This is a genomic window from Martinezella paranaensis (genome assembly GCF_014200235.1).
Classification (GTDB): domain Bacteria; phylum Pseudomonadota; class Alphaproteobacteria; order Rhizobiales; family Rhizobiaceae; genus Rhizobium; species Rhizobium paranaense.
Genome location: NZ_JACHBI010000001.1, coordinates 993,839 through 1,050,735, shown reverse-complemented (window position 1 = coordinate 1,050,735; position 56,897 = coordinate 993,839). Strand labels below are relative to the sequence as shown.

Genomic DNA, 56,897 nt, shown 5'->3' with positions numbered 1-56,897 from the left:
GATCGCGCCGGCGCCGATATAGACCGGCGCAAACAGCATCGCGCGACCGTACGCCGCCTCTTCTTCGACCAAATGGTAAATGCCGAGTCGGATGCTGCCTGCCGCAAGGCGAAGACGGGCAATAAGCGCGGCGTGATCCTGTGTTCGCTCCGGCCGCATCGCTTTGGTAGCAGAAATAGTCGTGCCGATGCCGTGCTCGCGCTCGGCAACCGCAGCAAACTCCCTACTTTCCACCTGCGGATCCGGTGCCTCTAAATTAGGCATATACCCCAGCGCCCACGCAAAACTACAGCTAGAGCGAGAGTTTTGCCGTCACCGCTAGGTGATTTCAACTGAAATCGGCCTAATCTCCAACAAATGACGCCAATTCATGTTAGCGCACGACGAGTCCGCCTACCGCAGTGCCCAAAAGTTGATACCGCAATGCACAAATAGGCGTAACGATAACTTGGCATTAGGCTCTGGATCATATAGCTAATCGTTAGTCGCTTAACCCTTTGGCGCTTTTTAAGGCGCCATCCCGCCAAATCTTGGAGGATCAGCATGACGGAACAAAGCGCGAAACTAACTTGGGGTGAAAAGACGGTGGATTTGCCGGTTAAGACCGGAACCATCGGCCCAAGTGTCATTGATATTGGTGCCCTTTATAAGAACACCTCCACTTTCACCTACGATCCTGGCTTCACCTCGACTGCGTCGTGCGAGTCCAGAATCACCTTTATTGATGGCGACGAAGGCGTTCTGCTGCATCGCGGTTATCCGATCGAACAGCTTGCTGAACACGGCGATTTCCTCGAAGTCTGTTACCTGCTGCTCTACGGCGAATTGCCGACCGCAGCCCAGAAGAAAGACTTCGATTACAGGGTCGTGCACCACACCATGGTGCATGAGCAAATGTCCCGCTTCTTCACCGGTTTCCGCCGCGATGCGCATCCGATGGCCGTCATGTGCGGCTGCGTCGGCGCTCTGTCGGCCTTCTATCACGACTCCACCGACATCACCGATCCGCACCAGCGCATGGTCGCAAGCCTGCGCATGATCGCCAAGATGCCGACGCTTGCCGCCATGGCTTACAAGTACCATATCGGCCAGCCCTTCGTTTACCCGAAGAACGATCTCGACTATGCCTCGAATTTCCTGCGCATGTGCTTTGCCGTGCCCTGCGAGGAATATGTAGTCAATCCGGTGCTTGCACGCGCCATGGACCGCATCTTCATCCTGCACGCGGATCATGAGCAGAACGCGTCGACCTCGACGGTTCGTCTCGCTGGCTCTTCCGGCGCCAACCCGTTCGCTTGCGTTGCCGCTGGCATCGCATGCCTCTGGGGCCCGGCTCATGGCGGCGCCAATGAAGCAGCGCTCAACATGCTGACGGAAATCGGCACGGTTGACCGTATTCCGGAATATATCGCCCGCGCCAAGGACAAGAACGATCCGTTCCGTCTGATGGGCTTCGGCCATCGCGTCTACAAGAACTACGATCCGCGCGCCAAGATCATGCAGAAGACGGCGCACGAAGTGCTCGGCGAACTCGGCATCAAGGACGATCCGTTGCTCGACATCGCGATCGAACTGGAACGTATCGCGCTGACCGATGACTATTTCATCGAGAAGAAGCTTTACCCGAACGTCGACTTCTATTCCGGCATCACGCTGAAGGCCCTGGGCTTCCCCACGACCATGTTCACAGTGCTGTTTGCGCTTGCCCGCACCGTCGGCTGGATCGCTCAGTGGAACGAGATGATCGAAGATCCGGAACAGCGTATCGGCCGTCCGCGCCAGCTCTACACCGGCGAACCGCTGCGCGAATACGTTCCGGTTTCCAAGCGTTAAGCCGAAAAACGAGACAACAAAAAACCCGGTCAGAAATGGCCGGGTTTTTTCTTGGACAAGACATCGAGAACGATCGCCGCCGCCTTTTCGCCAGGCGGTTCCTCGGTCTGCATTCGCTGCCAGACCAGATCGTAGCCGTGAAGCATAGCCGCAAGCTCCGGCGTATCATTCGACAAGCGCTCCATATAGCGGGCCAACAGACCGGGACGCAGCACGTCGTTGATCAGCTCGGGCACCACGGCATAATCCGCAATCAAATTCGGCAGAGCCGCCGTCCAGGTTTTGATGCGCGAAAGCACGAACCGGGCGAGCCACTCGGTCTTATAGGCCGAAATGACGGGAACGCCCGCAAGCCCCAATTCCAGAACCACGGTGCCGGAGGCTGCCATTGCAGCATCCGCTTCCGCAAAAGCATTCCACTTGGCATCCTGGCCGACGAAGACATCCGGCTTGACGCTCCAGTTTTCAAGCAGCGAGCGCACCAATGCCTCCTGCCGCGGAACGGTCGGCAAGACATAACGAACGCGATCGCTTCGCCGGCTAAGCTCCAGCACCGCCTGCTCGAAAACCGGCAGAAGCTGGCGAATTTCCGAGGAACGCGATCCGGGAAGCAGCAGGATCGTCTTCTCGCCATCAGGCGCGCTAGGCACCCGAAGCGCACGCAGGCGACGGGTCTCCAGCAGGTTCGGATCCACCGTCAGGCGATGGCCGACATAGGTGGTAGCCGGCCCCGCCAGCCGCTGCATCGCCGCCGGCTCGAAGGGTAGAATGGCGAGGACGTGATCGACATAGGCGAGCATCTTCTGCGCGCGATATTCTTTCCACGCCCACACGCTCGGGCAGACATAGTCGACGACCGGCAGGTCAGGCAGCGCAGCGCGGACCTTCTTGGCGACGCGATGGGTGAAATCCGGGCTGTCTATGATGAGCAGCACGTCAGGCTTGGCCGCGATGATGGCGTCCGCCGTCTGGCGGATACGGGCAAGCAGTTTCGGCAAGCGCTTGATAACCTGCGCAAAACCCATGATCGACAGTTCGGAATAATCGAAAAGCGAACGCAAGCCCTGCGCTTCCAGCGCGTCGCCACCAACGCCGATTAGCTCGATGGGGCCATCGTAGCGTTGCTTCAATGCCGCGACGAGATCGCCGCCAAGCAGATCGCCGGAGACCTCGCCGGCGATGACAGCGAGTTTCAACGGCGCACCGCTCACATGAAGCCCTCCGCGCTGAGGCCACGGTCGATGCCGCAGACGAAAAGCCCGGCTTCGTCGGCAGCCGCGATGACCGCTTCACGTTCCAGGACCAGCGCCCTGCCAGCCTCGACGGCGATGCCGGCAAGGCCGGCTCTCTTGGCGTTGAGTACCGTCGAGACCCCGATCGACGGCAGGTCTGCGCGTACATCCTGCTGAGGCTTGCAGAGCTTCACCAATACGCCGCGACGACGTTTTGATATGCGCCCGTCGGCCCGCAAACCTGCCACACGCTCGATCATCTTGTCCGTGCCCTCGGCGCCTTCGAGTGCCACGACGCGGCCGCCGACGCTGACGGCACCCTGCCCGACATCCAGCAGCCCCAGCGCAACGGCTGCCTTCGCACCTTGCGCAATATCGCGCAGGTCCTCTTCCGATGGCGAGAAACGGCCAAGCGGCCCGGTGGTCGCCAACAAATCCGGTGCGATCTCATGCGCGCCGACGACGCGGACGCCGCCAGCCTCGATCAAGCGGATCACCATCTGCAACACGGCATTATCGCCGCCGGAAAGAAGGGTGCGGATGGTCAACGGCAATTCCTTGATGACGCGCCAGGTCGGGCGCACGTCGCGCCAAGGCGGACGGCGCGCAACACCGCCGGACATCACGACCCGGTCGACCCCATAGCGGCGAAACATCGCCTCCAGGCCGGCAAAATTGCCGACGCCGAGATTGGCATGATCGAAAGCGGACCAATCGCGATCCGCCTCGTCCGTCAGTGCTATGATAACAGGATTTTCACCTGCCTGGCGGGCGGCGTCGGCGACATAGGCCGGCAAAAAGCCGCTGCCTGCGATGATCGCCAGCCTGCCCGTATGGCTTTGACCGCTCGCGGCCACCTCAGCCCTTACCGCGATTGGGCGACGACAATGCGCGATCGCTGTCGGCGGCGATGAAATCGAGGATCTCGATCACTTCCTTGCAATCGGCATATTCAGCGCGGATCGCCGCCGCATTGTCGCGGATCGAACCTTCGCCTTCGAAAATGCTCTTATAGGCGCGGCGAACCGAATGGATGACCGAACGCTCAATTCCGGCCCGGGTCATGCCGACAATGTTGAGGCCCGAGAGCACGCCCGGATTTCCGTTCAGCATGCCATAGGGAATGACGTCGTAGCTCGCGGCGGAGAGACCACCGACGAAAGCTTGCCGACCGATACGGGTAAACTGATGCACCGCGCAGCCGCCGCCGAGGATGACTCGGTCTTCCACGGTGACATGCCCCGCCAGCATCACATTGTTCGACATGATGACATTGTTGCCGACGCGGCAATCATGGGCGACGTGCGAATTGGCAAGGAACAGATTGTCGTTGCCGACGATGGTCTTGCCGCCGTAGTCGGCCGTCCCGGTATTGATCGTCACGCCTTCGCGGATCGTGCAATTCTCGCCGACATCCAGCGTCGTCTCTTCACCACCATGATGCACGCTCTGCGGATCGCCGCCTACGACAGCCATGGGGAATATCTTCGTGCCCTTGCCGATCGTCGTCCGGCCGGTCACGACAGCATGCGTCAGGAGCTGGACGGCATCATGCAGCACGACCTTGGGGCCGACATGGCAGAACGGACCGACGACGACGTTCTCGCCAATGACCGCTCCATCCTCAACAACCGCGAGCTTATGAATGCGCGCGCTTTTTGCAATGCTGCTCATGCCTGCTCTTGGTCCTTCCGTACGATCATCGCGCCGATATCGGCCTCGGCAACCAGCGAACCATCGACCTTGGCGTCGCAATGGAACTTCCAGATCGTACCGCGCTGCTTCAGCTTGACGACATGGAACTCAACACGGTCGCCCGGCACGACCGGCTTGCGGAAACGGGCATTATCGATCGTCATGAAGTAGACGAGATTGCCGCCGATTCCATCCTTGCGGGCGCAGATCGCGCCAGCCGTCTGCGCCATGCCTTCAATCAGCAGCACGCCCGGCATGATCGGAGATTCCGGAAAGTGGCCGGTGAATTGCGGCTCGTTGGCCGTGACGTTCTTGATACCGATGGCGGAGTTATCGCTATCGATCTCAATGATCTTGTCGACCATGAGGAAGGGGTAGCGATGCGGCAAGAGCTTCATGATTTCGATGACGTCTGCCGACGACATCGACGTCTTGGCTTCTTCAGTCATGCTCCGCACCGTCCTTCTTTTCTCTGGCTCCTGATCGCTTTGCGATCTCCGCCGACTCTCTCAGAAAATCCCACAATGGCCGCGCCGGAAGACCAGCATAACGCTCACCCGCTGGAATATTATTCATTACGCCGCTCTTGGCGCCGATCTGAACGCCGTCGCCGATATGAATGTGGCCGTTCAAGCCTGCCTGACCGCCGATCTGCACACCATCGCCGAGCACCGTGCTGCCGGCTATGCCGACCTGGCTGACGATGGCGCAGTGGCGGCCGATGCGGACGTTATGTCCGATCTGTACCTGGTTGTCGATCTTCGTGCCTTCGCCGATGACCGTATCATCCATGGTGCCGCGATCGATCGTGGTGTTGGCGCCGATCTCGACATTATCCTGAATGATGACGCGGCCGATCTGCACGATTTTCACCATGCCGCGCGGCCCCGGCGCATAGCCAAACCCATCCTGGCCGATGCGCGCACCATTGTGAATGATGACGCCATTGCCGAGATAGGAGCAAAGCACACTCGCGCCGCCACCGATCGTGCAATTGCGCCCGATCTTGACGCCCGGCCCGATCATCGCGCCAGATCCGATGCGTGTGCCCTCGCCGATCTCGGCACCAGGCCCGATAACCGCGCACGGCTCAACGCCGACATTCGCCTCAAGCTTGGCGGTTGGATCGATGAAAGCCGCCGGCGAAATCAGCGTTGGCGCAGACGTCAGCGCAACCGGACGCATGGCTTGCGGATGCAGAAGAGCACCCGCCAGCGCGAAATCCGTATGCGGCTTTTTGGAAAGGAGAACCGGGATATGCGCGGGAACGAAAGACTTCAGCGCCGGCAAACAAATGATCGCCGAAGCCCGACAGGTCTCCAATTCCGCACGATTCTTCCGGGAGAGAATGTAGCAAACGTCGCCTTCGCCCGCCCGATAGACGGGAGCGATGGACTTGATGACGACGCCGGCAAAGGCCTCGTCAACAAGCTCCGCCCCAAGATACTCGGCCAGCGCGCTTAGGCTGACGCCATCATGGGGCGGAAAAAAACCGATATGTTCCATAAGCACCAGCTCCAGAACGGTGTTAAGCCCGCAGTTCTGGGCTGCCGATATCAGAACTGGTTGGCGATGCCAAACCGGAAATTCTCGGTCTTGTCGTAATCTTCCTTGAGAACCGGCACAGCATAGTCAACACGGATGACACCGAAGGGCGACGACCAGATCAGACCTGCACCCAGCGAAGCACGGATCGAGCTGTCGTTGTGCAGGACGTCACCGAAGAGATCAGCCTTGTTGCCATAGAGCGTGCCCGCATCGGCAAAGGCTGCGACGCGCAGACCGATATCCTGCGGAACGCCCGGCATCGGCATGCTTGCTTCAGCCGAAGCCGTGAAGTAGGTCGTGCCGCCCAGCGCATCGCCATGCGACGAACGCGGACCAATACCAGCATTTTCGAAGCCGCGGATTTCACGACCACCAAGCGTGAACTGATCGAAGACGTTCAGGTGATCGCCCGTCGGCATGACATAACCGGCGCCGACCGTCAGCGAGCCGATGATGTCGGCTTCGTCGCTGATCATCTTATAGTAACGCGCCTTGCCGCTCAGCTTGTAGAAGTCGGAGTCGCCACCCAGACCCGCATATTCATGCGTGAACTTGGCGATGATACCTTCGCGCGGCAGGTTCTGGTCGTCCAGCGTGTTGTAGGTGAAGGTCTGCGAAATCGTCGACTGAACCCACGGGCTGTTGTTCACGAGGTTCAGGTAGGGAGCAGACAGATTGTTTTCCCAGTCGTTGGTACCGTCGTACTGCAGGCGCTTGTAGTTGTAGCGCAGCGTCGTCGCGAAGTTCTCGGTGATCGGCGCGGTGACGCGCAGCGAGAAGCCTTCTTCCGAATAATCGTAGAAATCATCGCTCGAGGTCTGGTTCCGGAAGATGTCGAAGCCGGCAGCCAGACGATAGCCGAGGAAATAGGGCTCGGTGAACGAGATGTTATAGGTACGGTTGCCTTCCGTGCCGGCACCAGCAGCAATACGGATGTACTGGCCACGACCCAGGAAGTTCTTTTCTTCGACCGAAGCCTCCAGCAGCAGGCCGCCATTGTTGCCGACAGCGTAACCAGCACCGATACCGAACGAACCGGTCGGCTGGTCTTCGACGTTGACGATCACGACGACACGGTCCGGAGCGCTGCCCTGGGCGGTGGTGATATCAACCTTGGTGAAATAGCCGAGCGCGTCGAGACGGCGCTTGGCGCGGGTGATCATTTCCTGGTTGAAAGCGTCGCCTTCATTGAGGTCGAACTCGCGGCGAATGACGTAATCGCGCGTGCGGGTGTTGCCGCGGATTTCGATGCGCTCGACATAGGCGCGCTCGCCCTGGTCGACGAGATATTCGATACCGATCGTGTGGCCAGTCAGGTCACGATTGCCGCGTGGCGTGATGCGGGCAAAGGGATAGCCGGCAGCAGCGACGCGCTTGGAAATATTTTCGATCGAGGTCTGGATGTCCTTGGCGCTGTAGACATCACCCTTATGCGTAATGACCAGGCTCTTCAGGTCATCGGCGTTGACGCCTTCGACCGTCGAGACGACGTTGATGTCGCCATAGGTGTAGCGCGGACCTTCATCGACGTTGAAGTTCAGCGTGTATTCGTTGGTCTGCTCGTTCAGCGTCGCATCGGCACTAACGACGCGGAAATCGGCATAACCGTGATTGTAGTAGAACTGACGCAGCGCATCCTGGTCGGCCTGCTGGCGTTCCGGGCTGTAGACGTCCTTGCGGGTCAGGAACGACAGGAAGTTGCTCTTCTTGGTGCTGATCACCGAAGCAAGACGGCCACTGCTGTAAGCCTGGTTGCCCGAGAAATTGACCTTGTCGATCTTGGTGCGGTCACCTTCGTTGATGACGAAGGCCACATTGATGCGGCCCTGCGCGACCGGCACGGTCTGCGTCGTCACCTGGACTTCATTACGGCCGATTGCGGCGTAAGCGTCCTTGATGGTCTTGATGTCAGCCTGAACCTGGCTCTCGTTGTAAGGGCCGGCCGCGTGGGTCTGAACGATGCCCTGAAGCTTGTCGTCCTTGATCTTGTGGTTGCCGTTGAAGACCACGGCATTGATCAGCAGGTTTTCCTTGACGGAAATGACCAGCGTGCTGCCAGAGACGGTTACGTGTACATCGGAGAAGTATCCGGTCGCATAAAGCTGCTTTACCGAATTGTCGATGTCGGCTGGCGAGAAGCTCTTGCCAGGCTTGATCGTGATATTGTCGCGAACAGCCTCGGGACCAACGCGTTCAGCTCCCCTGACATCAACCCGCTGAATAACAGCGGCTTCTGCGACTGAGGCAGAAGCAAGGGTGATAACACCAGCGCCCGACGCAACAACACCAGCAGACAGCGCTACCGCCGACACTGCGTTCAAAAATCTTGAACCAGCCTTCATTTTCACTTCTTACCTTTTTATCAGTCGTCCCCAGCCCCGAGCGAACCCGATTCCGGCCACGTGTGTCGTTTTACCCGCTTTTGACATACAAGCAAGGGAGCAAGTTAATTTCTGTTTACTTCATTTCAAACCGTGGCTCATTCGCCACTACAGCTTTGAAACATCGTAAATAAATCGTAATTTCCTCTACTGCCCCATCAGCCTATCCTGGAGCTGATGTCGTTCCATGTCGCAAACACCATGAGTGACAGGACCATCGCAAAACCAATTCGAAAAGCGATGTCTTGTGCCCGAGCACCCAGCGGTTTTCCCCTTACGGCTTCAATCGCATAGAACATCAAGTGCCCGCCATCAAGTACCGGCACCGGCATCAAATTTAATAACCCAATGGAAACAGAAAGTATGGCGGCGAATTGGAGCACCGCCGAAAAGCCCAGGGTTGCCATCTGCCCGGAAAGCTGAGCCACCCGAATGGGGCCGCCGAGCTGATCCGCCTTCATGTAGCCGCCGATGACATTGCCGAGATATTCGAAGGTGCCGGACACGATATTGCCGGTCTGTCTGACGCCTTCGCCCAGCGCCTGGAACGGACCATATGCCTCATAACGGAGCTTGATGGGCTTCTGGCCGTCAGTAATCCCGATGCTGCTGATCTGCGTCTGGTTGCCGAAGGCATCGGGCTCTTCGGTTTTCTTCGGAAGTATTTGAACGTCGCGTGTGCCACCGCTGCGCTCGACGGACAACACCACCGGCTTGTCCGCACCGGATGCCAAATAACGCTGCACGTCGCCGATGGAATCGACCACATGCCCATCCACGGAGAGGATACGGTCGCCAAGCGCGAGACCGGCCTGTTGCGCCGGGCTGTCCGGTGCGATCGAAGCGACGAGCGGGTCGATCGGCGAAATACCGATGCTACCGACGTCCTTCTTCTTTCCAGAGGCGTCGGTCGCGCTCAACGTTTCCGGCACCATCGGAAAATCACGGATCTGACCGTTGCGTTCGACCGTCAAGACGAGGCTCTTGCCGGGGCGATCGCCGACGTAGCGGGCGATATCATAGTAGGTCGCGACATTGTTGCCGTCGACGGCGACCAGGCGGTCACCCGCCTGCACGCCCGCCTGCGCTGCCGGTCCACCCGGCTCAACCGCCGTCACCAGCGGATCGACGAGCGCGATGCCGATGCGTCCCATTTCCATCTTGTTGCCGAACTGATCTGTGTCTTCCACGAGCTTCGGCAGGATGCTGAAATCGCGCTTCTGGCCGTCGCGCTCGACGGACAGCACGATATTGCGACCGGGACGCAGGCCGACATAGCGCTGCACCTCATCGAACGTCGTCACCTTGTTGCCATCGATGGCAACAAGACGGTCGCCTGGCTCGATTCCCGCTTCAGCGGCGGCACCGCCGCGCATGACCACGGCGACGACCGGATCAGCGACGGTGCGGCCATAGACGCCAAAGAGTACGGCGAAGATTGCGATGGCGAGAATGAAATTGGCGATCGGGCCGGCCGCAACGGTGGCCGCCCGCTTCCAGAGCTTGGCGCCGGCGAAGGACCGGGCGCGCTCCTCCTCGGTCATGGCCGCGAGCTGATCGACATCGGTCTTGCTCGAGGCATCCTCGTCGCCGAAGAAGCGGACATAGCCGCCGAGCGGAATGATTGACAGCTTCCAGCGCGTACCATGGCGGTCGGTAAAACCAGCGACTTCCGGACCGAAGCCGATCGAAAAGGCCATGATGCGGATACCGGACCAACGGCCAACCAGATAGTGACCCATTTCGTGCACGAAAACGAGCAAAGACAGTACGAAAACAAACGTTATGACGTTGTTCGTCAAGAAGCCGATAATGCCTGCCACGCTACCCATGCACGATCCTGTTCGCGTTGATTTCAGACACCGAGCAGAACGCCGCCCAATGACATAGTCTCGCCGCTTATTGTCAGCGATATTACGATAGCCAAGAAAAACGCTGCAAAACAAGCAAAAATTAGTCCGTCGACCCGGTCCATGACGCCGCCATGGCCGGGAATCAGGTGGCTGGAGTCTTTGACTCCGAAGCGGCGCTTGATGAAAGACTCGAAAAGATCGCCGATCTGGCTGCAGATTGACAGCACCAGAGTGAGCGCAGGAATCCATAAACCATCTGCCGAGAAAAAGCTCCAGACGACCGCTGTTCCGGCAATCACCGCGGCAATGGCCCCGCCGATCGCGCCCGACCAGGTCTTGCCCGGCGATATGCGCGGCGCAAGCTTCGGCCCGCCGATGGCGCGGCCAACGAAATAGGCAAAAATATCCGTCGCCCAAACGGTGGCGAAGATGAACAGCATCAGCACGAAGCCGCGCAGATCGTCATCCCGGATCTCGGCAAGGGCGATTGCCGTCAATCCCGCATAGAATATTCCGCCGGGCAGCCACCAGCTTTTGCTACGCATGGCGACCATGATCGCCGTGACCGCAACAAAGATGATCAGCAATTCGAGGGAATAGACGGATTCCGCCGCTAGTGTCGCGCTGGCTATCAGCAGGAGGCCGAGCCAGCCAAGCGCATTGCCCTGCGGATCGCGACCATGCAGGTCCGTTATCGTAGACCATTCATAGTAGACGAGCAAGCCGATCGCCGCCGCCAGGATACGAAAGCTCAGACCGCCATACCAAGTCGCAGCCAGAACGACCGCGGCAAGAACGATGCCGGAAATGATGCGCAGCCTGAGTTCACGGCTCATCAGGACCCCACGGCCGCCGCCTGTTTGGCGGAAAGCCCGCCAAAGCGCCGATCACGCGCGGCGTATTTTTCCAGCGCGGAGAAGAAGAGGTCCCGGCTGAAATCCGGCCAGTACTCCGGCATGAACATGAATTCCGAATAGGCCGCCTGCCAAAGAAGGAAGTTCGACAGCCGCTCTTCGCCGCTGGTGCGGATGATGAGATCAGGATCAGGGATTCCGGCCGTATCCAGTCGTGCATCGATCAATTCGGGACGAATATCCTGCGGGCGCAGGCGCCCGGCTTCGACGTCCTTGGCCAGGCTGACGAAAGCGCGGGTGATCTCGTCGCGCGAGCCATAGTTGAAGGCGATGATCAGCGTCAGCGCGGTATTGTCCTTGGTGGTCTCTTCCGCTTCGATCAACAGCGGCAAGATATCGCTGCGCAGATTGTAGCGGTCGCCGATCACGCGGATGCGGACATTCTGGCGATGCAGTTCCGCAAGGTCCCGCCGAATGAACGCCTTGAGCAGGCCGAGAAGGTCGCTCACTTCAGTCTCCGGGCGGCGCCAATTCTCCGAGGAAAAGGCAAAGAGCGTCAGATATTTTATACCGACATCCCCTGCCGCCCGTACCGTTTCGCGCACCGCCTCCACGCCCTTACGGTGGCCCATGGTGCGCGGCAGGCCGCGCGCGTTGGCCCAACGCCCGTTGCCATCCATGATGATGGCGAGGTGATCGGGTATGGCAGAGAACGTGGGAACTGACATATGGATCCGGTTTCGTTCGGCAGGAAATGCTCCAGGACTTCAAATCTAGCGCACCCTCACCGCTTTCAATGTTTCTTGATCGAAAGCGGGATGCTCTAGTGGCAATCAGACCTGCATGATTTCCTTTTCTTTGTCGGCTAGCAAGCGGTCGATATCCGAAATCGTATCGTCCGTCATCTTCTGCACACGCTCAGACTGAGCGCGGCTTTCATCCTGACCGATTACACCGTCCTTTTCGGCCTTTTTGAGACCGTCCATGCCATCCCGGCGGACATGGCGAATCGCCACCTTCGCCTTCTCGGCATATTCATGGGCAACCTTGACCAGCGAGCGACGGCGCTCCTCGTTGAGTTCCGGCAGCGGAATACGCAGATTTTGGCCATCGACGATCGGGTTGAGGCCGAGATTGGATTCGCGGATCGACCGCTCGACGGCGCCGACCATCGACTTATCCCAAACGGAAACGGTCAGCATGCGCGGCTCGGGTACGGTGATGTTGGCAACTTGGTTCAGCGGCATGCGCGAACCATAGGCTTCAACCGTGACCGGATCGAGAATGTTGGCGGACGCGCGGCCGGTGCGCAGCGAGGCGATATCGCTCTTGAATGCCGCGATGGCGCCGTCCATGCGGCGCTTCAGTTCCTTGAGGTCGGTGCCTTCACTCATGTTTTTATACTCCCGTGTAATAGGCGGCGCCGGGAAGGCCCGGTGCCACAGGAACGTCAATTGTCGGATACGATGGTCTTACGACCGCCGCCGGTCAAGATTTCTGCGAAACCGCCCTTTTCGTGAATGGAAAAGACGACGATCGGAATTGAATTTTCCCGTGCAAGCGCCACGGCGGCCACATCCATGACGGCGAGCCCCTTTTCCAGCACCTGGCTGTGGGTCAGATGTTCGAAACGCTCGGCATCCGGGAACTTCTTCGGATCGGCGGAATAGATGCCATCGACCTGCGTGCCCTTGAAGATTGCTTCGGCGCCCATTTCGGCGGCGCGCAGCGCAGCGGCGGAATCGGTGGTGAAAAAGGGATTGCCGGTGCCGCCGGCAAAGATCACCACGCGGCCCAGCGAGAGATGATAGAGCGTCGCACGCTGCGAGAAGCTTTCGCAGATCTCCGGCATGGAAATGGCTGACAGCACCACCGTGTCGATATCCAGCTTGCGCAGCGAGGTGGCCAGCGCCAGCGCGTTGATGATGGTGCCGAGCATGCCCATGTGGTCGCCGGTTACGCGGTCTCCGCCCTTGGAGGCCACGGCAACGCCGCGGAAGATATTGCCGCCGCCGACGACGACGCCGACCTCGACACCCATTTCGCGCGCTGCGGCAATATCGGATGCAATGCGGTCAGCGACGGTAACGTCGATACCGAACCCCTGGCTGCCCATCAGAGCTTCGCCGGAGGCCTTGAGCAATACGCGCTTGTAGATCGGCTGGGACATTGTCGCTCCTTGAAGTGATCGCGGGGTAATAGTGAAAGCCGGATACACGAAGGGCACCGCGTTGTCACGCGATGCCCACGGGTTTCCCCTGATATGGTTTCACCTATCTGGGATATGGTTTCGTTTCGTCAACAGACGAAATGAATTCGTTGATCAGCCCTTGGCGGCAGCGGCGACTTCGGCAGCGAAGTCGGTCTCTTCCTTCTCGACGCCTTCGCCGAGAAGAAGACGGGCCATGCCGGTGATTTCGATCGGCGCACCGGCGGTCTTTTCAGCTTCCTTGATGGCAGCGGCGACGGTCAGGTCCGGGTTGATGACGAAAGCTTGCGACAGAAGAGCGACTTCTTCGAAGAACTTGCGCATGCGGCCTTCGACCATCTTTTCGATGATGTTGTCCGGCTTGCCGGAGGCGCGGGACTGCTCGATGAAGACGTTGCGTTCGCGCTCGGCGACGGCAGCGTCAACTTCTTCCGGACGGATGGCGAGCGGGTTCGTAGCAGCAATGTGCATGGCAACCTGGCGGCCGATCGACGTCAGAACGGCCTTGTCACCGACGGACTTCAGGGCAACCAGAACGCCGAGCTTGCCGATACCGTCGCCAGCAGCGTTGTGGATGTAGGTCGCCACGACGCCGTGCTCAACTTCCAGCTTGACCGCGCGACGAAGCGCCATGTTTTCGCCGATGGTTGCAATCGCGTCCTTGATGGTGTCGACAACCGGCTTGCCGGATGCGGGATAGGTCGCAGCCGAAATGGCTTCGACAGTGCCGTTGGTGGACAGCGCAACTTCGGCGATGCCGCGAGCAAGATCCTGGAAGGCATCGTTACGGGCAACGAAGTCGGTTTCAGAGTTGAGCTCGACGACGACGGCCTTGTGACCGGCGCCGGCAATGGCGACCAGGCCTTCAGCGGCGGTGCGGCCGGACTTCTTGTCGGCCTTGGAGATGCCCTTGGCGCGCAGCCAGTCGATCGCGGCTTCGATATCCCCGTTCGTCTCGGTCAGCGCCTTCTTGCAGTCCATCATGCCTGCGCCAGACTTTTCGCGCAGTTCTTTCACCAGTGCAGCCGTAATCTCGGTCATAAGCTTCCTCTTGTCGGTTCATACGGTGCGGCAAACGGCGTTAAGCCGAAGCGGCACCGATTTGAGGGACGAAATGTACCCGTAAGTATGACAGCGTTATGAAGCAGCGTCATACTGTGGAATTCTGTTTGGAACATGCCTGGATTTTCCGCCTACAGCGCCACGCGTCATGGTGACGCGTAAAGGTCGCTGTAGCACTTTAAATCTGCTGCATAATTTACCCTTAAATCGATTCCGATTTAAGGAATTATGCAGTAGGCCAGCAGTTACCAAAAACGCGATAAGGCCGCTCGAACTCCTTGAAGTCGCAAACGGCCTTATCCCGGATATCAATACGCTCGGGCGGACAAGCTTCTGCCCGCCACAAGACGCGATCAGGCTTCGGTGCCGTCCGCCAGTGTCGGCTCGACCGGAGCTTCAACGGAAGCGCCGAGGTCGCGGCCGGATGCGCTCTGCTGGCGGGCGATGCCGTCGATGGCAGCGCGCGAGATCAGGTCGCAGTAGAGAGCGATGGCGCGCGAAGCGTCGTCGTTACCCGGGATCGGATAGTCGATCAGGTCCGGATCGCAGTTCGAGTCGATGATGGCGACGACCGGAATGCCGAGGCGCTTGGCTTCGTCGATCGCGATCTTTTCCTTGTTGGTGTCGATGATGAACATCAGGTCCGGGGTGCCGCCCATATCGCGGATACCGCCGAGAGCCTTGTCCAGCTTTTCGCGCTCGCGCTCAAGGTTCAGACGTTCCTTCTTGGTGAAGCCCTGGGCTTCGCCGTTGAGGATTTCGTCGAGCTTGCGCAGACGCTGAATGGAATTCGAAATCGTCTTCCAGTTGGTCATCATGCCGCCGAGCCAGCGGGCGTTGACGTAGTACTGGGCCGAGCGCTTGGCGCTGTCGGCGATCAGTTCGGACGCCTGACGCTTGGTGCCGACGAACAGAACGCGGCCGCCACGGGCAACGGTGTCGCTGACAACCTGCAGGGCGCGGCTCAGCAGCGGAACCGTCTGGGCGAGGTCGATGATGTGGATGTTGTTACGATCGCCGAAGATGTACGGCTTCATCTTCGGGTTCCAGCGATGCGTCTGGTGGCCGAAGTGAACACCAGCTTCCAGAAGCTGACGCATAGAAAAATCAGGCAATGCCATGCCTTTGACTCCTTTTCCGGTTGAACCTCCGCAAGGCGAACAGCATCCTCTTCGAAGATGCCACCGGGCGGAACGATCCGGATTTCTCCCGGACAATCCCATGCCTTACGTGTGGAATGCGGCTGCCCATACATTCGATTTGCCGGGAATGCAAGGCTTAGGTGGAAAAAATACGGCAGACCCCTGCCCTTTAGCTCGCCACCTTGTCGAGCAACGCCAGCATGACGTTGGCGTCCGGCATTGGCAAGACCGCGTCGATCTCGGCCGGCAGCAGGCCTGCAATCGCATCATGTGCATTACCGGTCGCCGTGCCCAATGGCCCGCGGAAGCCGTGCTTGGTCCAGGCGAGTTCCTGCAGCTTCGGCCTTGTCAGCGCATCCATCATCCGGTTGGCGGTTTCATCCACGACGATCAGAGGATGCGACGAATAGACGGTCGGATGCGGATAAAGCACAACCGGCTTTGCCGTGGAGCTCGATTGAACGCGCTTCCACCGTCCGGGATCGGCGATGATCCATTCGACCAACTGATTCTCGTAGCCGACGATCATCGGTTCGCCGCCGAGCCCGCCGGCGAGATATTGATCGAAAAGCTTGCCTGATGACGGCGACTTGAAGCCCATATTGCGGAAGATCATCTGCGCCTTGTCGCCCGACCGCGCGAGATCGGCGACCGTCGCGACGTTGCCGGCAAACAGGCTCAGTACCAATCCGGCAAACATGAAGCCGGAATTGGAGCGATTCGGATCGGTCGAGACGATGCGCGCCTGCCCGTAGAGCGCGTCGACCCCGAGCTTGGACCAATTCGTTCCAGCAAGGACGGCATCGAGCAATGCCTTCAGATCAAGCTGATGCTGTCCGGTGGGCGTCACGGTGACCAGCCCGGCTTTCATCAACCCGTCGACCACCGGCTGCCAGGTGTAGACGACGACCGGCGTGTTCAGCACGACGCGGTCGTCGCGGATCTTGACGCCGCGCTGCCGGGCGATATCGACCATGATCGAGGACGACGGCCAAAGGAAAGCAGGATTCTGCGACAGAAGTGCCTGCTCGCGCACCATCTCGACGGAGCCGGCCACACGGCTGTCTATATCCAGTCCGTATCCATGCAGAGCGCCGACAACATCCTCGTCCGCCAGAAACGCCACCTTCTCACCGCCGATGAAGCCGAAGAGCTTCGTGCGGTTGCCGAGCAGTCCCTGGAACTCCGGCCGGTCCTTCACGGCGAAATAGCCACCGGTGCCGGCAACGCCGGTAGCAAGAAGTCCCACTCCAAAGGCGCGGCGAGAGATAGCCATCAGCGTCCGATATCCTCTTTGAGCGAGGCCTGTATGAGGCGCAGCTCGGTGTCCAGCGTATCGAGCCTGTCGTCGACGAGACTGTCCGAATAGTGCACGAAGGCATCCTCGAGTTTGGTGAGCACCAGCTCAACGTCCTGCAATCGTTTCTGGTCCGGCACGCGCTTGGCCTCGAGCGTGGCGAAACCCTCGGCGACTTCGGCCGCTCGCGGCAGGTAATAGCTGAGGAAGCGCCGCACGGTGCCGGCGCTTTCCGGGCTCGCCTCCACCTTGGCAAAGACATCGGCGGCGATTTCGGCCAGATGCCGCACGCGCTTTGCCGTCTCTTTGTTGGCGATGTGATCCGCCGAGACTTCCAGCCTTTGCGCTGCCGGTGCGGCCGCACTCAAAAGATCGCGCGCGAAATCGAGACGTCCCTTGCCGATGGCTTTCGCATCCAGACCTTCGAAAAGCCGACGCGGCGACAATGTAAAGATGAGGCCTGTAAAGACGAGCAGACCGATGACGGCCGCGATCCACAACGGCATCTTCGCAAAGAAGCTCAAGACGGGAACGACGATCGCGGCGGTAAGCCCCGCCACGATCCAATTCCAGTCATTGCCGAACCAATTGCGCATCGGTGTCCTAGTTGTAGCCACGCACCGCGCGGAAGGCGCTGACGAGATCGCCACGACCATCGAACACACGCCCCGATGTCGCCTTGGTCAAGGCATCGAGCTGCGACTTGTCGGCGTCGCCAAAGGTGATGCCGAAGACCGGCACATGCGGGTTGGTTGCCATCCACTCACTCAGAAAATCGCGGCTCGCATCATCGGACTTTCCGTCGGTCATGATGACGATCGCCGGCAGATAGGACGAAAGATTTTGGGTATCCTTCATGCGCTCAAGCGCCCTGCTTGCGCAAGCATACATATCGGTGCCGCCATCGGCATGCTGCAGCGACACTTTATCGACAAGGTTCTTCTGTTGTGCGGGGTCGCCCGTGGCCAAAAGCGTCGTCCGTACGCGGCTGTCGAACGGAATGACCATGATGCGGTCCGCCGGCGTCCATTGCGCCAGCACCTTTCCGGTTTCATCCGGATTGAACAGGAACCGCATGGCAGCCTGCAATTGATTTTCGCCCGTGCCTCCCATGGAGCCGGAGAAATCCAGGCAAAGGGCCGTGAGCGACGGCTTACGCAATGCGCCCTGGTAGAGATCGAGCGCCTGGCGAATCACGGTCGGCTCCGGCATGCGGATCGCGGTCACCAACCGGCTCGGGTCGAAATTCCAACTCGGGTCCCCTTTCGTCACAGCATCTCCCAATGGAATGCGTCGGCCGGTGTCGGCAATGCGCTTCTGCACGGGTGCGGACCGCAAATAGGCGACCAGTTCGTTGAAGAAAGTTTCGACCTCGGGTCCTCGTCCGTGATCGATGAAGCCGATCGGTGAGTCCGCGATCGCCACGCCATCGGCCGGATAGATCGCATAAAGCGGCTCCTTGCCCATGCCGATAAGCTTGTCGTTGGTCTCCTTCAGCACCGCCTCGTAGTTCCACATGGCATCGTAGAGCGTGCCCTGGCCAGCAGAATCCGTATAGAGGTCCGCGAGCCAGCCGGAGGAACCCGACGAGCGTTCGACCCCGGCAAGCAGCGCCCTGACGGTACCCTGAACCTCCGGCTTGTCGAGATCGCCCGGCTCGATGACAGGCTTGTTGCCGAGCGCGCTGGAGAGCATGGCGAGATAGGCGCTGGCGCCCGAATTGGACTGGGTTGCCGAGGTCATGAGAAATTTCAGCGAGCCGTTTTTCACCGCCGCCAAGATGTCCTTCATGAACACAGGCTTGCCGATCCAGCCGAGCGCCTGCGCCTTCGATTTGCGCACGCCGAGGATAACGGGCGTCTGCGCCACCGAGGTCAGCGTCTTCACGCGGCGTTTGGTGTCGAACATATCGACCCAGACGCTCGATGCCGGCCAGACGGCGTCCTGCTCGACGCCAGTTTCGCTCTGCAGCGCCAGCCCGATATCCAGCGTGCCTTCGTAGGTGAAGCTGCAGGTGGCGTTCTTCTGTTTGCAGAATTCTTCGACGATCGGCTGGATAACCGTGTTTTCCGAGCCGGAGACGATCGAGAACTTCGGACCTTTGCCGCCGGCATCGCAGCCCGCCAAGGCGAGCGCCGCCGTCAGCGCCAGGCCGGTGAGAAGTGTGCGGATCATCATGCCGCTCATCGTGCCTCGATCATCGCCTTTTTGAGTTCGACGGTCATTCTCTCCATTTGCTGCTCGGCCTCGGCCCGCTTCCTGCGGCCTTCTTCCTGCACCTTCAGGACACCGCCGATCGTATCGATCAGGTCGCGGTTGGCGGCGGCGAGCGTATCGATATCGACGATACCGCGCTGCGATTGCTGTTCGATGGCAATCGCCTGGTCCTTCATCATCTCGGATGCCTGGCGGATCATCTCGTTGGTGGCGTCAGTCACCGTCTTCTGCAATTCGAGCGCCGATTTCTGCCGCGACAGCCCGAGCAGGATCACCATCTTCTGCTTCCAGGCCGGCACCGTCAGCGCCGATGTCGCCTGCAGATTCTCGATCAGCGTTTCGTCGCCGGCCTGCACGATGCGGATCTGCGGCAATTGCTGAATGCCGAGCTGGCGGGCCTGCTGCAGGTAGAATACCCGCTTCTCCAGCCTGTCGAGGGCCTGCAGGCTGTCCTGATAGGTCTGCGCCTCCAGCATGCCGCCGCCGGGATTGGCAGCCGCGGCATCAGCAGCGCTTTTCAGCTTCGGCAGTTCGACACTGCGGAAATGCTCTGCAAACGTCTTGCCCGCCTGCACGTAGGCGTCGAGCTGCAGGATCGACCGCTTTGTCTCCTCATGGAGATCATCGAGAAGTGCGATGTCGCGGCGCAGCGTATCCTTGTGCCGGTCGAGCTCGAGACCGATGCGATCGATCTGGCCGGCCACATCCTCGAACTCCTCCTTGAAGCGTTCCAACCTCGCCTTGAAGGACGAGAAAATCTTGGAAAGAAAGCCCTCATCCTTCAGCGATGCCGGGTCGAGCTTCTTCGACTTGATGATGATATCGGTCAGCAGCTTGCCGACCTCACCAAGATCGCGATTGCGGACCTCGCGGAGAATCCGGTCGGAATAGTCGGAGACGGACTGCTGGGCACGGTCCCCATAGACCGAAATACCGGCGCGGTCGTTCAAATCGATGGTATCGCCGATGCGGGCAATTTCCGCCGGATCGGCCGTGACAACCGGCAAAGCAGCGTTAGAGGCAGGGGCGAGATCGGTATTGGCCATAGGTCGTGCTTTCTCGTCTATCAACACGGGACCTGTCTGCGGAAGCCTGCCGATTATTCCCACAATAAGCGACGCGGCCCGCATGGCCCGCTACAATTCCAGATCGGCACAGCGGGACATGAGACTCACTCACGGGCGTGCCGGATGCACCCCAGAATAGTGAAGCTTCGAATACAATTTTATGACGAAGATTTTGCCCTGTGGCTTGGCGCCGTGGCCAAGCCTATTGGCAGGCCTTGGTGTCGAGCACTTCAAGCTTGGAAAGCTTGCCGGTCAGCACGAAGTCACCATAGTCCATGGTGAGGTCGCGGGTGATGCCGTTTTCATAGAGCTTGAACGACATGCGATAGACCGGGATGGCGTCGCCCTTGGATTTGTCGTTGAAATAGGCAACGGTCACCGGCCAGAACGGTGTTTTCGCGAACATACCGGCCTTGTCGGCATCGGGATCGTCGGTGGCGGGCGTCGACTGCTTGCCGACGACGGTTGTTGCGATCAACGACTTGTCGCCATCGTCGGAGCCGTCGAAAACCTCGGCTTCGAAGAAATTCCTGCCGAGCTTCGCATTATGAATGATGTCGAGCATATGTTCTGTCGGAAAGCGGCTCTGAATGAGCTCGACCTGCTTGGCCTGCGGCTGGGTCAAATCGACCTTGATGCCCTTCTGGTCGTCCGCCGCCGCACCACGCACGTCCTTATCGAGCTGGTCGTCCGTATAGGATTTGGTCTCGAAGCGGAAAACGCGCTTGGTGAGATCCTCGAATGTGGTCGTCTGCTGATCGCTGACGCGTGTCGTGTCACCCGTGTCGATCTGCGTGACGAAGCGGAAATTGGTGGTGAAACCGGTGCAATCGGAGCCGTCGAACTCATAGACCATACGGCCGAACATGCCGGCGATACCAGACCGGTCGGAAGCGTCCTTCAGTTCGAGATCATAGACGGCGCGATGCGCGATCAACCCGCTTGGACCTGCCGCCATGGCGGATGCGCCCAGAGACGCGACGCCTAAACTCGAAACAACAACGGCGGCAAGACTCGAGCGGAACATTCATTATCTCCTGTTGGACTCGCACGCGATGCTATAAGAACGCTTCGGCTAGAGTGAGGCGGACCGTCATCAATTCGTCATCTCACTCTGCCTTTTGATTTGGCGTGATCTCGTCCAAGATCGCTTCTGGTATTTCGGGATCGTGCTTAAATCGAGGCTGCCTTTCCCGGCAAAGGGAATCTAAGCTTGATGCCGGATTTTTGAAGATTTTACAACAAAACGGGAGATGAAAATGTCCGACGCCATCGAGAGCCGTCTGAAGGAGCTTGGCATCGTCCTGCCGCAGGCTGCCGCGCCAGCCGCCAACTATGTGCCCTATGTCATCAGCGGCAATCTTCTTTATCTGTCCGGGCAGTTGCCGATGGAAAACGGCAAGCTTGGTGTCACCGGCCTCCTCGGTAGGGATGTCGACGTTGCCGGCGGCCAACGCGCTGCCGAGCTTTGCGCCATCAATATTCTCGCCCAGGCAAAGGCAGCCCTGGACGGCGATCTCGGCCGCATCAAGCGCATCATCAAGCTGAACGGCTTCGTCGCCTCGGCACCCGAATTCGTCGAACAACATCTTGTGATCAACGGTGCCTCCAATCTTCTGGCAAATGTACTTGGCGACGCTGGCAAGCATGCGCGCGCTGCGGTCGGCATGGCAGCACTGCCGCTGAATGCCGCCGTCGAAATCGATGCCATCATGGAAATTGCATAATGAGCAAGATTGCCTGGCTTACCGAACGTCCTGTCGCCCATCGCGGCTTTCACGACATGAACAAGCAGGTTTGGGAAAACACCTTGTCGGCTTTTGGCCGCGCGATCGAGGCGGGTTTTTCCATCGAATGCGATCTCCATTACGCCGCCGACGGCGTTCCGGTCGTCTTTCACGATGACGATCTGCAGCGCGTCTGCAATCTTCCCGGCCAGCTTCGTGACCGGACCTCGGCCGAACTCGGCCTGCTCTCGGTCGGCGGCACCAACGACAAGGTCCCGACGCTGAAACAGCTCCTCAAGCTCTGCGACGGCAAGGTGCCGTTGGTGCTGGAGCTGAAGGGCCGCGAAGGTGACGATGAGGGCTTTGCGGAATCCGTGCTGGAAGTCCTGGAGGGCTATAACGGTCATGTCGCGCTGATGAGCTTCGACCATTGGCTGCTCAAGGACCTGAAGGCGCTCAACGCGCCCTACCCTGTCGGCCTGACGGCGGATGGAAATGAGCCCGAGACATTTTTTAAGCATGACGAAGCCATGCAGCTTGGGCTAGACTTCATCTCGTATTTCTATGGCCACCTGCCGAACCCCTTCATCACGGCGCAGCGCCAGCGCGGCATCCCGGTCATCACCTGGACCGTGCGCGACGAAGCGGCCCGCAAACACACATTTGCCAACGCAGATCAAATGACCTTCGAAGGGTTCGACCCAAGGGAGAGCCCTGCCTTTCCTTCCTAACAGACGAATTTGATGACAGACGAATTATCCATTCGAGTCGAGCGTTCTTTCAAAAACATTGCTCCGGAGGGCTGGTCCAAGCTCGCCGGGGCGTCGAGGACGGGTACGGTGCGGCCGTATAATCCGTTTGTCTCGCATGCCTTTTTGTCATCCCTGGAGGAGTCGGGCTCCGCCACCGACAAGACCGGCTGGCTCGGCAATCACCTGTTGCTCGAAACCGACAGCGGCGAATTGATCGGCGCCGTCCCCGGTTATCTCAAGAATCATAGCCAGGGTGAATATGTCTTCGATCACGGCTGGGCCGATGCCTTCGAGCGCGCGGGCGGCCGTTATTATCCGAAGCTGCAGTGCTCCATTCCCTTCACGCCGGCAACCGGCCCGCGCCTGCTTGTAGCCGAGGGACAGGATCGCGATGTGATTCAGCCGGCGCTGGCCGAAAGCCTGAAGGAGGTGACCCGGCAGCTCGGCGTCTCCTCCGCCCACATCACCTTCCTTCCGGAAGACGAGATTTCCGTCTTCGAAGGCGATGGCTACCTGCATCGTACCGACCAGCAGTTCCATTTCATCAATGATGGTTATCCCAACCATGACGCCTTCCTTGAAACACTGGCGTCGCGCAAGCGCAAGGCGCTGAAAAAGGAGCGTCGCGCCGCCCTTGAAGGCGGCATCAGCATCGACTGGCTAACGGGTAGCGATCTCACCGAGCGTATCTGGGACCAGTTCTTCGCTTTCTATATGGATACCGGCAGCCGCAAATGGGGCCGGCCCTATCTCACCCGCAAGTTCTACTCGCTGATCGGCGAGCGGATGGCCGACGATATCCTGCTGGTGATGGCCAAGCGCGAGGGCCGCTATATCGCCGGCGCCATCAACTTCATCGGCGGCGAAACGCTCTATGGGCGGCACTGGGGATGCGTCGAAGATCATCCCTACCTGCACTTCGAAGTCTGCTATCATCAGGCGATCGATTTCGCGCTGGCCAAGGGGCTGAAGCGCGTCGAAGCCGGCGCGCAGGGCGAACACAAGCTCGCCCGCGGCTATCTGCCGGTCATCACGCATTCGGCGCATTATATCGGCCATCAAGGCTTGCGCCGCGCCGTTGCCGACTATCTCAGACACGAGCGCGAGCAAGTTGAGGAGATGAGTGAGATCCTGGCCGAGCACAGCCCCTTCCGCAAAGGCGAGCGGCAAGATATCTAGCTGCTCTGGACAATTATAATCGGAAGACGAGGAGACCCTGGATGACCAGCCCCGCCTATGACCCCAACAATATTTTCGCAAAGATCCTGAAAGGCGAGATCCCGTCCTATCGTATCTACGAGGATGAACACACGGTCGCTTTCATGGATGTCATGCCACAGGCGCCCGGCCATACGCTGGTGCTACCGAAGTCCGCTTCGCGCAACCTTCTCGATGCCGATCCGACCGTCCTGCCGCATCTGATTACCACGGTCCAGAAAGTCGCCGTCGCGATTCAGGAGGCTTTCGAGGCGGATGGCGTCTACATCGCCCAATTCAACGAGCCGGCCGCCGGCCAGACCGTGTTTCACCTGCACTTCCACATCATCCCGCGCCATGAGGGTATCGCCCTGAAGCCGCATTCGGGCAAAATGGAAGATGGCGCCGTTTTGGCGGAGAATGCCAAGAAGATCATCGAGGCGCTGAGCTGATCAAAGCCGAGCAAGCATCGATCCCTCTAAATCTCTTTGTGAGATATAGCGCGTAAACATATGGAAACGGCTGCATTGTCTCCAATGCAGCCGTTTTCGCTTTCTCAGACGATCAATCGCCGATTACTTGCGCGGTACCTTCGGCACCGTGCTGCCCTTGCGCGGCGACTTGCCGTCCGGTTCACCATCGCTGGCAGAGGACGGCGTCTTCGGCGAGCGGCGGGTATCGGAAGCAGCATCCGCCTTGCCGACGCGGCTTCTGGTCTTGACGGTGTCGCCATCATCCTCTTCCACATCGACCACGGAGTCGACCACTTCGGCTTCCGGCTTCGGCCGGATCGGTGCGGTATCCGCGATGGAGTCGAGTAAGATGCCGGTCGTACCGTCTTCCTTCTTGCCGACGGTGACCTTGACGACGCCACCCTTCTTCAGCTTGCCGAAGAGGATTTCGTTCGCCAGCGGCTTCTTGATGTGTTCCTGGATGACGCGTGCCAACGGGCGGGCACCCATCTTGTCATCGTAACCCTTCTCGGACAGCCAGGCGATCGCGTCCTCGTGCAGATCGAAGGTCACGTTCCGTTCGGAAAGCTGAGCCTCAAGCTGCATGATGAACTTCTGCACGACCTTGTGAATGACCGTGGTCGGCAGCGCTGCGAACGGAATGGTCGCATCCAGACGGTTGCGGAATTCCGGGGTGAAGAGCCGGTTGAGAGCCTCTTCATCCTCGCCCGTCCGCTTGGACGAACCGAAGCCGATAGCGGACTTGGCCATTTCCGATGCGCCCGCATTGGTCGTCATGATCAGGATGACGTTGCGGAAGTCGATCTTCTTGCCGTTGTGGTCGGTCAGTGCGCCATGGTCCATGACCTGCAGCAGGATATTGAAAATATCCGGATGCGCCTTCTCGATTTCGTCGAGCAGAACGACGCTGTGCGGATGCTGGTCGACGCCGTCGGTCAGCAGGCCACCCTGGTCGAAGCCGACATAGCCGGGAGGTGCGCCAAGCAGACGGGAAACCGTGTGACGCTCCATATATTCCGACATGTCGAAGCGCAGCAACTCGACGCCAAGCGAGGAGGCAAGCTGCTTGGCGACTTCCGTCTTACCGACGCCGGTCGGGCCGGAGAAGACGTAGCAGCCAATAGGCTTGTTCGGTTCGCGCAGACCGGCACGAGCGAGCTTGATCGAGGTCGACAGAGCTTCGATCGCCGTATCCTGGCCGTAGACAACCGAACGCAGTTCCTGTTCGAGATTGGCAAGAACCATCTCGTCATCCTTGGACACCGTCTTCGGCGGGATGCGAGCCATCGTGGCGATCGTTACCTCGATCTCCCGCTCCGTGATCAGCTTGCGGCGCTTGGACGGCGGCAGCAGCATTTGCGCAGCACCGGTTTCGTCGATCACGTCGATCGCCTTATCCGGCAGCTTGCGGTCGGAGATGTAACGAGCCGACAATTCGACCGCCGACTTGATGGCGTCGTTCGAATAGCGCAGGTGATGATACTCTTCGAAATAGGGCTTCAGGCCCTTCATGATTTCGATGGCATCCTCGATGGTCGGCTCGTTGACGTCGATCTTCTGGAAGCGGCGGACAAGAGCCCGGTCCTTCTCGAAGAACTGACGGTATTCCTTGTAGGTGGTCGAACCGATGCAACGGATCGCACCCGAGGAAAGAGCCGGCTTCAACAGGTTAGACGCATCCATCGCACCGCCGGAGGTGGCACCGGCGCCGATGACGGTATGGATCTCATCGATGAACAGCACGGCGCCCGGATATTCTTCCAGCTCCTTGACGACCTGCTTCAGACGCTCTTCGAAATCGCCGCGATAGCGGGTACCGGCCAGCAGCGTGCCCATGTCGAGCGAGAAGATGGTCGCATCAGCCAAGGCTTCCGGCACCTTGCCTTCAACGATGCGCTTGGCGAGGCCTTCGGCGATCGCGGTCTTGCCGACGCCGGGGTCACCGACATAGAGCGGGTTGTTCTTCGAACGGCGGCACAGCACCTGGATGGTGCGGCTGACTTCGGAGTTGCGACCGATCAGCGGATCGATCTTGCCGTTCTTCGCCTTCTCGTTGAGATTGACGCAATAGGCCTTCAGCGCATCCTGCTGCTTCTTGTTGTTACCTTCCTCCTGCTCGCCGCGCGAGGTCGGCTTGCTTTCCGATTCGGTATCCTCGGCGCCGCGCGGCGTGCGGGTCTGGGAGGAACCCGGCCGCTTGCCGATGCCGTGAGAGATGTAGTTGACCGCATCGTAGCGGGTCATTTCCTGCTCCTGCAGGAAGAAGGCCGCATGGCTTTCCCGTTCCGCAAAGATTGCGACGAGAACGTTGGCGCCCGTCACTTCCTCGCGGCCCGAGGATTGGACATGGATGACGGCGCGCTGGATGACGCGCTGGAAGCCGGAAGTGGGCTTCGAGTCCTCGTCATAACCAGTGATCAAATTTGACAGTTCATTATCGACGTATTCAGTCAGCGTCTTACGGAGCGCGTCGAGATCAACATTGCACGCGCCCATGACAGCCGCGGCGTCGGCGTCGTCCACCAAAGCCAATAGCAGATGTTCCAGCGTGGCATATTCGTGATGCCGCTCGTTCGCGTAGGTCAGTGCCTGATGCAGCGCCTTCTCAAGACTAGGCGAAAATGTTGGCACGTTCAGATCCTCACTTCTTTTCCATAACACATTGCAGCGGATGCTGGTGTTGCCGGGCAAAATCCATCACCTGACTCACCTTCGTTTCAGCTACCTCATATGTATATATCCCGCATTCGCCGACGCCGTGGTTGTGGACATGAAGCATGATGCGGGTGGCACTCTCTCGATCCTTTTGGAAGAAACGCTCCAGGATGTGGATCACAAATTCCATGGGCGTGTAGTCGTCGTTTAGAAGCAGCACGCGGTATAGGTTGGGTTTCTTGGTTTTGGGCTTGGTGCGCGTGATCACCGAGGTCCCGCGATTTCCGTTGTCCCCGTTCCTTTCGCTGTCGTTTTGCATCCGGATCGGCTCAGCGATCATTTCATTCATTCCTCAAATCATCCGGCAGAAGCTATCGCATTCCGACTTGGCAAACTGGATTGGGTAACTGACTCCGTCGGGCCGGATATCCGAACCCCTAACTTAGTTCATATTGGTGCGATTTTAAGCCCCCTACCGGACACTGCAATCAGAATTCGTTGCCAAAGCGGGCCATGATCAAAAAAGTCGCGGCCACGATCGAGCCGAGATCGACAATAAAGAACGCAAAAGACCGGCCGCGGGTCGCGCAGCCGGTCTCTCGTGAATATCGCTGTTCTTAAGCGAAACGCTTATGCAGCAGGTGCAATCGAAGCGGCGGTCTTGCTGGCAGCCTTGGTGGCGGCGGCAACCGGAGCTTCGTAGGGCTTGTAGACGGTCTTGGCGAGATCGGCGTACATTTCGCCCAGCTTGGTCGCCTCGGCTACGAAGTTTTCATAGGAGGACTTTACGAAGCCGGTCTGCAGCTCGAAAGCAGCTTCGAAGCTCTTCACGCCGGCCAGCGTTTCGAAATGCGTAACGCCGTCCTGGAACGACTTCTTGGAATATTCGGCGGCTTCAGCAGCAATCGCCTGGAAACCCTTGGTCACATCGGAATAGCTCTTCAGAGCCGTGTCCATGGCTTCCTTGCCCTTCTTGTTCGCTTCATCGAAATTGAACATGCTTCTCCGTCCCTTTGTTGGTTTGGCCGACGGCCGGGTTACCTGGACGAAAACTAAATGCGGCGCACAAATAGTCAAGTAGTCTTGTGCAACGCAGTATCACCCCAGGATTGCATTCTTAATGACAGGCAAGCGACTGCCGGAGAGGGCCCCGGGCATGTTCCTGTTTTTGCTAATATATATCAACCGGTATGCAACTTCCGGCTTTGAGAAAAATATTCGATTTCGATGGAAAAATCCGAATTTCGGCACCAAATCGGCCAAACTCGATCGCAAATAACGCGTATCCGGCTTATTTCCTGGTAATCATCTAAAAAAAGAGCCGCATTTCAGTGGAATGCGGCTCTTGATATCATCTCTATGGAAATCGAGAGATCGACCAGGGGTCGAGCGTCGACCTGACAGCAGGAGCTGTCGATCAGAGATCGACGTCCAGGATCGCCATGGAAAAGTTGTAGGAACGGTCGCCGTCTTCGTCGTCGATATAGACAACGCCCAGGAACTCTTCGCCAAGATAGACTTCCGCGGAATCGTTCTTGCGCGGGCGGGCCTTGACCACGATCTGCGGGTTGAACGTGCGTTTGAAGTAGGCGTCGAGCTTCTTGATTTCGTCAGGCTTCACAATTCATCTCCGTCGGGATTCTCGGGTTGGCCGCTTCTTGCATAGGAAAAGCGGCGGTGTAAAGACCAGAAGCGCGCCTTCTGCTTGTGCCGCCGGAGCAAAATCCTGACAATCAGGTGGGATTTCCGTTAGATACCGGCACCCATGATTTGGTCGGCGACGATCTGCTCTGCAAGGAGCTGATCCATGGAGCGGGACGGTTCCGAACAGCCGGCTTCCCCGACCACCTTGGCCGGCACGCCGGCCACTGTCGTCTTCGGGGGAACTTCCTTCAGCACCACCGAGCCGGCGGCGATGCGCGAGCAATGGCCGATCTGGATATTGCCAAGAATCTTTGCGCCGGCACCGATGAGCACGCCATGGGCGATCTTCGGATGACGGTCGCTGCCTTCCTTGCCCGTACCGCCGAGCGTGACGCCGTGCAGGATCGAGACGTTGTCGCCGATGACGGCCGTTTCGCCGACCACCAGGCCGGTCGCGTGATCGAGGAAAATGCCCTTGCCGATGCGCGCGGCCGGGTTGATATCCGTCTGGAAAACGCTGGAGGAACGGCTCTGCAGATAGAGCGCAAAATCCCGGCGGCCGCGATTGTACAGCCAATGAGCCAGGCGATGCGTCTGCAGGGCGTGGAATCCCTTAAAATAGAGGACCGGTTCCATGAAGCGCAGGCAAGCCGGATCGCGGTCATAGACGGCCTGAATGTCGACGCGCAGGATCGAGCCCCATTCCGGCCAATCGGCCAGCATTTCCTCAAAAGTCTGGCGCAGCAGGATGCCCTGCATATCCGGATGGTCGAGACGTTCGCAGATGCGATAGATGACGCATTCTTCCAGCGACTTGTGATTGATGATCGTGGAATAGAGGAAGGCGGCCAGAAGCGGATCCCGTTCGGCGGCTGCACGCGCTTCTTCCCGCACGCTGCCCCAGATGGGATCGACGACCTTTACAGAGCCTACGCCTTCGACCTGGCGAATGTCCGTTGCTGCGACCATTGCGGTCTCCTGATTTCCTGTCGGTGAAACATTATATAGAGTAAAACTGCGACAACATAAATGGGGCGGGCGCGCATGAGTTTTGAGCATGATTTTGCTAGTGGTCTCCTGCGCGCTACCTGTAGCGACGCCATCGGTACACTCACCATCGACAATCCCGGCCGCAAGAACGCCATCACCGCGGCAATGTGGCGCGCCATACCGCAGGCCATTCGCCTTTTGACCGACAAGGCACAGGCGCATGTGATCATCATCCGCGGTGCTGGCCAGGATTTTTCGACCGGCGCCGATATCAGCGAATTTGACAGCCTGCGCAAGGATGCCGAAACCGCTGTCGCCTATGAGGCGTTGAACAGCGCCGCCTTTACAGCGATCCGCCATTGCCGTGTGCCGACGATCGCAGCAATCCGGGGCATTTGTTACGGCGGCGGTTTCGGCATTGCCGCCGCCTGCGACCTGCGTGTCGCCGCAGAGGGAGCTCGTTTCTCGGTGCCCGCCGTCCGCCTCGGCATCGCCTATCCAGCCGATGCGGTGCAAGACATCGTCAACGCGCTCGGGCCTCAGATGGCCAGGGTCACGCTTTTCACCGGCGCGCAGATGTCGACCGACAAGATGGTCGCGGCCGGCTTTCTGCTGGAAGAGATTACAACAGACGCATTCGACGACGAGGTTTCGGCCCTCGCCCGCGCTATTGCCGCCAATGCGCCGATCGCACTGCATGCCTCCAAGCTCGCGGTTCGTGCCGTGATCGAACAGGATAGCGACCTCCTGCGCGAGGCCGAGGTGATCGGCGCCGAGACCTTCGACAGCGCCGACTATGCCGAAGGCCGTGCAGCCTTTGCCGCGCGGCGCAAACCGCATTTCACCGGCAAGTGACTTGATCTATTGGTTGGCGAGGCGTTCGTAGAACTCCAGGACGGCCTGTTTGAACACCTTGTCGCCGACGGCGAGCATATGGTCCCTGTTCGGAATATCCAGCGCTTCAGCATGCGGCATCAGCGCCGCGAGCTGTTGCGGCGAACCGGCGATATCATCCTTGGTACCGACGCCGATCAAGGTCGGCGCCTGGATCTTTGCCACGTCTTCCTTGGCGACCAGATCGCGCGAGCCCCTGATGCAGGCGGCGAGCGCCTCACGGTCGCTCTTGTTCTGATCGGCGAAGGCGCGGAACATGCGGCCGCGCAGATGCGCGACATCGTCAACCGACGGCGCCAATAGCGCATCGGCGATCGGATCCCAATCACCGACACCATCGACCATGCCGATACCGAGCCCGCCGAAGACGAGCGAGCGGACACGATCGGGATGGGCCATCGCGAGGAACGCCGAGATGCGCGCACCCATGGAATATCCCATGACATGGGCTTGGGGGATGCCGAGATGATCGAGCAGCGCGATCGCATCCTCTGCCATGACCCAGGGACGATAGGCATCGGCATCATAGGCTTTGTCGCTCAAGCCGTGGCCTCTATTGTCGATGGCGACGACGCGATAACCCGCCTCGCCCAGCGACTTCAGCCAGCCCGGATTGACCCAATTGGCAATCGCGGTCGAGGCAAAACCATGAATCAACAGGACCGGCGCGCCATTCGGATCGCCTTCGTCGAAATAGGCCAGCTTGAGACCGTCATGGACGAAATAGGAAAAGGCAGGGCTATTCAAATTCATGGCAAGATCTTCGTGAACATCGTCTCTTTGTTGCGGACCTTATTTTATCAGCAATATCAGGTGAACCCCGCGCTTGCGAAAATCTGTGCGCCGAGCCGGACTTTCGCACTACACAATCGGCGAGAAGAATTATAAAGAAGGGCAATCAAGTCTGGCGCCATCTAAGGCAAGACGCATTCGGAGATCACCATGGCCGGCCACAACATTCCCCATTTCCAGAACGACGGCGGACACCGCGTTATCGAGATCGGCGTGAAGGAATTCATGTGCACCGGCGCCTCGGTCCCCTACGACCATCCGCATATCTTCATCGACATGGGCGATGAAAGCGAGAAGGTCTGCTCCTACTGCTCGACACTCTATCGCTACAATCCGTCGTTGAAGGCCGACGAGACCAATCCGGCAGGCTGCGTCTTCCATTTCAAGGCCGCCTGATCCTGAGAGCGGATCGGACATAGCTCAAATGCCGATCAAGACTGCCGCGATCATCGGTGCCGGAATAGCCGGCCTCACCGCGGCGCTAGCGCTTGCCAGGCATGGCATTCGCTCGGACATTTTCGAACGGGCCGAAGCGCTGACCGAAGTCGGCGCCGGCCTGCAAATCTCTCCCAACGCATCCCGCATTCTCGACACGCTCGGCGTGCTCGACACCCTTCGGCCTGTCTGGCTGGAACCGAAAGAGGTGCGGCTGGTCTCCGGTTCGTCCTTGCGGCTGCTCGCATCCGTGCCCTGCGGCAGTTTCGCCAGGGAGCGCTGGGGCGCCCCCTATGGCGCTGTTCATCGTGCGACGCTGCAAAAGGCGCTTCTCGCCGCGGTGACGGCCAACCCGTTGTGCACGCTGCATCTCGGCCACGATATCAATAGGACAGACGCGAACGGATTGAACGAGATCGGCGGCATGGACGTGGATCTGATCGTCGGCGCCGATGGCGTCTGGTCGAGGACGCGCGCATTGGTGCCTGGCGCCCCCTCGCCGCATTTCTCCGGCAATATTGCCTGGCGTTTCACCATCCCCGAGGTATCCGCCTCGAGCGTCCTGGACAGAACGAGCGTCACGGCGTTTCTTGGTTCTTCGGCACATCTCGTCAGCTATCCGATCAAGGAACATGCCGCCTTCAACATCGTTGCGATTATGTCCGGAAGCAGTGCGAGCCATGATTGGAGCGCCACCGGCACCAAGGCGCAACGCGAGCATCTTCTGCGGCACTTCTCAGGCTGGAACGATGCCATCACGACAATGCTCGAGCGCCAGGAACAAGCCACCTTCTGGCCGCTCTACGAAGCAAGCGTCGGTCGCTGGCACAATGGCAAGGATGTCGTATTAATTGGCGACGCAGCGCATGCGATGATGCCCTTTGCGGCGCAAGGGGCTGCCATGGCGATCGAGGATGCCTTCGAACTCGCCGGTATGGTGGCGTCTCATCCCCTCACCGAAGCACTCGATCTTTTCGAAAAGCATCGCACGCCGCGCATCGCGCGCCTGCGCCAACGCGCTGCCCTCAACCAATTCGCCTATCATGCCCGCGGACCCGTGCGGCTGGCCCGCAATTTCGTTCTTTCCATGCGTCCGCCGCAAAAGCTCGCGGCGGATCTGGATTGGGTCTACGGCTATCGCGCCATGGGCTGATCAGGCCTCTTTCGCGGCAGCAAGGCCTTTTTCGATATCGGCCTTGATATCGGCGACGTCCTCAAGACCGATCTGCAGGCGCAGCACTGGCCCTTCCGACGGCGCTTTGCTGATGCGTCGGTCGTTGAGATTGACGTGCAACGCGAGGCTTTCGAAACCGCCCCAGGAATAGCCCAGACCGAAAATCCGCAGCGCATCGAGGAAGGCGTGCGCCTTGGCCTTGAATTTCTCTGGACGGTCGGTGGCCAACACAAAGGAGAAAATGCCGCTCGATCCCTTGAAGTCGCGTTTCCAAAGTTCATGGCTCGGGAAACTCGGCAAGGCCGGATGCAGCACGCGTGCGACGTCGTCGCGGCTCTCCAGCCATTGCGCGATGGCGAGCGCGCTTTCCTGATGGCGCTCGAGGCGCACGCCCATGGTGCGCAGGCCCCGCAGCACCTGATAGGCATCATCCGGCGCGCCGCAGATGCCGAGCTGGATATTGGCTTCCTTCAACTGCTCCCAATGAGCGGCATTGGCGGATACCGTCCCCATCAGAATATCGGAGTGACCGGCCGGATATTTCGTCGACGCGTGAATGGAGATGTCGACGCCATGATCCAATGGTTTGAAATAGACAGGCGTCGCCCAGGTATTGTCCATGGTGACGACGCAGCCATGACGATGAGCGACGGTCGAAATCGCGGAAATATCCTGCATTTCAAAGGTATTGGAGCCCGGCGCTTCTGTGTGCACCAGCCTGGTGTTCGGCTTGATCAGCAGCTCGATGCCGGCGCCGACCAAAGGATCGTAATATTCGACCTCGACACCCAGACGCTTCAGCATGGTATCGCAGAAGATGCGCGTCGGCCCGTAGACTGAATCGACGATCAGTGCGTGGTCGCCTGACGACAGAAAGGCAAGGAACGGCACGGTGATCGCTGCAAGGCCGGACGGCACCAGGATTGTTCCGGCCGATCCTTCCAGTGCGTCGATAGCCTCGCAAAGCGCATCGGTCGTCGGTGTGCCGCGCGTGCCATAGGTATATTTCTGGTCACGCAGCTCCATGGTTCGCGCATTCGGGAACAGCACCGTCGAGGCATGCACGACCGGCGGATTGACGAAGCCGTGGAAATCGGAGGGCGAATTACCGATGTGGGACAAACGCGTGTTGATGCCGGCGTTCTGCAGCAATGTGTCTTTGTCTTTCATGTCTGGGTATGCCTTTGGCGCTGTGGAGACTTCGATTAGTGGCTGCCAAGCGCGGCGGGGTCAACCCCCGAACGATCCAGAAAATTCTAATATTTATGCACAAGCTAAAATACGGGAATGACGGAATAATCCGTCATTTTCGCGCAGTTTTTTGGCAAAATGCTGCTCAAATAGAAGCCAAACGCCCGATTTCGAACCTAAACCAGCGAAAACGCCGAATTATTCCTCAATAAGTTGGGCTGTGTCTTGACCGCAAATGCATTTACGACTGTGATAGGATCACTCGCACCGGGAGAGTGAGGAACACGGTTCTCCGAGAGCCTGCTTCGGGAGCGATAAGCTTTAACTATAAAACAATAGACAAAGGTTGGGAAAGATGAAAAAGATTGCTCTGTCCGTATTCCTCGGAGCGGCAGCTTTGGCATACACCGCTTCTGGCGCGTCGGCTTCGACGTTGAGCGATGTGAAGGCCAAGGGCTTTGTTCAATGCGGCGTAAATAGTGCCCTTCTTGGCTTTTCACAGCCCGACGCCTCCGGGAACTATGCCGGCTTCGACGTTGACCTGTGCAAGGCTGTCGCTGCTGCTGTCTTCGGCGACGTAACCAAGGTGAAGTACACCCCTCTCAGCGCGAAAGACCGCTTCACTGCGCTGCAGTCCGGTGAAATTGACCTGCTTTCGCGCAACACCACCTGGACGATCAACCGCGATACCGCGCTCGGCCTCAACTTCCGCCCGGTCACCTATTATGACGGCCAGGGCTTCATGGTTCGTAAGGAGCTGAACGTAAAGTCGGCTCTGGAACTCTCCGGCGCCGCCGTTTGCGTTCAATCCGGTACGACGACCGAGCTCAACCTCGCCGACTACTTCAAGACCAACAACCTTCAGTACAATCCGGTGGTCTTCGACAAGCTCGAAGAAGTCAACGCCGCTTACGACTCCGGCCGTTGCGACGTTTATACTACCGACCAGTCCGGCCTCTATGCGCTGCGCCTGACGCTGAAGAACCCTGACGACAACGTCGTTCTGCCGGAAATCATCTCCAAGGAGCCGCTCGGACCGGCCGTTCGCCAGGGCGACGACCAGTGGTTCGATATCGTGAGCTGGACGGCTTATGCTCTGATCAATGCCGAAGAATTCGGCATTACGCAGAAGAACGTCGACGAGATGAAGAATTCGGCCAACCCGGACATCAAGCGCTTCCTCGGCGCCGAGCAGGGCTCGACCATCGGCACGGACCTCGGCCTGACCAACGATTGGGCGTATAATATCATCAAGGGCGTCGGCAATTACGGCGAAGTCTTCGACCGCAACATCGGCGCCGGCAGCCCGCTGAAGATCCAGCGTGGCCTGAACGCTCTGTGGAACAAGGGTGGCATTCAGTACGCACCCCCGGTCCGCTAAGCCGCGACCGCATGACATTGGGAAAGGCGGTTTTCCGCCTTTCCTCCCTTAAGAAAACAAGCCCGAAACGGGCACAGAGGGGAAAAAGTCTGCATGGCAATTACAATAAATTCGCCCGAGGGCGAACGATCGTCCGGATCAGCGATCAATAATCCCAAAGTCCGAGGCTTGGTTTACCAAGTCTTTACCATCGCAATTCTGCTGGCGCTCATCGGCTTCGTTATCCACAACACCGCCGAGAATCTGCGTGCGTCAAACCAGCCTTTTGGATTTTCGTTTCTGGGCGGACGCGCCGGCTTCAATCTCGGCCAAGCGCTGATTCCATTTTCGAGCGATTCCACAAACATCAACGCGCTCGTCGTCGGCCTGCTCAATACCATTCTCATCGCAATATCCGGCATCATCGCAGCGACGATCATCGGCTTCATCGTCGGTATCGGCCGGCTTTCACATAACTGGCTGATCGCTAAGCTCTGCCAGGCCTATGTCGAGTTGTTCCGAAATATCCCGCCGCTGCTCGTTATCTTCTTCTGGTATAGCGGCGTGCTGGTGCTGCTGCCGCAGGCTCGTGAGGCCCTGCACCTGCCGTTCTCCAGCTATCTGAGCAATCGCGGCCTTGCCTTTCCAAGCCCGATTTTCGGTGCCGGGATGTGGGCTGTCGGCATCGCCGTCGTGGTCGCCATCATCGCCATATTCTTCGTGGCCCGTTGGGCGCACAAGCGCCAGGCGGCGACCGGCAAGCAATTTCACACGATTTGGGTGGCCGTGGCGATATTCATCGGTTTACCGCTCCTGACCTTCTTCGCAGCTGGCATGCCGCTTTCCTTTGACTATCCTGTCGCAGGCAAGTTCAATCTGACAGGCGGCTCTGTCATTGGACCGGAATTCATCTCGCTATTCCTGGCGCTTTCCTTCTATACGGCTTCCTATATCGCCGAAATCGTTCGCGGCGGCATTCGCGCCGTTGCCAAGGGGCAGTCGGAAGCTGCCGGCGCGCTCGGGCTTCGCTCCGGCGCCATCACGCGGCTCATCGTCATTCCACAGGCAATGCGCATCATCATTCCGCCGTTGACGAGCCAGTATCTCAATCTAACGAAGAACTCCTCGCTCGCGATCGCCATCGGCTATGCCGATCTGGTCGCCGTCGGCGGCGTTATTCTCAATCAGTCTGGTCGAGCCATCGAAGTCTTCGTCATCTGGATGCTTGTCTATCTTACGCTCAGCATCGCGACGTCGCTGTTCATGAACTGGTTCAACGCCAAGATGGCTTTGGTGGAGAGATAAGATGTCCAACGGAAGCCAAAGCTTTGTGAGCAAAACCATCCTCCCCCAATTGCCGCCGCCCTCAAGCGAAAAAGGCGTCATTCACTGGGTCAGGAAAAATCTACTGGCGACGCCGCAGGATGTCGTTCTAACCATCCTTGCCATAGCCTTTCTCGCCTGGGCCATTCCGCATGTCGTCAACTGGCTGTTCGTCCAGGCGGTGTGGAACGGTACCGATCGCACATTCTGCGCCACGACCGTGCAAGGCGGGACGCAACCTGACGGCTGGAGCGGCGCTTGCTGGGCCTTCGTCCGGGCGAAGTTCACCATCTTCATGGTCGGCCTTTACACGCCGGATGAGCGCTGGCGTCCGGCACTGGTCGCCATTCTCACCATCATCCTGTTTGCGCCGATGATGATACCGTCGGTGCCTAAAAAGGGGTTGAATGCCATTTTGGCGTTTATCGTCCTCCCTATCGTCTCGTTTTTCCTGCTTTACGGCGGCTTCGGCCTCCCGGTCGTGGAAACGCAGAAGTGGGGCGGCCTGATGGTAACGCTGGTCCTTTCCTTCGTCGCAATCATCGTATCATTTCCTTTGGGCATCCTGCTTGCGCTCGGACGACGCTCGAAAATGCCCGTCATCCGCATGCTGTGCGTCCTCTTCATCGAGGTCATCCGCGGCATTCCGCTGATTACGGTACTGTTCATGGCCAGCGTCATGCTGCCGCTCTTCCTGCCGCAGGGCTGGACGGTGGACAAGCTGCTGCGCGCCGTCGTCGGCGTTTCGATCTTCACCTCGGCCTACATGGCCGAAGTCATCCGCGGCGGTCTGCAGGCGGTTCCGAAGGGGCAGTTCGAAGGTGCCGATTCGCTCGGCCTCGGCTACTGGCAAAAGATGCGCCTGATTGTTCTGCCGCAGGCGATCAAGCTCGTCATACCCGGCATCGTCAACACCTTCATCGGCATGTTCAAGGACACGTCGCTGGTGTCGATCATCAGCATGTTCGACCTGCTCGGCATCGTTCGACAAAACTTTTCCGACGCAAATTGGGCAAGCGCCGTGACACCGCTTACGGGTCTGGTCTTCGCGGGCTTCATATTCTGGCTGTTCTGCTTCGGCATGTCGCGCTATTCAGGCTTCATGGAACGCCATCTCGACACTGGCCACAAACGATAAAAACTGAGGGAAAAAATATGGCTGACGCCCAACCCAAAAAACTGACCATTTCCGACACGGAAGTTGCAGTCGAAATGATCAACATGAACAAGTGGTACGGCGATTTCCACGTGCTGCGCGACATCAACCTTAAGGTCATGCGCGGCGAGCGAATCGTTATTGCCGGGCCTTCCGGCTCGGGCAAATCGACGATGATCCGCTGTATCAACCGCCTTGAAGAGCATCAGAAGGGCCAGATCATCGTCGATGGCACGGAACTGACGAACGACCTGAAGAAGATCGACGAAGTCCGCCGCGAAGTCGGCATGGTGTTCCAGCACTTCAACCTCTTCCCCCATCTGACGATCCTGGAAAACTGCACGCTGGCGCCGATCTGGGTGCGCAAGATGCCGAAGAAGCAGGCGGAGGAAATTGCGATGCACTTCCTCACCCGCGTCAAGATTCCGGAGCAGGCGAAGAAATATCCTGGCCAGCTTTCCGGCGGTCAACAGCAGCGTGTGGCGATCGCCCGTTCGCTCTGCATGAACCCGAAGATCATGCTGTTCGATGAGCCGACCTCGGCACTCGACCCGGAAATGATCAAGGAAGTGCTGGATACGATGGTGGGTCTCGCCGAAGAAGGCATGACCATGCTCTGCGTCACCCACGAAATGGGCTTCGCCCGCCAGGTCGCCAACCGCGTGATCTTCATGGACCAGGGCCAGATCGTCGAGCAAAACTCGCCGAAGGAATTCTTCGAACATCCGCAGCACGAACGCACCAAGCTGTTCTTGAGCCAGATCTTGCACTGAACGGACGACACGACAATCAAAACCCGTCGGCTGCGACCCAGCCGGCGGGTTTTTCTATATGCATTCGGATTTGCGACGGCTACTGCAGTTAACCATATTGACACTTGGTGCAAACCAGAACATTGTGTGAACAAATCAGGGCGAGCACAATGGCATCCGGCGAAAAATTTATTATCCTTCCCTATAAGAAGAACCGTGGAAATCTGGTCCCAGGAGAGATGCGGCAGGCGTCGAGCGCCGCCAGCGCCGAAAAGATCGCCTCTTCCATGTCCGCGCGTTTCGTCGGCGTCGCCGCCTATGCGGTCATGGTCGACGAAGAGACCGGCGACATGACCTCCCCTCGCCTCCTAGCCCGGCACGGGGAGATCGCCGACCTCAACGTCGCCTGACCGATTGTCGCCGCTCAAAGGCGTCCCTTTCTGAGGCGCCGTAACGTAAAGGCCGGCGGCAAGAACATAGTCGTAGCGCCCCGCCCTAAACTCGATATATTGCCGACCGCTGCTTGGGGATGCAGTTTATAGGCATCGGGGGGACGAGACGGCACGTGAAGAAAAGCGACAGGATAATCGCTGCGCTGGCGCTTCTCAGCGCAGCAATCATCGTTGTAAGAGTGATCGGTGCAGTGGCCGGTTATGACCTCATCGACATGGCAGTGAATGCAACCAGACCGGCAGATGCTGGCGGTTGGCCAATGGAGACGCATTGAGTCTGGCTCTGTTGTGGCGTTGTGTGCTGCAACAGACTGACAAATAATGGATGCAACAGGGCAGTCCACAAGTCTATCGCTCACCAAGTCAAGAGAGGACGGACAGAGCCATAGGAACCCGGTTGCGACCCGCTTGGAGCTAACTGATTATCTCGTTGGACTCTCTCTGACCATCGCCGACGGTCAGCCGCTTTGTCTTTGGCGGTGGCGGGATCTGTCGATTTTCTTGCGGTTGCGGAACCAGATTGTCCGCCGACCGTCGAGCAGGAAGCCACGAAAACAGCGGGAAAAATAATCAGAATGCCGAAGGCGACTGCTCTCGCGAGCCTGTAGTAGATCGGCTGCATAGACACCCCTAATGCTCTCTTTGACCACCTGTCATAAAGAGAGATGTTATTCGATTTTGCAACGAGTGGAAACTAGAGGCTATTGGGATTCCCGTGCGATGGACAGTAACCGGTACTCCAGCCCCACCTTTTCCTCGCCGCCCTATCGTTCGCCGCGTGTCACAAGCTATATCGCAGCCTCGGGCTGAATGCGGACAAACTCAGTGAAACGAGAACATCCTAACCCCTCACTCCGATCCAGCGAGGAGGAGCAGGAAAATAATCATTCAAAATCAATTAGTTAAAAAGGAGATGGCGACCCCTGCAGGATTCGAACCTGCGACCACCTGCTTAGAAGGCAGGTGCTCTATCCAGCTGAGCTAAGGGGCCTGAAAACCAAGCCGCCGCGAACCGTTCGCGGCTGACAACACATGCCTGAAACTTCCGTCAAACTCAATGGCCATCGAATTCAACGAATGCTGGATCAATGGGTCCAGGGCTGAATGCGATTGAAACGGAAGTTATCGGTATAGGAGACAACCTGGCGGTTGGCGTCCTTAGGGGCAAGGACGCGGTATTCGATGCCGTTGCGCTGTGCATAGGCTTCGGCCTGTTCCTGCGTCTCGAAAGTCAGCTTGAGCTGCTGGCGCGTATCGGCCGAGGAGGTATAGCCCATGATCGGATCGATCCTGCGCGGAATTTCCTGGTCGAATTCCAGAACCCACAAATGGGTCTTGGCCTTGCCGGATTGCATGGCGGTTTTTGCGGGACGGTAAATCTTGGCAGGCATCGCTGCAGCGCCTCCGGATAAGCGGGACAGTCCCGCCTTTTTGCTTCTCTCGTCTTCGCCCAGCCTATAATGGCAGAGCATTGTGGGATTTGCTTAGCCGCGAATCCCTTTGTTTTCAAGCAAAAAGGCTGCCAGGCGGCATTCTGATTCATAGATATTAGGGGGATTTAAATGGTCGGAGTGGAGAGATTCGAACTCCCGACCCTCTGGTCCCAAACCAGATGCGCTACCAGACTGCGCTACACTCCGTACCTGTCGCGTAATCCCTTCAGGAGATCGCGTTGTTCCGCTCAGCGGAACGAGTGGGGAGATACACGGTTCATCTCCGTGCTGCAACAGCTAAAATGGCGTTGAAGCGCTGATCCCCGGGGAAAATCTATTTGCCGAGCTTGGCGGAAATCGTGGCGCTGGTCGCCTTGTCGCCGACGGCAAGGCCGAGTTTTCTGGCGGTACCGCCGTTTAGCTCAATAACGTAAAGCACCGGCCCGCCGGAATTGATGATCGCTTCCGAATAGGGTGAGGCGTTTTCCTGAATGTGCGTTACGACGCCGCTCTTGTCCAGGAAGAGCATATCGAGCGGCAATACGGTATTCTTCATCCACATCATGACGGGGCGCGGCGCACCGAAATCGAAAAGCATGCCGTGATCAGCCGGCATGCTCTTGCGATACATCAGGCCGTACTCGAGCTGCGGCTCGGTCAAAGCCAATTCCACGGTGAATTTGTGTGTCACGCCCTTTGCCGTTTTGATCGACAGAGGTTCCGAATCGAACGTTACCGCTTTCTCGCTGGCCGCTTGCGCCGCGAAGGCTGGAACGGATGCCCCGACAAGAAAAAGCGCCACGACGGCGCTCTTCAAAACAGCAGAAAACGTAGCTCTGATCATGTCAATGCGGCCGCGTCACCGGGCTTGGCGCATCCGGATGGATTTCCGCCGCCATCAGTCCCTTCTCACCCGGCCCGAAGCGGACGAGAACCACCTGCCCCGGCCGCAACTCCGCCAGACCGAAACGACGCAGCGTTTCCATATGCACGAAGATGTCTTCCGTGCCCTCACCGCGCGTCAGGAAACCGAAGCCCTTGGTGCGGTTGAACCACTTGACCAAGGCGCGCTCTAGGCCGCTTGTCGCCGTGACCTGCACATGGGTGCGCACCGGCGGCATCTGCGACGGATGCACGGCGGTCGACTGATCCATGGAGAGGATCTTGAAAGCCTGATACCCACGTTCGCGACGCTGGATCAGCGCAACGATGCGCGTTCCCTCGAGAATGGTCTGATAACCGTCGCGGCGCAGGCACGTCACATGCAACAAAACGTCCTGCATGCCGTTATCCGGAACGATGAAGCCAAAACCCTTGGCGACGTCGAACCATTTGACGACGCCGGAGATTTCGATGAGCTCGACGGCCTCGCCCGACATCTCTCCGAAGTCGACGATTCCCTTCGATGAAATTCTGTCACCCATCTTAGCCAGCCCTCGATTACGCGTCACACTGTTACAGTTAACTGATTCCTTGAAATCAAGATTAACATCTTGGTAACGGAAAAGCGCAAGTCCTAGTTTTCGTTTATTCCCATCCGTAGATTAGCGCGCCGAGTCTTGCCTGAAGCTGGTGTCTCGTTTCATGATCGTCTCAGCACAAACATTAGAGAGGAAACAGTATGCGTTATCTCCACACCATGGTCCGCGTTACCGATCTCGACGCTTCACTGCACTTTTATAGCACTCTCTTCGGCCTCACCGAAACCCGTCGCTATGAAAACGAGAAAGGCCGTTTCACACTCGTTTTCCTTGCTGCCAGCGAAGATGCAGAGGCTTCCCGAAGCAGCGGTGCCCCCAGTCTGGAGCTCACCTACAACTGGGACCCTGAGGAGTATACCGGAGGACGCAACTTCGGTCACCTCGCCTATGAGGTCGATGACATCTACGCAATCTGCCAGAAGCTTATGGACAATGGCATTACAATCAACCGGCCGCCCCGCGATGGTCACATGGCTTTCGTGCGTTCTCCGGACGGCATTTCCATCGAGATCCTGCAGAAGGGCGCCAACCTGGCTTCCGCCGAGCCCTGGGCTTCGATGCCCAATACTGGCGCTTGGTAAAGCGCTAGCTTTCGTGAGGCTTGCGGCGCGCGCGGAGCCATCGGTTTCGCGCTTGCCGGCCATACCCGCTCTCCGGCATGCTTGGAACGACTCGAAGCATCATGCATCGGATTTCGCGCGGTCATCGTTCCCAGTTTAGAACCGCGCGAGATCATCGTCCCTCGCAAGAGGCCGTTCCGGTGCCAACTTTTAAGCGGGGAACGTCCTTTGTGCGATCAGCAGATTTTATCCGGCAATAAAAAGCTCGCAAGCTCTATTGCCGTCGCCATGTCATTTCTGATGCTCGCTGGCTGCGCGACGGCAGGTGACAAACAGAAACAGGCGGCCGCGGCCGAACCGCAGCCCAGTGCTGCCGAACAGCTTGCCGATGCCCTCAACACCAAAGCCGACGCGAAACGGCAAAAGGGCGATCTCGCCTATCGCGATCCAATGGTGCACAGCGTGCATGGCACCCGGCAACAGATGGTCGCCGAAGAGACGAACAGCCAATCCTTCTTCCCGCCGGCACCAGCCGGGGCAACGCCTGTGGCCACCGATGCGCCGGCCGGCATTGCCGGCCTGGTGACGCAGCCGACGGGTGTCAACGCCAACAGAAGCAGCATCTATTCGGCACCCCCGCCGATTGCCGTCAATCCGGACGGAACGCTGGCCAATACCCAGCCGGGACAATCGCAGGGAATCACGCCGATCATGCGCAGCGTCTATAGCATGCCGCCAAGCGCGACGCAGAATGTCACGCCACAACAGGGTAACGGCGGAATGCCCGTCGACCAAACGTCGCAGGCGGTGATTCCGCCACCCGTCGTCCGCAACGCCGCCTATGCATCGGGGAGCCCGATGAAGCCGACTGCGGACGCAACGCCCTCGAAAATCCTGCCCGCTCGCGGTTCCAACGCTCGTAGGATAGACAGCAAGGAGGCCCTGATGCTGGCGCATATCGTTGCCTCGAAGGGCCAGGGCCAGGATGGCAAGCCGCTGATAACGCAGCCGCAGAGTGGCGGGGGGCTCTAAGCCCGCCCCTTCTGCAAATTGGCGCAACATGCTGTTAAGGCATGCTTATTCAAACTTCGCCGAAGCGTTATGCTTCTGTCATTTTTTCCAAGAAAAAGCGAAATAGGCGCTTGCGGGAATGAAATCACCCCGCTATAAGCGCGCCACACAACAGCACGCGCCCTTCGTCTATCGGTTAGGACGACAGATTTTCATTCTGTAAAGAGGGGTTCGACTCCCCTAGGGCGTGCCACTGTTTCCATCACTTCAGAACAAAACCGAGTACTTGGGTCCGCGATCGACCCCAAGCGGAAACGCGTTCGTCATCAGCCGAACTTACGGCAATGACCGAGAATGTTGAAAAAGTCTGATGTGTGGTGCTCGATGTGACTACTCGGGATAGACCTGAACATCCTCCGGCGCCGGCTTGTTGAAAAGGATGAACACCAAGGGATTGCCCGGCTCGGACATTGCATCGCTGCGCTGGCCCGTTATCTCTCCGGCCACGCCGCTTGTATATTCCGCAACCACCTCGCCGAAGCTATTGCGCTGGATGGCAACCTTCTGTCCGGCTCCGACCTTATCATTGAGTTTGACCAGATGCTCAACGAGCCCGCCCGCGGTGGCCAGGATCGGGAACGCGCTGTTACCGACAAAAACCGTCACGTCCTTGCCTGTACGCCCCATCGGCCCGGCAACGATGCCGTGATGCTTGAGGACGTTCATTGTGCCTTCCACGAAGAGCGAGATCATTTCTAGGTCTAAGACGCGCGGAGCGCCGATTTCCGGCGTGAATGCCGGGATGCCCACATCCATGAACGCGTTGTGCAGGACACCGGGATAGACGTGATTGTCGAAGATCTGGCCGACGGGGTACAACTCCACCATCGCCTTGACCTCGGGCACATCCATACCGCCAATATTGAATGCCGTGACTTCAAATCCGGTTGTCCCGGTGTGGAAGTCGATCGCGAAGTCGGCGTTCGGTCGCAGCAGCCGATTGAACAGAAGCCCGGCGTGTCGGCTGGGCGCGGTGGCGCCGTTCTCGTTCCCGGGCCACTCCCGATTCATATCGATCAGATCGATGCCCCTGCCCTGGTTGGGCCATCTGCGCTGCATGCTTCCCAGGGCCGCGGGGGATACGTCTGTGACCGCCATCACCGTGCCCGACATCTGCGCCGGGTCGAGCTGGTTCATCACGAGCTGGACCGTATGCATGGAACTCATCTCGTCGCCATGTACGCCACTGGTCAGGACACCGCGCTTGCCCGGCTTTACTCCCTTGGCGACCATCACAGACACATGCCAGTGCTGTCCGGTCGGCATCTCAACACCCCGGAAATACAAGAGGTGCTTCTTGCCGGGCTCCAGGTCGTTGACATCGAGCGCGCTGACGACCTTTTTGCCTTCGATAACATCGCCGGTATAGACCGTTCCCGATGACGGATTGGCAGGAGGTATCGCTGCGTCCTCAGCATTCGCTGGACCAGCGTTGACGGTGATGGCGGCTGTGGCAACGGCGCCGACCGTCGCGATGGATGCCATTATCAGATCGCGGCGATCGATACCGCTTGCAGACTTGTCCGGCATGATGGGATCCTTTTGTGATTGTGAAAGGCAACGTTCGTGCGGCAGCACGGCATGCATATCGGTCGCAAAATCCCGCTCAACTTAAAATACCGGTATGCCGGCGAATTCGCAAGGTTGCATGATTGCTGCAAGACCTATGTCGAGGGTTGCGATCAATGATCCAGCTTCCGCTTGCGGCGGCTTTGCGCTATTCCTATATGATCGCAAGCGCAGCCTGCGCCCTTCGTCTATCGGTTAGGACGACAGATTCTCATTCTGTAAAGAGGGGTTCGACTCCCCTAGGGCGTACCAACAGGACCCATTCCGAGCTTTTCCACAATTGCCTCGAAAAATCCGCCTCTACCCGTAGATTTTTCTCGATTTTCCGCTTGCGAGAACAAAAGGTGCTGACTATAAGGGCGCCACAGCACGCGCCCTTCGTCTATCGGTTAGGACGACAGATTTTCATTCTGTAAAGAGGGGTTCGACTCCCCTAGGGCGTGCCACTGCTTCCCTTCCCTAAAACTCTGATTTCTCTGTGCTAAAGCGGCGATTTTCCGTTCGCAGTTCACGGCGCCTTGGCGGCATCCATTACGCGCAACTGCACGCGCCTTGCGCCCTGCCAATGATCGGCACCGAGCGTGCCGGCGATGTGGATCTGTGATCCGCGGGAGGAGAGCAGAAGCTCCCCGAGGGGCGTTTCAACGGCGCGGAAAGCGATGCCGTCGAGGCGGCCGCCATCCTGGGCTTCCAGGGTGATCTTGATGTGAGATTGGCCGACGAGGCGTGAATCACGCAGGCGGTGGCTTGGAAGGGCGAAAATCGGCTGTGGGTGACCGGAGCCGTAGGGGCCGGCGGTTTCGAGCTGGTCGACCAGCTCCACCGTCGCACCGCCGGCACCGAGCGCGCCATCGATCTTCAGTGTTTCATTGGCGACGAGGCCGGCGACTTGTCTTTCTGCCTTCTCGGTGAAGAAGGCGCGGAGTTTGCCGAGATTGGCGCGCTCGACCGTCAGGCCCGCCGCCATGGCATGACCGCCGCCCTTGACGAGCAGGCCGGCGTCGACGGCGGCGCGCACCATGCGGCCCATGTCGAAACCGTTGATCGAGCGCCCGGAGCCCGTGCCCCGCCCCATCCTATCAAAAGCAATGGCAAAAGCCGGGCGACGGAACTTGTCCTTTAGCCGCGAGGCAATCAGACCGACGATGCCGGGATGCCAGCTTTCCCGCGCCGTGACGATGACGGAGGCTCCGTCGCCATTGCCATATTCGGCCAGCGCTTCGGCTTCCGCCTCCTGCAGCATGGCGGCTTCCATCGCCTGGCGCTCGCGATTGAGCTCGTCCAGCTTCTCGGCGATCGTCTCGGCCTCGGAGGCAACGTCGAGCGTCAGCAGCCGGGCGCCAAGCGCCGCATCGCCGATACGCCCGCCGGCATTGATGCGCGGGCCGATCATGAAACCAAAGTGATAAGGGCTTACGGGGCCGCCGAGCCCAGCTTTTCGAAACAGAGCGGCAAGGCCGGGATTGCCCTGATGGCGCGCTGCGATCAGGCCTTTGACGACGTAGGCGCGGTTCAGCCCCTTCAGGGGTACGACATCGCAAACCGTCGCCAGGGCGACGATATCGAGCCAGGCAAGCAGGTCCATGGAGCGGACCCGGGCATCGCCTGCCTCGCGCAACTGCCGCAGGGCCGCAACCAAAACCAGGAAGACAACGCCGGCGGCGCAGAGATGTCCCTGCCCCGACAGATCATCCTCCCGATTCGGATTGACCAGCGCGTGGCAATGCGGCAGCTCATGCGCAACCTGATGATGATCGATGACGACGACGTCGATATTGCGAGCCTTCGCCGCTTCCAGCGATTCGAAGCTGGTGGAACCACAATCGACGGTAACGATCAACGTTGCGCCGTTATCGATGAGTTGGTTGATGGCAACCGGATTCGGGCCATAGCCTTCAAAGATGCGGTCTGGAATATAGATGCTGGCCGTCACGCCGAAATGAGTGAGAAAACGATAGAGCAGCGCCGAGGATGCTGCGCCGTCGACATCGTAATCACCGAAGATCGCGACCGTCTCGCCCGTTTTGATGGCGCGCAGCAGGCGTTGCGCCGCCTTCTCGCAGTCTGTCAGCAGATGGGGGTCGGGCATCAGGCTGCGGATCGTGGGATCGAGGAAGGCCATGGCCTCTTCGAGGCCGACGCCGCGGCCGGCTAGAACGCGGGCGATCAGATCCGGCAGTCCATGAGTTTGAGCGATGGCCAGCGCCCGGTTCTGGCCGGCCTGGTCGAGCCGGGAAATCCAGCGGTTGCCGGAGACGGAGCGTTCGACGCCCAGAAATGCCCGCTGCACAGGATCTGCCGGCTGTTCCACCATCTCTCCCAGAATTGGAAGGCCCATTCCGATTTGTCGGAACGGGCCTTGGTCGTCAGAATTATTCCTTCGGCCGCTCGATGCGGATGACCTGCGGCTCGCCGACGAGGTAGCCCTCGGTCTTGATTGCGGCGACGGCCTTGCGCACCGAATCCTCCGTCGTCGCATGGGTAACGAGGATGATCGTCTGATGATGAGCCGGGGCCAGGTGCTGCGTTGCACGCTGCACGATCGATTCCAGCGAGATGTGGTTTTCCGCCATGCGGGTCGCGACGCTGGCGAAAACGCCGGTGCGGTCGAGAACGGTCAGGCGGATGAAGTAGCCGCCTTCGTGGCTCTGCATCTGCGCCTTGCGATAGGGTTCCAACGCCTTCGCCGGATGACCGAGCACCGGCACGCGCTGCGCACCCGGCTGGCTCTTGGCGATGTCGGCGATATCGCCGAGCACGGAGGAAGCCGTCGCATTGCCGCCGGCGCCAGGGCCGACCATCAGCAGTTCGCCGAGAATATCCGATTCGACCGCGACGGCATTGGTGACGCCGTCGACCTGGGCGATGACCGATTCGAGCGGCACCATGGTCGGGTGAACGCGCTGTTCAATGCCGGTCTCAGTGCGCTGGGCGACGCCGAGCAACTTGATGCGATAACCGAGGTCGGCAGCGGCGCGGATATCCTCGATGGAGATATTGGTGATCCCCTCGAGATAGATATCGTCGGCCGCGATGCGGTTGCCGAAGGCAAGCGTCGTCAGGATGGCGAGCTTATGCGCCGTGTCGTTGCCCTCGATGTCGAAGGCCGGATCAGCTTCGGCATAACCGAGACGCTGGGCTTCCTTCAGGCAATCGGCGAAGGACAGGCCCTCTTTCTCCATCCGGGTCAGGATGTAGTTGCAGGTGCCGTTCATGATGCCGTAGACGCGCGAGATCGTGTTGCCGGTCAGGGATTCACGCAGCGCCTTGATGATGGGAATGCCGCCGGCGACCGCCGCTTCGAAGTTAAGCAGCGCGCCCTTCTCTTCGGCAATCTCGGCCAGTTCGACGCCATGATAGGCAAGGAGCGCCTTGTTGGCGGTGACGACATGCAGGCCGCGGGCAAGGGCTGCGCGCACGGCGGCATTGGCCGCCCCTTCGGCACCGCCGATCAATTCGACGAAGACGTCGATGTCGGCCTTCTGCGCCAGATCGACCGGACCACCGAACCATTCGATGCCGGTAAGGTCGATACCACGATCCTTGCTGCGATCGCGGGCCGTGACGGCGACGATCTTGACGGGACGGCCGCAGGTAACGGCAAGCTCGTTGGCGCGGCTCTGAATGATACGGACAAGCGAGGCACCAACGGTGCCCAAGCCCGCAATGCCGATTTTGAGGGCATCTGCCATGAGGAATTCCTGATCAATGTCTTGGGGCACGGCAGCCGCGAAAACGGCTGCCGTGAAAAATTAGGAGCGATGGGCGTTCAGTGAAATCACATTATGCATGGTCTCATCCGCGGTGGAGAGGAAGCGCTTCAAATTGCGCGCCGCCTGACGGATGCGATGCTCGTTCTCGACCAACGCGATGCGGACGTAATCGTCGCCCTGCTCGCCGAAGCCGATGCCGGGCGCCACTGCGATATCGGCCTTCTCGACCAGAAGCTTCGAGAATTCCAACGAACCGAGATGACGGAATTTTTCCGGGATCTTCGCCCAGGCAAACATCGTCGCTGCCGGCGGCGGCACATCGAAGCCGGCCTTGCCGAAGCTGTCGACCAGCACGTCGCGGCGGCGCTTATAGATGTTGCGAACTTCCGCGATATCGGAGCCGTCACCGTTCAGCGCATGCGTCGCCGCCACCTGGATCGGCGTGAAGGCACCGTAATCGAGGTAGGATTTGACGCGCGTCAAAGCCGCGATCAGACGCTCGTTGCCGACGGCGAAGCCCATGCGCCAACCGGGCATGGAGAAGGTCTTCGACATCGAGGTGAACTCGACCGTGACGTCCATCGCGCCCGGAACTTCCAGGACGGACGGCGGCGGATCGTCGTTGAAGTAGATTTCCGAATAGGCAAGATCCGACAGCACGATGATGTCGTGCTTCTTGGCGAAGGCGACGACTTCCTTGTAGAAATCCAGCGTCGCAACATAGGCCGTCGGGTTGGACGGATAGTTGAGAATCAGTGCCAGCGGCTTCGGGATCGAATGGCGCACGGCCCGTTCCAGCGGCGGGAAGAAGCTGTCGTCCGGTTCGACCTGCATCGAGCGGATAACGCCACCAGCCATCAGGAAGCCGAAGGCATGGATCGGATAGGTCGGGTTCGGGCACAGGATAACGTCGCCCGGCGCCGTGATCGCCTGCGCCATGTTGGCGAAGCCTTCCTTGGAGCCGAGGGTGGCGACCACCTGCGTATCCGGATTGAGCTTGACGCCGAAGCGGCGGGCATAATAGGCGGCCTGCGCGCGGCGCAGACCGGGAATGCCCTTGGATGAGGAATAGCGATGCGTGCGCGGGTCCTGGACCACTTCGCAGAGCTTGTCGACGATGGCCTTGGGGGTCGGAAGGTCCGGATTGCCCATGCCGAGGTCGATGATGTCGGCCCCGCCCGCTCGCGCGCTGGCCTTCAAACGGTTGACCTGTTCGAAGACGTAGGGCGGCAAGCGCCGGACTTTATGAAACTCTTCCATTTCTTTCCCCATGGGACAGCGGCCCTTACAACCGCAATGAAGTTCGTCAATCTCTCGGTGAGCCGCGATACGAACTCCGGAATCGCGGCGCCGCAACTATACTGACGCGAAGGATACGGTGAATCTTTGGCGGTTATAGACGCAATCTACTATCAACCCAGGAAGAAACATCGAAATTCAGCCTAGCTGAACGCTTTGCGTCCAAATCGCCTCAAACGCAAGGCTAATTCTGCGTCGGCGCGGGCGTCTGGCTGGGCTCGGCGCTCTGCTGCTGAATTTCCGACAACGTATCCTGGCCGTGTTCGGCGGCGAGCTTGCGCATCTCGGCCACGCGTTTCTGATATTCGGCGTCGGTAATCGTGCCGGCCTTGTGCTGTGCACCGAGCGCCGTCAATTGCTTGCCGATATCGGCCGCCTGCTGGTCGTTGATCTGGACATTCGCCGCCGTCGGGGGAGCGTTGAAGGAGGGGTAACCGTCCTTGTAGTGCTGCTGCGTGTTGCCCTCGTCGACCGGCTTGCCCTCGGCGGACTTGACGACCACAGCCTGTGGGGCCTGCTTGCTCTTGGCAAAGGCCGCCTTTTCCTCAGGCGTCGTGCAGCCGGCAAGCGCCAGCGCGAGAATGCCGCACAAAGCACCGCAGAGTACGGAATACCGGTTGAGTCTTGCCACCATGCCGCCGCCCATATTGTCGTCCTGCTCTATTCCTTGCCGTGGGTTGCGACTGTTAAATTTGTCGCAGCGGCAAAGCAAGAGCAGGGTTGCGTTTCATTCGACTTGTATTCCTTTTCCAGCAAGATGTACAAATGGAAAACAAAAGTGAGCTGCCGCCGGGAGGATGATGCGTGACCGACAGCAAGCGGGACAACAGTGATAGCCACGGCACCTTTCCCGGCTTCGACCCGAAGTCGGTCGAGCCTTACATTGTCAAAGACCCCGAGGCGATGGCCGTCAACTTTGCCCGTGCGTTGGAAAATCTCGGCAAGGCCGCTTCCGCATGGCTTGCGCCACGCGAGCGCGGCGAGAAGATCGACACCGTCGCCGATCCGATGACCGATATCGTCAAGACGCTCTCCAAGGTCAGCGAATACTGGCTTTCCGATCCACGCCGGACATTGGAGGCGCAGACCTATCTGCTATCCGGCTATTTCGGCCTGTGGACGAAAACCATGCAGCGGCTCAGCGGCGATTCGGCTGCCGAGGCTGAACCGGTGAAGGACAGACGCTTCGCCGACGAGGATTGGCAGAAAAATCCTTTCTTCGATTTCCTGCGTCAGACCTATCTCCTGACCGCCGGCTGGGCGGACAAGCTGGTCACCGATGCCGAAGGGCTGGACGAGCACACGCGCCACAAGGCCTCCTTCTACACCAAGCAGATCACCGCGGCGCTGTCGCCGACCAATTTCGTCGCCACCAATCCGCAGCTCTACCGCGAGACCGTCGCGTCCAATGCGGAAAACCTGGTGCGCGGCATGAAGATGTTTGCCGAGGATATCAGCGCCGGCCGCGGCGAATTGCGGTTGCGCCAGACCGATATGACGAAATTCGCTGTCGGACGGGACATGGCACTGACGCCGGGCAAGGTGATCGCGCAGAGCGACGTCTGCCAGGTCATTCAATATGAGGCGGCAACGGACAAGGTGTTGAAGCGGCCGCTGCTGATCTGCCCGCCCTGGATTAACAAATTCTACATTCTCGATCTCAATCCGCAGAAATCCTTCATCAAATGGTGTGTCGAACAGGGGCACACCGTCTTCGTCATCTCCTGGGTGAACCCGGATGAGCGCCACGCGGCCAAGGATTGGACGTCCTATGCGCGCGAAGGCATCGATTTCGCGCTGGATACGATCGAGAAGGCAACTGGAGAGAAAGAGGTCAACGCCGTCGGCTATTGCGTCGGCGGTACGCTGCTGGCGGCAACGCTCGCCCTGCATGCCAAGGAAAAGAACAAGCGTATCCGCACCGTGACCTTTCTGACCACGCAGGTCGACTTCACCTTTGCCGGCGATCTCAAGGTCTTCGTCGATGAGGAGCAAATCTCGTCGCTGGAAGAGCAGATGAAGGCGGTCGGCTATCTCGAAGGTTCGAAAATGGCGACGGCCTTCAACATGCTGCGCGCCTCCGAGCTGATCTGGCCTTATTTCGTCAACAGCTATTTGAAGGGCCAGGAACCCCTGCCCTTCGATCTCCTCTTCTGGAACGCCGATTCCACACGAATGGCCACAGCCAACCATTCGTTTTATCTGCGCAATTGCTATCTCGACAACGCTCTGAGCCAAGGCAAGATGGTGCTCGACGGCAAAAAGCTGTCTCTGAAGGACGTCAAGATACCCGTCTACAATCTGGCGACACGCGAGGACCACATCGCGCCGGCCAAATCCGTCTTCATCGGCAGCCAGTTCTTCGGTGGGCCGGTGGAATTCGTGGTGACTGGCTCCGGTCATATCGCCGGCGTCGTTAACCCGCCGGACAAGCACAAATACCAGTTCTGGACGGGCGGCGCGGTCAAGGGTGACTATGATCAATGGCTGGGCGAAGCCAAGGAGACGCCAGGCTCCTGGTGGCCGCATTGGCTCGAATGGATCAAGAGCAACGACAGCCGTATGGTGCCCGCTCGCAAGCCCGGTGGCGCAGCATTGAACGCCATCGAAGAAGCACCCGGCAGCTTCGTCATGGAGCGCGCCTAAGCGGCTGTTATCCATGCTGTTCAACCCGCCCCTCGTCCCCGCGCGGCTGATCGCCCGCTATAAACGCTTCCTTTTCGATGCCGAACTGGAGAGCGGCGAGATCATCACCGGCTCTTGCCCGAACACAGGCTCGATGCAAGGCCTGACGACACCGGGTTCGCGCATCTGGCTTTCAGAACACGAAAGTCCGAAGCGCAAATATCGTCACGTCTTCGAACTGATCGAGGCCGATGGCACCACGGTCGGGGTCAATACCGCCATGCCGAACCGGCTGGCTGCGGAAGCGATCGCTCTCCGCCAGATTTCCGACCTCGGCGATTACACGACCCTGCGGCGCGAGCAAAATTATGGTCGCAATTCCCGCATCGACCTGCTCTTGACCGACCCTTTGCGGACGACCACCTATGTCGAAGTCAAGAATGTACATTTCATGCGCCAGCCGGGCCTTGCCGAATTTCCCGATACGGTGACAGCCCGCGGCGCCAAGCATCTCGAAGAACTCGGCGATATGGCGGAAGCGGGATACCGCGCCGTCATGCTGTTCGTGATCCAACGGCACGACTGCCAGCGCTTTCGTGTTTGCTGCGATCTCGACACGGTTTACGCGGCAGCCTTCGAGCGAGCTTTGAAACGCGGCGTCGAAGTCTACGCGTTGAAATGCAGGGTTTCGTCGACGGAAATAACGCCGGCTGGGTTGATCCCGATAGACGAACCCGGCATAGCTGCATTAAATACCAGTATAAAGATTTCTGCTGAAGGCTGATCATGGTGAATTACATCGAAGCGGCAACGGCGCCGTCGAAGAATACAGGTGCCATCCGCCTCTACGGCCCGGATGCTTTCGCAGGAATGCGCAAGGCATGCCAGTTGACTGCACGCTGCCTAGACGAACTGGCTGCCGTTGTCGGGCCCGGCGTACCGACCGACGTCATCGACCGCTTCGTCTTCGAGTTCGGCATGGATCACGGCGCCTATCCGGCGACGCTGAACTATCGCGGCTATATGAAATCCTCCTGCACGTCGATCAATCACGTCGTCTGCCACGGCATACCCAATGACAAGCCGCTGCGCGACGGCGATGTCGTCAATATCGATGTGACCTATGTGCTCGACGGCTGGCATGGAGATTCCAGCCGCATGTATCCTGTCGGCGAGATCAAGCGCTCGGCGGAACGGCTGCTGGAAGTGACCTATGAATCGCTGATGCGCGGCATTGCCGCCGTTCGCCCCGGTGCCCGGACCGGAGCCATTGGCGAGGCGATCCAGACCTATGCCGAAGCGGAGCGCTGCTCCGTCGTCCGGGACTTCTGCGGCCATGGCGTCGGCAGCCTCTTCCATGATTCACCGAACATCCTGCATTACGGCCGCGCCAGCGAAGGCCCGGAACTGCGCGAAGGCATGATCTTCACCATAGAGCCGATGATCAATCTCGGACGACCGCATGTGAAAGTGCTTGGCGACGGCTGGACGGCGGTCACGCGCGACCGCTCGCTGTCGGCGCAGTATGAGCACACTGTCGGCGTCACCGCCACGGGCTGCGAGATCTTCACCCTGTCGCCCGGCGGCCTCGACCGTCCCGGCCTGCCGCCGCTGCAGGGGTAATAGATGGCGAAGCGCCCCGCTTCCTCTTCCGGACATGGCGACATGACCGTCGATAGCGGCGGGGCGGCGGATGATCTTGAAGACGCATCGCTTTTCGACGAGCGGCTGTTTTTCGCCCATCAACCCGCCAAAGCCGCGCTGCGCGATAAACCGGCAAAACCGCCGAGCACGCCGGCCAATGCCGAGGCTCACTATCACGGCCATCGCGAAAGGCTGCGCAATCGCTATCGCGATGGCGGCGATGCGGCGCTTGCCGATTACGAAATCCTAGAACTCCTGCTGTTTCGGCTGATTCCGCGCCGCGACACCAAGCCAATTGCCAAGGCGCTGCTTGCCCGTTTCGGCACGCTTGGCGGTGTCTTCGGCGCGCCGACCAATCTGCTGCAGGAAATCAGCGGCGTCGGCGAAGCCGTGGCCCTTGACCTGAAGCTGGTGGCGAGCGTTGCGCAGCGCATGCTGAAAAGCGAGCTGACGGGCAAGCCGGTGCTCTCCTCCTGGAAGGCTCTGATCGACTATTGCCACGCAGCAATGGCGCACGAGGCGCGCGAACAGTTTCGCATCCTGTTTCTCGACAAGCGCAATGCCCTGATCGCCGACGAGGTGCAGGGTTTGGGTACGGTCGACCATACGCCGGTCTATCCGCGCGAGGTGGTCAGGCGGGCGCTCGAACTCTCGGCCACCGCCGTGATTCTCGTCCACAACCATCCCTCCGGGGACTCCACCCCTTCGCGCGCCGATATCGAGATGACGAAGACGATCATCGACACGGCCGGTCCTTTGGGTATCACCGTTCACGATCATATTATCATCGGCAAGAACGGCCATGTCAGCTTCAGAGCGCTGCGATTGGTCTGAATCGGCCTCCCAGATACATTCAGACATTAGAATATTATTGCACTATATTGTTTTTATTCTACCTTAAGATGCGAGTAGCGCTCTGGAGGCGCTGAAGCGTCGATCGTTTCCAGCCTCCCGATATCTCCTCCACTTTTAAGGTAATTGTCAGGATGTTCTGACAAAACGATAATGCCTCCAGATCGGCGCGTTTGTCGGGGGAAGCGGTTGTTTTATTTGCGCCTTATCCGCCCGAGGTTCGGCGTATCCGGAGACTGCATGCAAAAGACGTCCTCGACGCTTTCTCAACGTCTGCGCCGTATCGGCCGCGGTGTTCTTTTTGCATTGTCTCCCTTCGCGCTGATCGCCTGCGGTTTCTACGCCCATATGCTCTGGACGACGAATTTTCATCCCGTCATCGCAGGAGAGGTCTACCGCTCGTCTCAGCCGTCGCCGGCGACGATCGCCGAATTTCAGAAGCAGTATGGCATCAAGACCATCATAAACTTGCGCGGCGAAAACAACGGTCGCACCTGGTATGACAACGAAATCGCCCAGGCGAAGGAACTCAATATCAACCACATCGACTTCAAGATGTCTGCCAGTCGCGAACTGACCCGGGAGCAAGCAGCTCAACTCGTCCAGATCATGCGCGATGCACCGAAGCCGTTGTTAATTCATTGCCAAGCCGGCGCAGACCGCACGGGGCTTGCCTCGGCCCTCTATCTCGCTGCTATCGCCAAAGCCGGCGAAGCGGTTTCGGAACGTCAGATGTCGATCATCTACGGACATCTGCCACTTTCCTTTACCGATGCCTATGCCATGGACCGGACTTTCGAAAAGCTCGAGCCTTGGCTTGGCCTTTCCAGCTCCTGATCATTTCCTGTTAGATAATCTGTAACATTGAGCGGCTACCGGTTGACGGGCAGCATGTTGCGTTGCGACATTGATTCTATAAATTTCAGCACCCGAGGCTTCCGATGGACCGATTCGATCTCATAGTCGTGGGCAGTGGCCCCGCAGGCCGCAGAGGCGCCATTCAGGCCGCCAAGCTCGGCAAGAGGGTGCTGGTCATCGAACAAGGGAAGCGGGTCGGTGGTGTTTCCGTCCATACCGGCACTATTCCATCGAAGACGCTGCGTGAAACCGCGCTCAATCTCTCCGGCTGGCGCGAGCGCGGCTTCTACGGCCGCGCCTATCGCGTAAAGCAGGAAATCAGCGCCTCGGACTTGCGGCGCCGCCTGTTGATCACTCTCGACCATGAAGTCGAAGTGCTGGAGCATCAATTCGCCCGCAATCGCGTGCATCACATTCGCGGCAAGGCAAGCTTCG

The 56,897-nt window shown here is 59.0% G+C and carries 56 protein-coding genes and 5 tRNA genes (2 of these 61 running past the window's edge); 25 read left to right on the top strand and 36 right to left on the bottom strand.

All coding sequences use genetic code 11. The features are described from left to right. Positions 1-264 carry the 5' end (the start) of a ComEC/Rec2 family competence protein gene (locus GGD50_RS05160; protein WP_107107946.1) on the bottom strand. 2,196 nt of this gene lie to the left of the window's left edge, so 264 of the gene's 2,460 nt are visible here — the first part of the coding sequence; its start codon is at positions 262-264; its stop codon lies off the left edge, out of view. A 279-nt stretch (positions 265-543) separates the two neighbouring features. Here GGD50_RS05160 and gltA point away from each other — a divergent pair, with 279 nt between their 5' ends. Then, positions 544-1,833 carry a citrate synthase gene (gltA, locus tag GGD50_RS05155; protein ID WP_107107945.1) on the top strand — a complete coding sequence of 430 codons (1,290 nt, stop codon included), beginning with the start codon at positions 544-546 and terminating at the stop codon, positions 1,831-1,833. A 29-nt stretch (positions 1,834-1,862) separates the two neighbouring features. Here the strand turns inward: gltA and lpxB are convergent, their stop codons facing one another. The 18 genes from lpxB to GGD50_RS05065 all read right to left on the bottom strand — a co-directional run bounded on the left by lpxB (position 1,863) and on the right by GGD50_RS05065 (position 21,417). Beyond that, complete coding sequence (gene lpxB, locus GGD50_RS05150; protein WP_107107944.1) at positions 1,863-3,044, bottom strand: lipid-A-disaccharide synthase; 1,182 nt, start codon at positions 3,042-3,044, stop codon at positions 1,863-1,865. Next, positions 3,041-3,922, bottom strand: coding sequence for an LpxI family protein (locus GGD50_RS05145; RefSeq protein WP_107107943.1), 882 nt, complete (start codon positions 3,920-3,922; stop codon positions 3,041-3,043). Before GGD50_RS05145 ends, lpxB begins: the two co-directional genes overlap by 4 nt. A 1-nt stretch (position 3,923) precedes the next feature. Beyond that, positions 3,924-4,739 (bottom strand): acyl-ACP--UDP-N-acetylglucosamine O-acyltransferase, encoded by an 816-nt coding sequence (gene lpxA / locus GGD50_RS05140; RefSeq protein WP_107107942.1) that lies wholly within the window; start codon positions 4,737-4,739, stop codon positions 3,924-3,926. Further along, complete coding sequence (fabZ, locus tag GGD50_RS05135; protein ID WP_107107941.1) at positions 4,736-5,209, bottom strand: 3-hydroxyacyl-ACP dehydratase FabZ; 474 nt, start codon at positions 5,207-5,209, stop codon at positions 4,736-4,738. The genes lpxA and fabZ overlap by 4 nt, the downstream gene beginning before the upstream one ends. Further along, a complete protein-coding gene (lpxD, locus tag GGD50_RS05130; protein WP_107107940.1) occupies positions 5,202-6,266 on the bottom strand; it encodes a UDP-3-O-(3-hydroxymyristoyl)glucosamine N-acyltransferase in 1,065 nt (354 codons plus the stop codon). Before lpxD ends, fabZ begins: the two co-directional genes overlap by 8 nt. 50 nt (positions 6,267-6,316) lie before the next feature. After that, complete coding sequence (bamA, locus tag GGD50_RS05125) at positions 6,317-8,650, bottom strand: outer membrane protein assembly factor BamA (protein ID WP_107107939.1); 2,334 nt, start codon at positions 8,648-8,650, stop codon at positions 6,317-6,319. Positions 8,651-8,847: 197 nt separating this feature from the next. Then, positions 8,848-10,521, bottom strand: coding sequence for an RIP metalloprotease RseP (gene rseP / locus GGD50_RS05120; protein WP_107107938.1), 1,674 nt, complete (start codon positions 10,519-10,521; stop codon positions 8,848-8,850). A 23-nt stretch (positions 10,522-10,544) separates the two neighbouring features. Beyond that, complete coding sequence (locus tag GGD50_RS05115) at positions 10,545-11,378, bottom strand: phosphatidate cytidylyltransferase (RefSeq protein WP_107107937.1); 834 nt, start codon at positions 11,376-11,378, stop codon at positions 10,545-10,547. Then, complete coding sequence (locus tag GGD50_RS05110; protein WP_107107936.1) at positions 11,378-12,124, bottom strand: isoprenyl transferase; 747 nt, start codon at positions 12,122-12,124, stop codon at positions 11,378-11,380. The genes GGD50_RS05115 and GGD50_RS05110 overlap by 1 nt, the downstream gene beginning before the upstream one ends. Positions 12,125-12,229: 105 nt before the next feature. Further along, positions 12,230-12,790 carry a ribosome recycling factor gene (gene frr / locus GGD50_RS05105; protein WP_028755025.1) on the bottom strand — a complete coding sequence of 187 codons (561 nt, stop codon included), beginning with the start codon at positions 12,788-12,790 and terminating at the stop codon, positions 12,230-12,232. Between the two features lie 56 nt (positions 12,791-12,846). Then, a complete protein-coding gene (pyrH, locus tag GGD50_RS05100; protein ID WP_107107935.1) occupies positions 12,847-13,566 on the bottom strand; it encodes a UMP kinase in 720 nt (239 codons plus the stop codon). A 153-nt stretch (positions 13,567-13,719) separates the two neighbouring features. Next, positions 13,720-14,646, bottom strand: coding sequence for a translation elongation factor Ts (gene tsf, locus GGD50_RS05095; protein ID WP_107107934.1), 927 nt, complete (start codon positions 14,644-14,646; stop codon positions 13,720-13,722). Between the two features lie 374 nt (positions 14,647-15,020). Then, on the bottom strand, positions 15,021-15,788 hold the full coding sequence (rpsB, locus tag GGD50_RS05090; protein WP_028755022.1) for a 30S ribosomal protein S2: 768 nt from the start codon (positions 15,786-15,788) through the stop codon (positions 15,021-15,023). Between the two features lie 190 nt (positions 15,789-15,978). After that, on the bottom strand, positions 15,979-17,085 hold the full coding sequence (locus tag GGD50_RS05085; RefSeq protein ID WP_107107933.1) for a substrate-binding domain-containing protein: 1,107 nt from the start codon (positions 17,083-17,085) through the stop codon (positions 15,979-15,981). Then, positions 17,085-17,702, bottom strand: coding sequence for a 5-bromo-4-chloroindolyl phosphate hydrolysis family protein (locus GGD50_RS05080; protein WP_107107932.1), 618 nt, complete (start codon positions 17,700-17,702; stop codon positions 17,085-17,087). The genes GGD50_RS05085 and GGD50_RS05080 overlap by 1 nt, the downstream gene beginning before the upstream one ends. Before the next feature lie 7 nt (positions 17,703-17,709). Continuing rightward, positions 17,710-19,284, bottom strand: coding sequence for a substrate-binding domain-containing protein (locus GGD50_RS05075; RefSeq protein ID WP_107108138.1), 1,575 nt, complete (start codon positions 19,282-19,284; stop codon positions 17,710-17,712). A gap of 5 nt (positions 19,285-19,289) precedes the next feature. Further along, complete coding sequence (locus GGD50_RS05070; RefSeq protein WP_107107931.1) at positions 19,290-20,369, bottom strand: toxic anion resistance protein; 1,080 nt, start codon at positions 20,367-20,369, stop codon at positions 19,290-19,292. A gap of 223 nt (positions 20,370-20,592) precedes the next feature. Next, on the bottom strand, positions 20,593-21,417 hold the full coding sequence (locus tag GGD50_RS05065; protein WP_107107930.1) for a cell envelope integrity EipB family protein: 825 nt from the start codon (positions 21,415-21,417) through the stop codon (positions 20,593-20,595). 232 nt (positions 21,418-21,649) lie between these two features. Between GGD50_RS05065 and GGD50_RS05060 the strand changes: the two genes are divergently transcribed. From GGD50_RS05060 to GGD50_RS05045, 4 genes are read left to right on the top strand one after another with little or no spacing between them, the layout of a single operon-like run. Next, a complete protein-coding gene (locus GGD50_RS05060; RefSeq protein ID WP_107107929.1) occupies positions 21,650-22,117 on the top strand; it encodes a RidA family protein in 468 nt (155 codons plus the stop codon). Then, entirely contained in the window at positions 22,117-22,848 is a 732-nt protein-coding gene (locus tag GGD50_RS05055; RefSeq protein ID WP_107107928.1) for a glycerophosphodiester phosphodiesterase, read from the top strand. Before GGD50_RS05060 ends, GGD50_RS05055 begins: the two co-directional genes overlap by 1 nt. A 12-nt stretch (positions 22,849-22,860) precedes the next feature. Then, on the top strand, positions 22,861-24,048 hold the full coding sequence (locus tag GGD50_RS05050) for a GNAT family N-acetyltransferase (protein WP_107107927.1): 1,188 nt from the start codon (positions 22,861-22,863) through the stop codon (positions 24,046-24,048). A gap of 41 nt (positions 24,049-24,089) precedes the next feature. Then, a complete protein-coding gene (locus tag GGD50_RS05045; RefSeq protein ID WP_107107926.1) occupies positions 24,090-24,518 on the top strand; it encodes an HIT family protein in 429 nt (142 codons plus the stop codon). Positions 24,519-24,641: 123 nt separating this feature from the next. On the opposite strand, the gene clpA is transcribed toward GGD50_RS05045, so the two are convergent. The 5 genes from clpA to cysE form a co-directional block, all read right to left on the bottom strand. Further along, positions 24,642-27,170 (bottom strand): ATP-dependent Clp protease ATP-binding subunit ClpA, encoded by a 2,529-nt coding sequence (gene clpA / locus GGD50_RS05040; RefSeq protein ID WP_107107925.1) that lies wholly within the window; start codon positions 27,168-27,170, stop codon positions 24,642-24,644. Positions 27,171-27,180: 10 nt separating this feature from the next. Continuing rightward, positions 27,181-27,534: an ATP-dependent Clp protease adapter ClpS gene (clpS, locus tag GGD50_RS05035; protein WP_028755011.1), complete on the bottom strand. Its 354-nt coding sequence runs from the start codon at positions 27,532-27,534 to the stop codon at positions 27,181-27,183. Between the two features lie 290 nt (positions 27,535-27,824). After that, on the bottom strand, positions 27,825-28,193 hold the full coding sequence (locus GGD50_RS05030) for a phasin family protein (protein WP_107107924.1): 369 nt from the start codon (positions 28,191-28,193) through the stop codon (positions 27,825-27,827). 418 nt (positions 28,194-28,611) lie between these two features. After that, complete coding sequence (locus GGD50_RS05025; RefSeq protein ID WP_107107923.1) at positions 28,612-28,815, bottom strand: DUF3126 family protein; 204 nt, start codon at positions 28,813-28,815, stop codon at positions 28,612-28,614. Between the two features lie 128 nt (positions 28,816-28,943). Next, positions 28,944-29,807 carry a serine O-acetyltransferase gene (gene cysE / locus GGD50_RS05020; protein WP_107107922.1) on the bottom strand — a complete coding sequence of 288 codons (864 nt, stop codon included), beginning with the start codon at positions 29,805-29,807 and terminating at the stop codon, positions 28,944-28,946. Positions 29,808-29,882: 75 nt separating this feature from the next. Here cysE and GGD50_RS05015 point away from each other — a divergent pair, with 75 nt between their 5' ends. Then, positions 29,883-30,683 (top strand): enoyl-CoA hydratase-related protein, encoded by an 801-nt coding sequence (locus GGD50_RS05015; protein WP_107108137.1) that lies wholly within the window; start codon positions 29,883-29,885, stop codon positions 30,681-30,683. 6 nt (positions 30,684-30,689) lie between these two features. Here GGD50_RS05015 and GGD50_RS05010 read toward each other — a convergent pair whose 3' ends face one another. Continuing rightward, positions 30,690-31,475: an alpha/beta fold hydrolase gene (locus tag GGD50_RS05010; RefSeq protein WP_107107921.1), complete on the bottom strand. Its 786-nt coding sequence runs from the start codon at positions 31,473-31,475 to the stop codon at positions 30,690-30,692. Between the two features lie 189 nt (positions 31,476-31,664). Between GGD50_RS05010 and GGD50_RS05005 the strand changes: the two genes are divergently transcribed. Together GGD50_RS05005 and GGD50_RS05000 are read left to right on the top strand one after the other, a co-directional pair. After that, positions 31,665-31,910, top strand: coding sequence for a zinc-finger domain-containing protein (locus GGD50_RS05005; RefSeq protein ID WP_028755005.1), 246 nt, complete (start codon positions 31,665-31,667; stop codon positions 31,908-31,910). 28 nt (positions 31,911-31,938) lie between these two features. Continuing rightward, positions 31,939-33,102, top strand: a complete 1,164-nt coding sequence (locus tag GGD50_RS05000; protein ID WP_107107920.1) for an FAD-dependent monooxygenase — start codon at positions 31,939-31,941, stop codon at positions 33,100-33,102. On the opposite strand, the gene GGD50_RS04995 is transcribed toward GGD50_RS05000, so the two are convergent. Beyond that, positions 33,103-34,293 carry a cystathionine beta-lyase gene (locus tag GGD50_RS04995; protein ID WP_107107919.1) on the bottom strand — a complete coding sequence of 397 codons (1,191 nt, stop codon included), beginning with the start codon at positions 34,291-34,293 and terminating at the stop codon, positions 33,103-33,105. A gap of 376 nt (positions 34,294-34,669) precedes the next feature. On the opposite strand from GGD50_RS04995, the gene GGD50_RS04990 reads away from it, so the two are divergent. The 6 genes from GGD50_RS04990 (at position 34,670) to GGD50_RS04965 (ending at position 39,632) form a co-directional block, all read left to right on the top strand. Then, entirely contained in the window at positions 34,670-35,695 is a 1,026-nt protein-coding gene (locus GGD50_RS04990; RefSeq protein WP_107107918.1) for an amino acid ABC transporter substrate-binding protein, read from the top strand. A gap of 93 nt (positions 35,696-35,788) precedes the next feature. Beyond that, positions 35,789-36,979, top strand: coding sequence for an amino acid ABC transporter permease (locus tag GGD50_RS04985; protein ID WP_107107917.1), 1,191 nt, complete (start codon positions 35,789-35,791; stop codon positions 36,977-36,979). Between the two features lies 1 nt (position 36,980). Then, positions 36,981-38,135, top strand: coding sequence for an amino acid ABC transporter permease (locus tag GGD50_RS04980; RefSeq protein ID WP_107107916.1), 1,155 nt, complete (start codon positions 36,981-36,983; stop codon positions 38,133-38,135). A gap of 17 nt (positions 38,136-38,152) precedes the next feature. Then, positions 38,153-38,926: an amino acid ABC transporter ATP-binding protein gene (locus GGD50_RS04975; RefSeq protein WP_028754999.1), complete on the top strand. Its 774-nt coding sequence runs from the start codon at positions 38,153-38,155 to the stop codon at positions 38,924-38,926. A gap of 149 nt (positions 38,927-39,075) precedes the next feature. Next, the gene (locus tag GGD50_RS04970) at positions 39,076-39,315 is read left to right on the top strand and encodes a hypothetical protein (RefSeq protein WP_107107915.1); all 240 of its coding nucleotides are present in this window, start codon (positions 39,076-39,078) and stop codon (positions 39,313-39,315) included. A 155-nt stretch (positions 39,316-39,470) separates the two neighbouring features. Continuing rightward, complete coding sequence (locus GGD50_RS04965) at positions 39,471-39,632, top strand: hypothetical protein (protein WP_181316043.1); 162 nt, start codon at positions 39,471-39,473, stop codon at positions 39,630-39,632. A 639-nt stretch (positions 39,633-40,271) separates the two neighbouring features. Here the strand turns inward: GGD50_RS04965 and GGD50_RS04960 are convergent. From GGD50_RS04960 to GGD50_RS04940, 5 genes are all read right to left on the bottom strand, one after another. Further along, positions 40,272-40,348, bottom strand: a tRNA-Arg gene (locus tag GGD50_RS04960). Positions 40,349-40,442: 94 nt separating this feature from the next. Continuing rightward, the gene (locus GGD50_RS04955; RefSeq protein ID WP_107107913.1) at positions 40,443-40,748 is read right to left on the bottom strand and encodes an ETC complex I subunit; all 306 of its coding nucleotides are present in this window, start codon (positions 40,746-40,748) and stop codon (positions 40,443-40,445) included. A gap of 172 nt (positions 40,749-40,920) precedes the next feature. Continuing rightward, positions 40,921-40,997: transfer RNA gene (locus GGD50_RS04950), tRNA-Pro, on the bottom strand. A 127-nt stretch (positions 40,998-41,124) separates the two neighbouring features. Further along, entirely contained in the window at positions 41,125-41,634 is a 510-nt protein-coding gene (locus GGD50_RS04945) for a DUF192 domain-containing protein (protein ID WP_107107912.1), read from the bottom strand. Between the two features lies 1 nt (position 41,635). Further along, on the bottom strand, positions 41,636-42,214 hold the full coding sequence (locus GGD50_RS04940) for a cold-shock protein (RefSeq protein ID WP_028753855.1): 579 nt from the start codon (positions 42,212-42,214) through the stop codon (positions 41,636-41,638). Positions 42,215-42,411: 197 nt separating this feature from the next. Between GGD50_RS04940 and GGD50_RS04935 the strand changes: the two genes are divergently transcribed. From GGD50_RS04935 to GGD50_RS04925, 3 genes are all read left to right on the top strand, one after another. Beyond that, positions 42,412-42,852, top strand: a complete 441-nt coding sequence (locus GGD50_RS04935) for a VOC family protein (RefSeq protein ID WP_107107911.1) — start codon at positions 42,412-42,414, stop codon at positions 42,850-42,852. Positions 42,853-43,119: 267 nt separating this feature from the next. Next, positions 43,120-43,863: a hypothetical protein gene (locus tag GGD50_RS04930; RefSeq protein ID WP_245407455.1), complete on the top strand. Its 744-nt coding sequence runs from the start codon at positions 43,120-43,122 to the stop codon at positions 43,861-43,863. 157 nt (positions 43,864-44,020) lie between these two features. Next, positions 44,021-44,095, top strand: a tRNA-Glu gene (locus GGD50_RS04925). Positions 44,096-44,232: 137 nt separating this feature from the next. On the opposite strand, the gene GGD50_RS04920 is transcribed toward GGD50_RS04925, so the two are convergent. After that, positions 44,233-45,432 carry a M14 family metallopeptidase gene (locus GGD50_RS04920; RefSeq protein ID WP_107108136.1) on the bottom strand — a complete coding sequence of 400 codons (1,200 nt, stop codon included), beginning with the start codon at positions 45,430-45,432 and terminating at the stop codon, positions 44,233-44,235. Positions 45,433-45,648: 216 nt separating this feature from the next. On the opposite strand from GGD50_RS04920, the gene GGD50_RS04915 reads away from it, so the two are divergent. Beyond that, a tRNA-Glu gene (locus GGD50_RS04915) sits at positions 45,649-45,723 on the top strand. 119 nt (positions 45,724-45,842) lie between these two features. Continuing rightward, positions 45,843-45,917, top strand: a tRNA-Glu gene (locus tag GGD50_RS04910). Positions 45,918-45,979: 62 nt separating this feature from the next. On the opposite strand, the gene recJ is transcribed toward GGD50_RS04910, so the two are convergent. The 4 genes from recJ to GGD50_RS04890 all read right to left on the bottom strand — a co-directional run bounded on the left by recJ (position 45,980) and on the right by GGD50_RS04890 (position 51,129). Further along, positions 45,980-47,785, bottom strand: a complete 1,806-nt coding sequence (gene recJ, locus GGD50_RS04905; RefSeq protein ID WP_107107909.1) for a single-stranded-DNA-specific exonuclease RecJ — start codon at positions 47,783-47,785, stop codon at positions 45,980-45,982. Between the two features lie 58 nt (positions 47,786-47,843). Then, positions 47,844-49,163 (bottom strand): homoserine dehydrogenase, encoded by a 1,320-nt coding sequence (locus GGD50_RS04900; RefSeq protein ID WP_107107908.1) that lies wholly within the window; start codon positions 49,161-49,163, stop codon positions 47,844-47,846. 60 nt (positions 49,164-49,223) lie between these two features. Continuing rightward, positions 49,224-50,444 (bottom strand): LL-diaminopimelate aminotransferase, encoded by a 1,221-nt coding sequence (locus GGD50_RS04895; RefSeq protein WP_107107907.1) that lies wholly within the window; start codon positions 50,442-50,444, stop codon positions 49,224-49,226. Between the two features lie 223 nt (positions 50,445-50,667). Beyond that, positions 50,668-51,129, bottom strand: coding sequence for a hypothetical protein (locus tag GGD50_RS04890; protein WP_107107906.1), 462 nt, complete (start codon positions 51,127-51,129; stop codon positions 50,668-50,670). A 158-nt stretch (positions 51,130-51,287) separates the two neighbouring features. Between GGD50_RS04890 and phaC the strand changes: the two genes are divergently transcribed. The 6 genes from phaC to sthA all read left to right on the top strand — a co-directional run. Then, complete coding sequence (phaC, locus tag GGD50_RS04885) at positions 51,288-53,129, top strand: class I poly(R)-hydroxyalkanoic acid synthase (protein ID WP_107107905.1); 1,842 nt, start codon at positions 51,288-51,290, stop codon at positions 53,127-53,129. Positions 53,130-53,142: 13 nt separating this feature from the next. After that, complete coding sequence (sfsA, locus tag GGD50_RS04880) at positions 53,143-53,892, top strand: DNA/RNA nuclease SfsA (protein WP_107107904.1); 750 nt, start codon at positions 53,143-53,145, stop codon at positions 53,890-53,892. 2 nt (positions 53,893-53,894) lie between these two features. After that, complete coding sequence (map, locus tag GGD50_RS04875) at positions 53,895-54,731, top strand: type I methionyl aminopeptidase (RefSeq protein ID WP_107107903.1); 837 nt, start codon at positions 53,895-53,897, stop codon at positions 54,729-54,731. Positions 54,732-54,773: 42 nt separating this feature from the next. Next, positions 54,774-55,586, top strand: coding sequence for a RadC family protein (radC, locus tag GGD50_RS04870; RefSeq protein ID WP_414124013.1), 813 nt, complete (start codon positions 54,774-54,776; stop codon positions 55,584-55,586). 258 nt (positions 55,587-55,844) lie between these two features. Further along, positions 55,845-56,441, top strand: a complete 597-nt coding sequence (locus GGD50_RS04865) for a dual specificity protein phosphatase family protein (RefSeq protein WP_107107901.1) — start codon at positions 55,845-55,847, stop codon at positions 56,439-56,441. A 104-nt stretch (positions 56,442-56,545) separates the two neighbouring features. Next, positions 56,546-56,897, top strand: partial view of a Si-specific NAD(P)(+) transhydrogenase gene (gene sthA / locus GGD50_RS04860; protein ID WP_107107900.1) — the 5' portion only. Its footprint extends 1,052 nt past the window's final position; the window shows 352 of its 1,404 coding nt (coding positions 1-352); the start codon lies at positions 56,546-56,548; its stop codon lies beyond the right edge, outside the window.

Coding starts and splice junctions, on each gene's coding strand:
- lpxA (WP_107107942.1), bottom strand. CDS start 4,739: ATGAGCAGCATTGCAAAAAGCGCGCGCATTCATAAGCTCGCGGTTGTT.
- GGD50_RS05110 (WP_107107936.1), bottom strand. CDS start 12,124: ATGTCAGTTCCCACGTTCTCTGCCATACCCGATCACCTCGCCATCATC.
- GGD50_RS05000 (WP_107107920.1), top strand. CDS start 31,939: ATGCCGATCAAGACTGCCGCGATCATCGGTGCCGGAATAGCCGGCCTC.
- GGD50_RS05030 (WP_107107924.1), bottom strand. CDS start 28,193: ATGTTCAATTTCGATGAAGCGAACAAGAAGGGCAAGGAAGCCATGGAC.
- GGD50_RS04895 (WP_107107907.1), bottom strand. CDS start 50,444: ATGGAAGAGTTTCATAAAGTCCGGCGCTTGCCGCCCTACGTCTTCGAA.
- rpsB (WP_028755022.1), bottom strand. CDS start 15,788: ATGGCATTGCCTGATTTTTCTATGCGTCAGCTTCTGGAAGCTGGTGTT.
- GGD50_RS05080 (WP_107107932.1), bottom strand. CDS start 17,702: ATGCGCAATTGGTTCGGCAATGACTGGAATTGGATCGTGGCGGGGCTT.
- lpxD (WP_107107940.1), bottom strand. CDS start 6,266: ATGGAACATATCGGTTTTTTTCCGCCCCATGATGGCGTCAGCCTAAGC.
- fabZ (WP_107107941.1), bottom strand. CDS start 5,209: ATGACTGAAGAAGCCAAGACGTCGATGTCGTCGGCAGACGTCATCGAA.
- GGD50_RS04930 (WP_245407455.1), top strand. CDS start 43,120: ATGTCATTTCTGATGCTCGCTGGCTGCGCGACGGCAGGTGACAAACAG.
- GGD50_RS04900 (WP_107107908.1), bottom strand. CDS start 49,163: ATGGCAGATGCCCTCAAAATCGGCATTGCGGGCTTGGGCACCGTTGGT.
- GGD50_RS04940 (WP_028753855.1), bottom strand. CDS start 42,214: ATGGGTGACAGAATTTCATCGAAGGGAATCGTCGACTTCGGAGAGATG.
- pyrH (WP_107107935.1), bottom strand. CDS start 13,566: ATGTCCCAGCCGATCTACAAGCGCGTATTGCTCAAGGCCTCCGGCGAA.
- GGD50_RS05010 (WP_107107921.1), bottom strand. CDS start 31,475: ATGAATTTGAATAGCCCTGCCTTTTCCTATTTCGTCCATGACGGTCTC.
- frr (WP_028755025.1), bottom strand. CDS start 12,790: ATGAGTGAAGGCACCGACCTCAAGGAACTGAAGCGCCGCATGGACGGC.
- rseP (WP_107107938.1), bottom strand. CDS start 10,521: ATGGGTAGCGTGGCAGGCATTATCGGCTTCTTGACGAACAACGTCATA.
- GGD50_RS04890 (WP_107107906.1), bottom strand. CDS start 51,129: ATGGGCGGCGGCATGGTGGCAAGACTCAACCGGTATTCCGTACTCTGC.
- GGD50_RS05065 (WP_107107930.1), bottom strand. CDS start 21,417: ATGTTCCGCTCGAGTCTTGCCGCCGTTGTTGTTTCGAGTTTAGGCGTC.
- GGD50_RS05055 (WP_107107928.1), top strand. CDS start 22,117: ATGAGCAAGATTGCCTGGCTTACCGAACGTCCTGTCGCCCATCGCGGC.
- GGD50_RS04990 (WP_107107918.1), top strand. CDS start 34,670: ATGAAAAAGATTGCTCTGTCCGTATTCCTCGGAGCGGCAGCTTTGGCA.
- GGD50_RS05070 (WP_107107931.1), bottom strand. CDS start 20,369: ATGGCCAATACCGATCTCGCCCCTGCCTCTAACGCTGCTTTGCCGGTT.
- GGD50_RS05085 (WP_107107933.1), bottom strand. CDS start 17,085: ATGGCTATCTCTCGCCGCGCCTTTGGAGTGGGACTTCTTGCTACCGGC.
- GGD50_RS04955 (WP_107107913.1), bottom strand. CDS start 40,748: ATGCCTGCCAAGATTTACCGTCCCGCAAAAACCGCCATGCAATCCGGC.
- clpS (WP_028755011.1), bottom strand. CDS start 27,534: ATGATCGCTGAGCCGATCCGGATGCAAAACGACAGCGAAAGGAACGGG.
- GGD50_RS04975 (WP_028754999.1), top strand. CDS start 38,153: ATGGCTGACGCCCAACCCAAAAAACTGACCATTTCCGACACGGAAGTT.
- GGD50_RS05075 (WP_107108138.1), bottom strand. CDS start 19,284: ATGATGATCCGCACACTTCTCACCGGCCTGGCGCTGACGGCGGCGCTC.
- GGD50_RS05060 (WP_107107929.1), top strand. CDS start 21,650: ATGTCCGACGCCATCGAGAGCCGTCTGAAGGAGCTTGGCATCGTCCTG.
- GGD50_RS04935 (WP_107107911.1), top strand. CDS start 42,412: ATGCGTTATCTCCACACCATGGTCCGCGTTACCGATCTCGACGCTTCA.
- radC (WP_414124013.1), top strand. CDS start 54,774: ATGACCGTCGATAGCGGCGGGGCGGCGGATGATCTTGAAGACGCATCG.
- tsf (WP_107107934.1), bottom strand. CDS start 14,646: ATGACCGAGATTACGGCTGCACTGGTGAAAGAACTGCGCGAAAAGTCT.
- sfsA (WP_107107904.1), top strand. CDS start 53,143: ATGCTGTTCAACCCGCCCCTCGTCCCCGCGCGGCTGATCGCCCGCTAT.
- GGD50_RS05015 (WP_107108137.1), top strand. CDS start 29,883: ATGAGTTTTGAGCATGATTTTGCTAGTGGTCTCCTGCGCGCTACCTGT.
- gltA (WP_107107945.1), top strand. CDS start 544: ATGACGGAACAAAGCGCGAAACTAACTTGGGGTGAAAAGACGGTGGAT.
- GGD50_RS05050 (WP_107107927.1), top strand. CDS start 22,861: ATGACAGACGAATTATCCATTCGAGTCGAGCGTTCTTTCAAAAACATT.
- GGD50_RS05045 (WP_107107926.1), top strand. CDS start 24,090: ATGACCAGCCCCGCCTATGACCCCAACAATATTTTCGCAAAGATCCTG.
- recJ (WP_107107909.1), bottom strand. CDS start 47,785: ATGGTGGAACAGCCGGCAGATCCTGTGCAGCGGGCATTTCTGGGCGTC.
- GGD50_RS04980 (WP_107107916.1), top strand. CDS start 36,981: ATGTCCAACGGAAGCCAAAGCTTTGTGAGCAAAACCATCCTCCCCCAA.
- GGD50_RS04920 (WP_107108136.1), bottom strand. CDS start 45,432: ATGCCGGACAAGTCTGCAAGCGGTATCGATCGCCGCGATCTGATAATG.
- GGD50_RS04985 (WP_107107917.1), top strand. CDS start 35,789: ATGGCAATTACAATAAATTCGCCCGAGGGCGAACGATCGTCCGGATCA.
- GGD50_RS04970 (WP_107107915.1), top strand. CDS start 39,076: ATGGCATCCGGCGAAAAATTTATTATCCTTCCCTATAAGAAGAACCGT.
- cysE (WP_107107922.1), bottom strand. CDS start 29,807: ATGGTCGCAGCAACGGACATTCGCCAGGTCGAAGGCGTAGGCTCTGTA.
- GGD50_RS04945 (WP_107107912.1), bottom strand. CDS start 41,634: ATGATCAGAGCTACGTTTTCTGCTGTTTTGAAGAGCGCCGTCGTGGCG.
- GGD50_RS04865 (WP_107107901.1), top strand. CDS start 55,845: ATGCAAAAGACGTCCTCGACGCTTTCTCAACGTCTGCGCCGTATCGGC.
- GGD50_RS05005 (WP_028755005.1), top strand. CDS start 31,665: ATGGCCGGCCACAACATTCCCCATTTCCAGAACGACGGCGGACACCGC.
- map (WP_107107903.1), top strand. CDS start 53,895: ATGGTGAATTACATCGAAGCGGCAACGGCGCCGTCGAAGAATACAGGT.
- GGD50_RS05115 (WP_107107937.1), bottom strand. CDS start 11,378: ATGAGCCGTGAACTCAGGCTGCGCATCATTTCCGGCATCGTTCTTGCC.
- GGD50_RS04995 (WP_107107919.1), bottom strand. CDS start 34,293: ATGAAAGACAAAGACACATTGCTGCAGAACGCCGGCATCAACACGCGT.
- bamA (WP_107107939.1), bottom strand. CDS start 8,650: ATGAAGGCTGGTTCAAGATTTTTGAACGCAGTGTCGGCGGTAGCGCTG.